This window comes from Pseudomonas sp. GB2N2, from assembly GCF_054897705.1.
This window is the reverse complement of the sequence record NZ_CM142701.1, coordinates 1,148,300-1,205,970: the sequence shown is the minus strand read 5'-3', so window position 1 is coordinate 1,205,970 and position 57,671 is coordinate 1,148,300. Positions and strand designations below refer to the sequence as shown.

General features: G+C 58.8%; 37 protein-coding genes and 1 pseudogene (2 of these 38 running past the window's edge). 22 read left to right on the top strand and 16 right to left on the bottom strand.

Features of this window, described 5'->3' with window-relative positions:
• Together ACYZT4_RS05570 and ACYZT4_RS05565 are read left to right on the top strand one after the other, a co-directional pair.
• Nucleotides 1-392, top strand: partial view of an RNA polymerase sigma factor gene (locus tag ACYZT4_RS05570; RefSeq protein WP_461985915.1) — the 3' portion only. Its footprint begins 106 nt before the window's first position; 392 of the gene's 498 nt are visible here — the last part of the coding sequence; its start codon lies beyond the left edge, outside the window; its stop codon occupies nucleotides 390-392.
• The gene (locus tag ACYZT4_RS05565) at nucleotides 389-1,156 is read left to right on the top strand and encodes an anti-sigma factor family protein (RefSeq protein WP_461985913.1); all 768 of its coding nucleotides are present in this window, start codon (nucleotides 389-391) and stop codon (nucleotides 1,154-1,156) included. The genes ACYZT4_RS05570 and ACYZT4_RS05565 overlap by 4 nt, the downstream gene beginning before the upstream one ends.
• Before the next feature lie 67 nt (nucleotides 1,157-1,223).
• On the opposite strand, the gene ACYZT4_RS05560 is transcribed toward ACYZT4_RS05565, so the two are convergent.
• Both ACYZT4_RS05560 and ACYZT4_RS05555 read right to left on the bottom strand, forming a co-directional pair.
• Complete coding sequence (locus ACYZT4_RS05560) at nucleotides 1,224-2,528, bottom strand: ATP-binding protein (RefSeq protein WP_461985911.1); 1,305 nt, start codon at nucleotides 2,526-2,528, stop codon at nucleotides 1,224-1,226.
• 4 nt (nucleotides 2,529-2,532) lie between these two features.
• A complete protein-coding gene (locus ACYZT4_RS05555) occupies nucleotides 2,533-3,234 on the bottom strand; it encodes a response regulator (protein WP_461985909.1) in 702 nt (233 codons plus the stop codon).
• Between the two features lie 291 nt (nucleotides 3,235-3,525).
• On the opposite strand from ACYZT4_RS05555, the gene ACYZT4_RS05550 reads away from it, so the two are divergent.
• From ACYZT4_RS05550 to ACYZT4_RS05540, 3 genes are all read left to right on the top strand, one after another.
• Nucleotides 3,526-4,683: an efflux RND transporter periplasmic adaptor subunit gene (locus ACYZT4_RS05550; protein WP_461985908.1), complete on the top strand. Its 1,158-nt coding sequence runs from the start codon at nucleotides 3,526-3,528 to the stop codon at nucleotides 4,681-4,683.
• A 15-nt stretch (nucleotides 4,684-4,698) separates the two neighbouring features.
• Nucleotides 4,699-7,797: a multidrug efflux RND transporter permease subunit gene (locus tag ACYZT4_RS05545; protein ID WP_461985906.1), complete on the top strand. Its 3,099-nt coding sequence runs from the start codon at nucleotides 4,699-4,701 to the stop codon at nucleotides 7,795-7,797.
• A gap of 168 nt (nucleotides 7,798-7,965) precedes the next feature.
• Nucleotides 7,966-8,607, top strand: a complete 642-nt coding sequence (locus tag ACYZT4_RS05540; protein WP_461985905.1) for a DUF1345 domain-containing protein — start codon at nucleotides 7,966-7,968, stop codon at nucleotides 8,605-8,607.
• Between the two features lie 9 nt (nucleotides 8,608-8,616).
• Here ACYZT4_RS05540 and ACYZT4_RS05535 read toward each other — a convergent pair whose 3' ends face one another.
• On the bottom strand, nucleotides 8,617-10,599 hold the full coding sequence (locus ACYZT4_RS05535; protein ID WP_461985903.1) for a fibronectin type III domain-containing protein: 1,983 nt from the start codon (nucleotides 10,597-10,599) through the stop codon (nucleotides 8,617-8,619).
• 206 nt (nucleotides 10,600-10,805) lie between these two features.
• On the opposite strand from ACYZT4_RS05535, the gene ACYZT4_RS05530 reads away from it, so the two are divergent.
• The 7 genes from ACYZT4_RS05530 (at nucleotide 10,806) to ACYZT4_RS05500 (ending at nucleotide 17,798) form a co-directional block, all read left to right on the top strand.
• Entirely contained in the window at nucleotides 10,806-11,645 is an 840-nt protein-coding gene (locus tag ACYZT4_RS05530) for an AraC family ligand binding domain-containing protein (protein WP_461985902.1), read from the top strand.
• A gap of 52 nt (nucleotides 11,646-11,697) precedes the next feature.
• Complete coding sequence (locus ACYZT4_RS05525) at nucleotides 11,698-12,306, top strand: LysE family translocator (protein WP_461985900.1); 609 nt, start codon at nucleotides 11,698-11,700, stop codon at nucleotides 12,304-12,306.
• 139 nt (nucleotides 12,307-12,445) lie between these two features.
• On the top strand, nucleotides 12,446-13,471 hold the full coding sequence (locus ACYZT4_RS05520) for a LacI family DNA-binding transcriptional regulator (RefSeq protein WP_461985898.1): 1,026 nt from the start codon (nucleotides 12,446-12,448) through the stop codon (nucleotides 13,469-13,471).
• 154 nt (nucleotides 13,472-13,625) lie between these two features.
• A complete protein-coding gene (locus ACYZT4_RS05515; RefSeq protein WP_461985896.1) occupies nucleotides 13,626-14,408 on the top strand; it encodes a sugar phosphate isomerase/epimerase family protein in 783 nt (260 codons plus the stop codon).
• A complete protein-coding gene (locus ACYZT4_RS05510) occupies nucleotides 14,401-15,435 on the top strand; it encodes a sugar kinase (RefSeq protein ID WP_461985894.1) in 1,035 nt (344 codons plus the stop codon). Before ACYZT4_RS05515 ends, ACYZT4_RS05510 begins: the two co-directional genes overlap by 8 nt.
• 72 nt (nucleotides 15,436-15,507) lie before the next feature.
• Nucleotides 15,508-16,800 carry an MFS transporter gene (locus ACYZT4_RS05505; RefSeq protein WP_461985892.1) on the top strand — a complete coding sequence of 431 codons (1,293 nt, stop codon included), beginning with the start codon at nucleotides 15,508-15,510 and terminating at the stop codon, nucleotides 16,798-16,800.
• 20 nt (nucleotides 16,801-16,820) lie between these two features.
• Nucleotides 16,821-17,798, top strand: coding sequence for an NAD(P)-dependent oxidoreductase (locus ACYZT4_RS05500; RefSeq protein WP_461985890.1), 978 nt, complete (start codon nucleotides 16,821-16,823; stop codon nucleotides 17,796-17,798).
• 54 nt (nucleotides 17,799-17,852) lie between these two features.
• On the opposite strand, the gene ACYZT4_RS05495 is transcribed toward ACYZT4_RS05500, so the two are convergent.
• Nucleotides 17,853-19,040, bottom strand: a complete 1,188-nt coding sequence (locus tag ACYZT4_RS05495) for a pyridoxal phosphate-dependent aminotransferase (protein WP_461985889.1) — start codon at nucleotides 19,038-19,040, stop codon at nucleotides 17,853-17,855.
• A gap of 464 nt (nucleotides 19,041-19,504) precedes the next feature.
• Between ACYZT4_RS05495 and ACYZT4_RS05490 the strand changes: the two genes are divergently transcribed.
• Together ACYZT4_RS05490 and ACYZT4_RS05485 are read left to right on the top strand one after the other, a co-directional pair.
• Nucleotides 19,505-19,789: a helix-turn-helix transcriptional regulator gene (locus ACYZT4_RS05490; protein ID WP_461985887.1), complete on the top strand. Its 285-nt coding sequence runs from the start codon at nucleotides 19,505-19,507 to the stop codon at nucleotides 19,787-19,789.
• Between the two features lie 52 nt (nucleotides 19,790-19,841).
• Entirely contained in the window at nucleotides 19,842-20,591 is a 750-nt protein-coding gene (locus ACYZT4_RS05485; protein ID WP_461985885.1) for a response regulator, read from the top strand.
• A gap of 70 nt (nucleotides 20,592-20,661) precedes the next feature.
• On the opposite strand, the gene ACYZT4_RS05480 is transcribed toward ACYZT4_RS05485, so the two are convergent.
• From ACYZT4_RS05480 to ACYZT4_RS05460, 5 genes are all read right to left on the bottom strand, one after another.
• A complete protein-coding gene (locus ACYZT4_RS05480; RefSeq protein ID WP_461985883.1) occupies nucleotides 20,662-21,426 on the bottom strand; it encodes an RHS repeat-associated core domain-containing protein in 765 nt (254 codons plus the stop codon).
• Between the two features lie 44 nt (nucleotides 21,427-21,470).
• Nucleotides 21,471-25,370, bottom strand: coding sequence for an RHS repeat domain-containing protein (locus ACYZT4_RS05475; RefSeq protein ID WP_461985881.1), 3,900 nt, complete (start codon nucleotides 25,368-25,370; stop codon nucleotides 21,471-21,473).
• A gap of 66 nt (nucleotides 25,371-25,436) precedes the next feature.
• Complete coding sequence (locus tag ACYZT4_RS05470; RefSeq protein ID WP_461985879.1) at nucleotides 25,437-28,280, bottom strand: hypothetical protein; 2,844 nt, start codon at nucleotides 28,278-28,280, stop codon at nucleotides 25,437-25,439.
• 101 nt (nucleotides 28,281-28,381) lie between these two features.
• The gene (locus ACYZT4_RS05465; RefSeq protein WP_461985878.1) at nucleotides 28,382-30,796 is read right to left on the bottom strand and encodes a hypothetical protein; all 2,415 of its coding nucleotides are present in this window, start codon (nucleotides 30,794-30,796) and stop codon (nucleotides 28,382-28,384) included.
• A 68-nt stretch (nucleotides 30,797-30,864) separates the two neighbouring features.
• Nucleotides 30,865-32,673 (bottom strand): hypothetical protein, encoded by a 1,809-nt coding sequence (locus tag ACYZT4_RS05460; protein WP_461985876.1) that lies wholly within the window; start codon nucleotides 32,671-32,673, stop codon nucleotides 30,865-30,867.
• A gap of 198 nt (nucleotides 32,674-32,871) precedes the next feature.
• Here ACYZT4_RS05460 and ACYZT4_RS05455 point away from each other — a divergent pair, with 198 nt between their 5' ends.
• From ACYZT4_RS05455 to ACYZT4_RS05430, 6 genes are all read left to right on the top strand, one after another.
• Entirely contained in the window at nucleotides 32,872-33,339 is a 468-nt protein-coding gene (locus ACYZT4_RS05455; protein ID WP_461985874.1) for a hypothetical protein, read from the top strand.
• Between the two features lie 26 nt (nucleotides 33,340-33,365).
• On the top strand, nucleotides 33,366-38,426 hold the full coding sequence (locus tag ACYZT4_RS05450; RefSeq protein WP_461985872.1) for an RHS repeat-associated core domain-containing protein: 5,061 nt from the start codon (nucleotides 33,366-33,368) through the stop codon (nucleotides 38,424-38,426).
• Nucleotides 38,427-38,667: 241 nt separating this feature from the next.
• A complete protein-coding gene (locus tag ACYZT4_RS05445) occupies nucleotides 38,668-39,222 on the top strand; it encodes a fimbrial protein (RefSeq protein WP_461985870.1) in 555 nt (184 codons plus the stop codon).
• An 84-nt stretch (nucleotides 39,223-39,306) separates the two neighbouring features.
• Nucleotides 39,307-40,062 carry a fimbrial biogenesis chaperone gene (locus tag ACYZT4_RS05440; protein ID WP_461985868.1) on the top strand — a complete coding sequence of 252 codons (756 nt, stop codon included), beginning with the start codon at nucleotides 39,307-39,309 and terminating at the stop codon, nucleotides 40,060-40,062.
• 27 nt (nucleotides 40,063-40,089) lie between these two features.
• Nucleotides 40,090-42,600 (top strand): fimbria/pilus outer membrane usher protein, encoded by a 2,511-nt coding sequence (locus ACYZT4_RS05435; protein ID WP_461988560.1) that lies wholly within the window; start codon nucleotides 40,090-40,092, stop codon nucleotides 42,598-42,600.
• Between the two features lie 63 nt (nucleotides 42,601-42,663).
• The gene (locus ACYZT4_RS05430; protein WP_461985866.1) at nucleotides 42,664-43,755 is read left to right on the top strand and encodes a fimbrial protein; all 1,092 of its coding nucleotides are present in this window, start codon (nucleotides 42,664-42,666) and stop codon (nucleotides 43,753-43,755) included.
• 36 nt (nucleotides 43,756-43,791) lie between these two features.
• Here the strand turns inward: ACYZT4_RS05430 and ACYZT4_RS05425 are convergent, their stop codons facing one another.
• From ACYZT4_RS05425 to ACYZT4_RS05395, 7 genes and pseudogenes are all read right to left on the bottom strand, one after another.
• Nucleotides 43,792-45,237, bottom strand: a complete 1,446-nt coding sequence (locus ACYZT4_RS05425; protein ID WP_461985865.1) for a hypothetical protein — start codon at nucleotides 45,235-45,237, stop codon at nucleotides 43,792-43,794.
• Nucleotides 45,238-45,452: 215 nt separating this feature from the next.
• Nucleotides 45,453-47,645, bottom strand: a complete 2,193-nt coding sequence (locus tag ACYZT4_RS05420; protein WP_461985864.1) for an autotransporter outer membrane beta-barrel domain-containing protein — start codon at nucleotides 47,643-47,645, stop codon at nucleotides 45,453-45,455.
• Nucleotides 47,646-47,891: 246 nt separating this feature from the next.
• A complete protein-coding gene (locus ACYZT4_RS05415) occupies nucleotides 47,892-49,895 on the bottom strand; it encodes a hypothetical protein (protein ID WP_461985862.1) in 2,004 nt (667 codons plus the stop codon).
• Nucleotides 49,896-50,229: 334 nt separating this feature from the next.
• On the bottom strand, nucleotides 50,230-51,345 hold the full coding sequence (locus ACYZT4_RS05410; RefSeq protein ID WP_461988558.1) for a methyl-accepting chemotaxis protein: 1,116 nt from the start codon (nucleotides 51,343-51,345) through the stop codon (nucleotides 50,230-50,232).
• A 30-nt stretch (nucleotides 51,346-51,375) separates the two neighbouring features.
• Nucleotides 51,376-51,855, bottom strand: a pseudogene (locus tag ACYZT4_RS05405) (MCP four helix bundle domain-containing protein); the annotation flags it as partial.
• Between the two features lie 262 nt (nucleotides 51,856-52,117).
• Nucleotides 52,118-53,260: a glycerate kinase gene (locus tag ACYZT4_RS05400; RefSeq protein ID WP_461985860.1), complete on the bottom strand. Its 1,143-nt coding sequence runs from the start codon at nucleotides 53,258-53,260 to the stop codon at nucleotides 52,118-52,120.
• Nucleotides 53,261-53,446: 186 nt separating this feature from the next.
• The gene (locus ACYZT4_RS05395) at nucleotides 53,447-54,610 is read right to left on the bottom strand and encodes a sugar diacid recognition domain-containing protein (protein WP_461985858.1); all 1,164 of its coding nucleotides are present in this window, start codon (nucleotides 54,608-54,610) and stop codon (nucleotides 53,447-53,449) included.
• Between the two features lie 161 nt (nucleotides 54,611-54,771).
• On the opposite strand from ACYZT4_RS05395, the gene ACYZT4_RS05390 reads away from it, so the two are divergent.
• Both ACYZT4_RS05390 and ACYZT4_RS05385 read left to right on the top strand, forming a co-directional pair.
• The gene (locus ACYZT4_RS05390; RefSeq protein ID WP_461985856.1) at nucleotides 54,772-56,085 is read left to right on the top strand and encodes an MFS transporter; all 1,314 of its coding nucleotides are present in this window, start codon (nucleotides 54,772-54,774) and stop codon (nucleotides 56,083-56,085) included.
• Between the two features lie 176 nt (nucleotides 56,086-56,261).
• Nucleotides 56,262-57,671: the 5' portion of a hypothetical protein gene (locus ACYZT4_RS05385; protein ID WP_461985855.1), read on the top strand. Its footprint extends 759 nt past the window's final position; the window shows 1,410 of its 2,169 coding nt (coding positions 1-1,410); its start codon is at nucleotides 56,262-56,264; its stop codon lies off the right edge, out of view.

Here is a 57,671-nt window from a genome sequence, read left to right as displayed (position 1 = left end):
GGGCGGGCCAGTTCATTCCCGGCACGCGGATGGACCGTTGGCTGCTGAGCATTCTGCATTCGATCTGGATTAACGAAGTGCGCTCGCGCCGGGTGCGCCAAGGTCAGGGTCTGGTGGATGCCGACCAGGCGCTGTCGGTGGACGGTGAATACGTCGCGCAAACCCACGTCCTGGCGACGCAGGTGATCCGGCGCGTCGATGCGCTGCCCGAAGCCCAGCGCGAGACGGTGTTCCTCGCCTACGTCGAGGGTTTGTCTTATCGCGAGGTCGCTGAAGTACTGGAGGTGCCCATTGGCACCGTCATGAGCCGCCTCGCGGCCGCGCGGGCAAAACTGGCGGAATACCCGCCCCTGCACACCGTGCCCAACCCTTCCACCGGAGAACGTCGATGAACGATCACGCAAAACCATCGGACGAGCAACTGGTGGCGTACCTCGATGACCAACTCGACACTGACCAGCGCAGCCGCATTGACGCGGCCATCGCCGAAGATTCGACGCTGCACTTGCGCCTGCAATGGCTGGCCCGCAGCAGCCTGCCCTTTCGCGAGGCCTACGACGAAGTGGCGCAACGAGCGCCCGTGGACCGCTTGCAAGCCATGCTCGATACCTTGCCTTCACCGGCGCGGCCAGCGCTGAATCGCCGCTGGTTCCTCGCGGCGGCCGCTGGCCTGGTGGTGAGCGGGGTGCTGGCGGACCGGTTGTTCCTCGGCTGGCAGGCGATGGAGCCCAAGCACAACTGGCGCGGGCTCGTCGCCGACTATATGTCGCTGTACGTGCCGCAAACCCTGGAACACCTGCCCAATGACGAAGCCGCACAGCGCGCGCAACTGCGCACCATCGACGCGCGTCTGGGGTTGAGCCTTTCACCTGCGCAGCTGGTACTGCCGCGGCCCGAATTCAAACGCGCGCAGATCCTCGAATATGACGGCGTGGCCATCGCCCAGATTACCTATCTGGACCCGGCACATGGCGCCCTGGCGCTGTGCATCACCCGCTCCAACAGCGGCAGCCGTCACTTCGCGCACGAGCGCCGGCACGAGATGAACGTGGTGTATTGGGCGGACATGGAACACGCGTGGATGCTGATCGGCCACAACCCGGCGCCGGAACTGGAAGTCATGGCAAAACTGCTGAAAGCCCGGCTGAGCGCATAAAAACCTGCATCTGCGGTCCGAGCCTGCGAGGTTGCGTTCGAGGACGAAGTCCTCGCAGATCCAACGCTCATCGGGCCAAAGTGGGCAGCCAGAGGCGGAATCGTGCGCCGCCCAGTGGCGAAGGTTCGACGGTGAGTGTGCCGCCCTGCGCTTCCAGGGCCCGGCGGCTGATCGCCAGCCCCAGCCCAAACCCGCCCGTCGCTCGATCCCGGCTGCGATCCAGTCGATAAAACGGCTCGAAAATCCGCTCACGTTCGTCGTCCGGAATGCCGATCCCGTCGTCATCGACCCAGATTTCACAGCCGTTGGCACACACCTGAACGCCGATTTGAATGCGCTTTTCGCAGTAACGCATCGCATTGCGCAACAGGTTCTGGATCGCTCGGGCGGTCAGGCGAGGGTCGAGGCTGAAGCGTTCGAGTTGGCCATGCAGCAGTACGTCGATCACGATTTCGGGCGATTCCAGTTCCTCGTCGACGCTCCCGAGAATACTGTCGATGAATTCATCCAGCGACACTTCAACCCGCTCCGGCACCCGCGCCGGGTTTTGCAAGCGGCTGTAGGACAACAGCTCCAGCACCAGTCCGTCGAGTTCACGGATGTGCGCGACCAAGCCTTGCAAACGCTCGCGACTGTCGGTCGGCAGGTCGTCGGACAGCGCCAAAGCCAGACCGAAATCCAGGCGCGTCAACGGCGTGCGCAGTTCATGGGAAACGGCGTTGAGTAAATCCCGTTGCTGATTCAGCAGGTTCTCGATGTCGCCGGCCATGGTGTCGAAAACATTGGCCAGGCTGCCGATGTTGGAGCTGGGGGAAATCTTCGTGCGTTCGCTCAACTGGCCTTTGCCAAAGCGTTCTGCCGTGCCTTTGAGGCGTTCGAGATCACGCCAGTGCGGACGCAGCCACAGCAACAGGCACGCGAGCATGGTCGCGCCGATCAGCACGTTGATGCTCCAATACAGCAAATTGACGTCCAGCGGGTCCGGTGGAACGACCATTTGCACCACGGTTTGCGAGTTCAGCGGCGCCACCGCCAGCGTGCGCCAGCCCCAGTCGCCGATGCGCACCACGTTCTCGCCACGCTGCAAACGCTGCTGTTCGGCCAGGGTCAGGCCGCCATCGTCATTGCGACTGAGGACGATGTGCAGCGGATTGAATTGCTGGTCCATCTCGGCCGCCAGCGCTGGCCACTCTGCTTCGGGCACACCGTGGAACTGCTTGACGATCAGCGTTTGCAGGCCGCGGGAATAATCGAGGTTGTAGGTGATGAATCGTTCGTGGAAGGCCTTGATCACCACGTCCGGCACCAGGTAAATCGCCGCGCTGTAAGACACGATCGTCACCAGGTACAGGCGAAACAGGATTCTGAACATCGCCTCAGCATTCCCACTCGGAACGGCTGAACAGGTAACCCTTGCCCCACACGGTCTTGATCTTGCGCGCCTCGCCGGCGTGGTCGTCGAACTTGCGCCGCAACTTGGAGATCGCCACGTCCACCGAGCGGTCGGTGCCGTTGAATTCGATGCCGCGCAGGCGTTGCAGGATCTGGTCGCGGCTCAGCACTTCACCGGCGTGCCGGGCCAGCACCACCAGCAGGTTGTATTCGCCGCTGGACAGTTCCACCGGTTGTTCGCGCCAGGTCACAGTGCGTTCGGACAGGTCGATGCACAGGTTGCCCATGAGAATGCGGTCGTTGGCGGTTTGCGGTTCGCTGAGGCTGCTGCGGCGCAACAGTGTGCGCACGCGAGCGAGCAACACGCGGGGCTCGCAGGGTTTGGTGACGTAGTCGTCGGCGCCCATCTCCAGACCCAGCACCTGGTCGTGGCTGTCGTCGCGGGCGGTGAGCATCAGGATCGGCAGCGTCGCCGAATCGGCTCGCAGAAAGCGGCAGACTTGCAGGCCGTCGAGCCCCGGCAGCATCAGGTCGAGGATCACCAGGTCCGGCGGACTGACCCGCGCCCGCTCGCGCACGTGGTCGCCGCGGCTGATCACGCTGACGCTGTAGCCGTTGCGTTCCAGGTAGCTGGCAATCAGTTCGGAGAGCGCGGTGTCGTCTTCGACCAGGAGGATGTTGGGCATGGGTGTTTCCAGAGAGTGCTGTGGCGCCGGTCAGGGCCCCATCGCTGGCAAGCCAGCTTCCACAGGGTCCCAGGTGTACACAAATCATGTGGACACCATCAATCACTGTGGGAGCTGGCTTGCCAGCGATGGGGCCTGGCCGGCGCAATAAATTTCAAGGGCTGAAGGATATACGCCCTCACCCGTCCCCGAGCAAAACCCTTACACAATTTCACACAGCACCAACAAAGCTTCACCGCTACCCTCGCCCGCTGGCCGTAGGATGCAGGCGTTCATTATTGGGGTAGTTACATGTCGAAGAACCTGCTTGCCAAGCTCAGTCTGCTTGCCCTGGCGTTGACGCTGGGCGCTTGTGACAAGTCCTCGAAGGGCGAAGAACCGGCGCCGCCGGCCACCGTGCGGATCGAGACCCTCGAAGCCCGGCCGCTGTCGATCACCAGCGAATTGAGCGGGCGGATTGCCGCGCCGCGGATTGCCGAAGTGCGCGCCCGTGTCGCCGGCGTCGTATTGCAACGGGTGTTCCACGAAGGCAGTGATGTGAAGAAAGGCGACCTGCTGTTTCGCATCGACCCGGCCCCGTTCAAGGCTGACCTGGACAGCGCCGAAGCCGACCTGCGCAAAGCCGACGCCAATGCTTTTCAGGCGCGCCTGCAAGAACAGCGTTACGCCCAGCTGGTCGAAGGCAACGCCATCAGCGGCCAGGATTACGACAACGCCCGCGCCGCCGTGCGGCAAACATCCGCCGACGTCGCCGCGAATAAAGCCGCCGTGGAGCGGGCAAGACTCAACCTCGGTTACGCCACCGTCACCGCGCCGATTTCCGGGCGTATCGGCCGCGCGCTGGTGACCGAAGGTGCGCTGGTCGGACAGAACGAAACCACGCCGCTGGCACTGATCCAGCAGTTGAACCCGATTCATGCCGACCTCACGCAATCGACTCGCGAACTCAACGACCTGCGCCGCGCCTTCCGTTCCGGGCAATTGAAGGAAGTCGGCCAGGGCCAGGCCAAAGCCACGCTGATCCAGGATGACGGCAGCCTTTACCCGCTGCCGGGCAAACTGCTGTTCACCGACATCACCGTCGACCCCGGCACCGGCCAGATTATTGTGCGCAGCGAATTCCCCAACCCGGACCTCGACTTGCTGCCGGGCAGCTTCGTCCGAGTGCGTCTGGAGCAAGCAGTGAACCAGCAAGGCATCAGCGTGCCGCAACGGGCGATCCAGCGTGACAGCGCAGGTATCGCGCAAGTGCTGTTGCTCGATGCGCAGCAGCGGGTCGGCCAGCAACCGGTCGAACTGGGCGCCGTGCAGAATGACCGCTGGATCGTCACCGCCGGCCTCAAACCTGGCGACCGCATCGTCATCGAAGGCCTGCAACACGCCAAGCCCGGCGAGACCGTGCAGATCGACGACACCCCTCTTCCACTTGCCCAGGCCACTGGTCAGTAAGCAGGACGCTTTTTTATGCCGCAGTTCTTTATCGATCGCCCGGTGTTTGCCTGGGTGGTCGCCCTGTTCATCCTGCTGGCCGGCGCATTGGCCATCCCGCAATTGCCGGTGGCGCAGTACCCTGACGTCGCGCCGCCGCAGATCGAAATCTATGCCGTGTACCCGGGTGCTTCCGCGCAGACCGTGGACGAAAGCGTGGTCAGCCTGATCGAGGAAGAGCTTAACGGCGCCGATCACCTGCTGTATTTCGAGTCGCAAAGCAGCCTCGGCAGCGCGACGATCAAGGCGACTTTCCAGCCCGGCACTAACCCGGAGATGGCCCAGGTGGATGTGCAGAACCGCCTGAAAGTCGTCGAGTCGCGCCTGCCGCAAGCGGTCAATCAGCAAGGGTTGCAGGTCGAGAAAGTCTCCGCCGGTTTTTTGCTGCTGATCACCCTGACCTCCACGGACGGCAAGCTTGATGACGTGGCGCTCAGCGATTACCTGGCGCGCAACGTGATGAACGAAATCAAGCGTCTGGACGGTGTCGGCAAGGCTCAGCTGTATGGCGCCGAGCGGGCGATGCGGATCTGGATCGACCCGCAGAAGCTGATCGGTTTTAACCTGACGCCGGCCGACGTCAACGCCGCCATCGTTGCACAGAACGCTCAGGTCTCCGCCGGCAGCATCGGTGACCTGCCGAGCCGCACCACTCAGGAAATCACCGCAACCATTCTGGTGAAAGGCCAGCTCTCTACTCCGGAAGAGTTTGCCGACATCGTGCTCAAGGCCAACCCTGACGGCTCTACCGTGCGCATCGCCGATGTTGCGCGGGTCGAGATCGGCAGTCAGGAATACCAGTTCGGCACGCGCCTGAACGGCAAGCCGTCCACCGCCGTCGGCGTGCAATTGTCCCCCGGCGCCAACGCCCTGAGCACGGCAACGCTGGTGCGGGCGAAGATGGATGAACTGGCGCGCTACTTCCCGGCCAACGTCGAATACAAAATCCCGTACGACACCTCGCCATTCGTCAAAGTCTCGATCACCAAAGTGGTTTACACCCTGATCGAGGCCATGGTGCTGGTGTTCGCAGTGATGTTCCTGTTCCTGCAAAACATTCGCTACACACTGATACCGACGCTGGTGGTGCCGGTGGCGCTGATGGGTACGTTCGCGACCATGCTCGCGCTGGGGTTCTCGATCAACGTGCTGACCATGTTCGGCATGGTGCTGGCCATCGGCATTCTGGTGGACGATGCCATTGTCGTGGTGGAGAACGTCGAGCGGATCATGGTCACCGAGGGCCTGTCGCCGAAAGAGGCGACGCGCAAGGCGATGAAGCAAATCACCGGGGCGATCATCGGCATCACCCTGGTGCTGGTGGCGGTGTTTATTCCGATGGCGTTCATGCAGGGGTCGGTCGGGGTGATTTACCGGCAGTTCTCGCTGTCGATGGCCACCTCGATTCTGTTCTCGGCATTCCTCGCCCTGACCTTGACCCCGGCGCTGTGTGCGACGTTGCTCAAGCCGATTGCCAAGGGTGAGCATCACGCCAAGCGCGGCTTCTTCGGCTGGTTCAACCAACGCTTCGAGCAACTGACCGAGCGCTATCAGGGCTGGGTCGCCTATGCACTGAAACGCAGCGGTCGCTACCTGTTGATCTACGGCGTGCTGTTGATCGGCCTGGGCCTGTGTTTCAGCCGCCTGCCCTCCTCGTTCCTGCCGGTGGAGGATCAGGGTTACACCATCACTGACGTGCAGTTGCCACCCGGTGCAAGCAGGAGTCGCACGGTGCAGGTGGTCGAGCAGATCGAAGCGCACAACGCCACGGAGCCCGGCGTGGGTGACAGCACGGTGATCCTCGGCTTCAGTTTTTCCGGCAGCGGACAAAACGCGGCGTTGGCCTTTACCACGTTGAAAGACTGGGCGGATCGTGGCAGCGACGACTCGGCCAGTTCGATTGCCGACCGCGCCAATATCGCGCTGAGCCAGATCAAGGACGCCGTGGCGTTCTCGATTTTGCCACCGCCGGTGGACGGACTCGGTACCTCCAGCGGTTTCGAGTTCCGTTTGCAGGACCGTGGCGGCCTTGGCCATGCCACGCTGATGCAGGCGCGCACCGCGTTGCTGACGGCCGCCGAGAAAAGTCCGATCCTGATGAACGTACGAGAAAGCGCGCTGGCCGAAGCGCCGCAGGTGCAACTGATCGTTGACCGTAAACAGGCGAATGCGCTGGGGGTCTCGTTTGCCGACATCGGCAGCGTATTGTCCACCGCCGTCGGTTCGGCCTACATCAACGACTTCCCCAATCAGGGGCGGATGCAGCGGGTGGTGGTCCAGGCTGAAGGCGATCAACGCAGCCAGGTCGCCGATTTGCTGAAGATTCATGTGCGCAACAGCCACGGAAAAATGGTGCCGCTGTCAGCCTTCGTCGAGGCCAAGTGGACCCAGGGCCCGGCGCAACTGACCCGTTACAACGGCTACCCGGCAATCAGTATTTCCGGCGAACCGAAACCGGGGCACAGCACCGGTGAAGCGATGGCGGAAATCGAACGCCTGGTCGCGCAAGGTCCGGCCGGGTTGGGTCAGGAATGGACCGGGTTGTCGTTGCAGGAGCGCTTGTCCGGCAGTCAGGCGCCGATTCTACTCGGGTTGTCGCTATTGATTGTGTTCCTGTGCCTAGCGGCGTTGTATGAAAGCTGGTCGATTCCGACGTCGGTGCTGCTGGTGGTGCCGCTCGGCGTGCTCGGCGCGGTGCTGGCCGTGACCTTGCGCGGCATGCCCAACGACGTGTTCTTCAAGGTCGGGTTGATCACCATCATCGGCCTGTCGGCGAAGAACGCGATCCTGATCATCGAGTTCGCCAAGAGCCTGGTCGACGAGGGCCACGACCTGATCGACGCGACCCTGCAAGCCGCCCGCCTGCGCCTGCGGCCGATCGTGATGACGTCACTCGCGTTCATCCTCGGCGTGGTGCCGCTGGCGATTGCCACCGGCGCCAGCTCAGCGAGCCAGCAGGCGATCGGCACCGGGGTAATTGGCGGGATGATCACCGCGACGTTGGCGGTGGTGTTTGTGCCGGTGTTTTTTGTGGTGGTGATGAAACTCGTCCGCAAACGCCACAGAAAAACCTGACCTCCCCATTCCCCAGTAGGAGCCGGCTTGCCGGCAATGGCGGCCTCATTAACGATGCAGTATTTGAAAGCCTCATCGCCGGCAAGCCGGCTCCTACAGGGATTTGTGTGGGCCAGACTGACCCCGCTGGGCTAAGGTGTTTGCACCACCCCAACCCATCGAGCCTCCATGCCCTTCCTCGCCCGCACCCACCCGCGCCTGTCCGCCGCTGCCGCCCTCGGTGTCGCGGTGGGCATTCTGGCTCCGGCCGATTCGATCATCAGCAAAATCCTCATCGGCTGGAACACCGGGGTCTGGACGTATCTGGTGTTGATGCTGTGGCTCACCGCCCGGACCAAGGCGCCGGACGTGAAGCGCATTGCCTTGGTCGAAGACGAAAACGCCGGCCTGGTGCTGTTCGTCGTATGCATCGCAGCGATTGCCAGCCTGGCGACCATTACCTTCGAACTCGCCGGCAGCAAGGATCTGCAGAGCACCGCCAAGCTGATGCATTACGGGTTCACGGCGTTGACCGTGATCGGCTCATGGCTGCTGATCGGCGTAATTTTCAGCGTGCACTACGCCCGCCTGTTCTACACCTGGACCGGTAAAGACCCGGCGCTGCGCTTCGCCGAAGGCCTGACCACCCCCAATTACTGGGACTTCCTGTACTTCTCGTTCACCATCAGCGCGGCGGTGCAAACCTCCGATGTCGGCGTGGCGACCCGGGATTTGCGCAAGATTGTGCTGGCACAGTCGCTGATCGGTTTTCTGTTCAACACGGCGATTCTCGGGTTTTCGATCAACATCGCGGCGGGGCTGTTTGGATAAATACATGCATCAAGGTTTGTCGGGAGTGCCAAACCAGACGCCTGCCGACGTGTACTCGATGCCGTTGACCGTCGCCCGAACCGGATATGAGTTCCTGGTTTGCCCGCGCGTATTGGACTGAGTGGCCGTAATCTGTGACTTGCCCTCTTGGTCCGTAGTGGTGCGGGTCTGGGACAGTCGCACGGACAGAAGTGTGTTCCACTCTACATCTGCTCCCGCCAGCGGATGACCGTGCTCGTCCACCGCCAGCAGATCTACGGTTATCGTGGAAAAGTAGGGTGGCCGAGTATCGCTGACTCGCAAACCCCGGGTTTCGCAATACAAAGTGGCAAGTGCCTTTAGTGGCGTTTGTGTGGTTGCGGTGACAGAGAGTCGATCGTTGTAAGTCCCAACGTCGGCAGCGGCGGTCAATGTGTTGATTAAAATGCCTGACTGATCGGTTTTTCCGCTCGACGTCTCCAATTGCAGTTTCGCACTCGGCATCCAGGTAATCTCCTTGCCCTCGACGGGTAGTCCAAAGCCATCGACCAGCCGCAGGTAAAACGCTTTGCTTGCTCCTGGAATCAATACAGGATGATCCAGCAGGACGATCGTCGCGAAGTACGGCGTGCTGACCGGCATGCCGGCATAGGCAGAGACATTGCCGGCCGCGTCAAAAGCCTGCACTTCAAAAATATAAGGAGTGTCACGTGTCAGCTTTTTATAATCCACCCAGTAACTGAGTTGAGTCGTAGTGTCGGTCAACACAACCTCCCCCTTCAGGGTCTTCAGCCTGACGGTGTAGCCTCTTACCCCGATATTGTCCTGTGACGCTTCCCAGCCCAGCCTGAAGTACGTGATGGTATCGTCGATGACTTTGAGGTTGGTCGGCATGGTCGGTGCGACCTTGTCAGCAGGCGACACGTCGATGGTGCTGGCTTCAGACAGATTTCTCGCAGCATCGAAAGCCCGAACTTCGCAGTGGTAGACAACCCCGGCTTTCAAGCCGTGGATCGTAAAACAGGTTTCTCGAAGATCGGTGCGAATGCCGTCCGGGCTGTAAAAACGATATCCGGCCACCGCATGATTGTCGGTGGATGCGTCCCAGCCCAACGTGACAGAAGTGTAGGTGCTACACAGCAATCTAAACCCCGGCGGTCTCGCGGGTGGTTCGGCATCCGGGTTAGGCGTGCTGCGTCCGGTCCTGACCGAGACGTTTCCATTTGCATCCCGAGAAGCCACCGCAAAGCTGAAGTACTCCCCGACAAGATCACGCGCCACATAGCGGGGTGTTGTGACGATATCGATAACTTTGCCATCGATCGAAATTTCAAAGTCGACCACTCCGGGCGCTGCGGCAGCCCAGATGAAGGTAACGCTCGACACTGTTGTTCCGACAACGTCCAGATTGATCGGGGGTGCGGGAGGCGTTGCATCGACTGCGTCGGAAAAATTCAGGCTGTTGGTTCTGGCCTTGATCTGAAAGGTCGGCGCGTCGGCGCTCGGTAATTCAGTCAGCACACATTCCCGTTCGCGAGTCGAAGTGATGACCGTTCCAGCCGAAAGAATCACATAATCGGAAACCGGAGCACCGCCAGTCGGTGTGTCCCAGGTCAACGTCGCCGAGTTCGCAGTTGTCATGCGCACTCGCGGATTACGCGGCGCCCCGGGGCTTGTGCCGAGGTGCCACGGTGCGGCCTGTGAGCGGTTGTCCCCCGCAGCCTTTGCGTAGATCTCCAAAAAATAGTCGACATCGGGTTTCAGCCCGCTGATCTCACACGGTGGCCGGACGACGTTAATCGCTGGCCCATCCACCCCGGACACTTCATAACCCACTGCATCCGGGCAAATATCGCACGTTGAATAGGGTTCATCCCACAAACACACGGCAGTGGTCGCAGAGGTTCGCCAAGCGCGAACGTTGCCCGGGGTACAAATCTGTACATTCTGGTGGGACTCATGCCCCGTCGCGCCGGCAAGCGAAACTGTAGGTCCATCGGTCAACTGACTCATGGATCTTCTCCGTATCAACAATGGCGTCATCAAACATCTTCCCCCGCCGCAACACCACTGGCAGAACTGATAGTGGCGCGCCCGTCTGAATGTGCTACAGCGATCCCGTCCAGGTATGTGCAGAGGCGCATCTGATGCACAAACGTTCTAGTCATCCCTGTGCTGTGGGGGTCTAATAGGCGGGTGATTTGTCCCGAAGGCCGCGCATGAAATCGCACAACTGGATCGACCTGGCCCAGGACGCCGACACCGGCATCGAGACCCTGCGCGCGCATTTCGAAGGCCACGCCTACGATCCGCACTGGCACGACAGCTATCTGGTGGGCGTCACCGAGCAAGGCGTTCAGCAGTTCAACTGTCGCCGCACGAAACACCAGAGCACCCCGGGCAAGGTGTTTTTGCTGGAGCCGGGGGACATACACGACGGTGAGGCACCGACGGTCGACGGGTTCACCTACCGCATGCTGTACCTCGATCCGCAGTGGCTGCAGCGCGAACTTGGCGCCGTATTCGACAGTGCGCCCGACAACTGTCAATTGAGCTTCGCCAACACCCTGGCCAGTGACTTGCGTCTGGCCCATGTGACCCGTATGGCGTTTCAAGCGCTGCATCACAGTGAACTGAAGATCGTCCGCCAGACCGCCCTCGACGGCTTGCTCGAACGCCTCACCACGCACCTGCACTGGCGCGCTCGCTACGGCGAAGACCCGCGTTTGCCGCTGGTGGCGCAGAAGGCGCGGGAGTATCTGCACGCCCATGCGCACGAAGACATTGGCCTCGATCAGGTGGCCGCCGTGACGGGCGTCGACCGCTTTCGCTTGACCCGCGCGTTCAAAGTCGCTTACGGCATGGCGCCCCACGCGTACCTGGTGCAATTGCGCCTGGCCAAGGCGCGTCGGATGCTTGCCGACGGGGAGCAACCCGCAGCGGTCGCTACGGCGTTGGGTTTTGCTGACCAGAGCCATCTCGGGCGCTGGTTCGTGCGCGCCTACGGCCTGACGCCGGCGCTGTATCGCAAGCGCTGCTCAAATCTTCCAGACAGTTGAGCGGCGGGTGGCGAAGATCGGCTTCTGTGATCTTCACCGGAGTTTGCCCGCGATGCTGTCCACCTTCCCGACGTTACTGCCCTTTCTGCTGTTTGCTTTCGTGGCATCGATCACGCCCGGTCCGACCAATATTCTGGTGCTGAGCAACAGTGCCCGCTACGGGTTGGCGGCCGCCGTGCCGATCATCTTCGGCGCCTGCGCCAGTGCGGCGATGATTGTGTTGCTGGTCGGCAGTGGCGCGGGTTCGGCGTTGACCGCGTTGCCCGTCGTGCAAACCGCGATGCAATGGATCGGCGTGGCCTGGCTCAGCTACCTGGCCTGGCAGATCTTCAAGGCACCCGCCGAAGCCGTCGCCACGCAAAACACCGAGGCACGATTGGGCCTGCTGGGCGCCGCCAGCCTGCAATTGATCAACCCGAAAACCTGGATGATGGCGCTCGCCGTGGTCAGTGTGTTTGCCGGGGATGGTGAACAGCGTCTGACTCATGTGACGGTTTTGTCGCTGGTTTTTTTCCTGATTTCCCTGCCGTGCCTCGGTGTCTGGGCACTGCTCGGCGCGGGCTCGACACGCTGGTTGCGCTCACCCCGTTCGATGCAACGCTTCAATCGTTGCATGGCGCTGCTATTGCTCGGGTCGGCTTGGTTGAGCGTTTTGGTGTGAGTCCCATTCGTCGGCCATTGTCGGACAATCAGCGATGCGGGGCTTGACGGCCCATTTGCTTTTGGTGTCTTCTGAAACCGGTTTCAGTGCTGTCCAGATCGCACCAACCTTATAAATCCAATAACAAGGTTTTCAGACCGTGAATGATTTTTCCGCCGCCCAACGCCGTCGCGTGACCATGCTTGATGTTGCCAAACACGCCAAAGTCTCCAAGGCCAGCGTGTCGCGGTTTATCGGCGATGATCGCGCCCTGCTGTCCGATGCGACGGCCTTGCGCATTGAACAGGCGATTGCCGAACTCGGCTATCGCCCGAACCAGATGGCCCGCGGCCTGAAACGCGGGCGCACCCGCCTGATCGGCATGCTGGTGGCCGACATCCGAAACCCTTATTCGATTGCCGTGATGCACGGGGTGGAAACCGCCTGCCGTCAGCACGGCTACAGCCTGGTGGTGTGCAACACCGACCGCGATGACGAGCAGGAAGCCCAACATCTGGCGCTGCTGCGTTCCTACAACATCGAAGGGCTGATTGTGAACACCCTCGGCCACCACCGCGACGCCTTGCAGGAATTGCATCGGGAAATGCCGCTGGTGCTGGTGGATCGCAAGGTCGAGCATCTCGACAGTGATCTGGTCGGCCTCGATAACCCGGCGGCGGTCGAGATGGCCCTCGCCCACCTTGAAAAACGCGGCTATCGCGATGTGTTGCTGGTCACCGAACCGTTTGACGGCACCAGCTCGCGGATCGAGCGGGTCAGCAGTTTCAAGACGCAGATTGCCCAGCGTCCGGCACTGCGCGGGACGCTGATCGAGACCGGCAGTGAGCTGACGGCGGATCTGAAAACGTTCCTCGATACACCCGGCCCCGGTCCGAAGGCACTGTTTTGCGCGAACGGGATCGCTGCGCTGGCCGGCACTCATGCATTGCGCGAGTTGAACTGCAACTTGTTCGAGGACGTTGGCTTGATCGCCCTCGATGATCTGGATTGGTATCCATTGGTGGGCAGCGGCATCACCGCCTTGGCGCAACCGACGGCGGAGATTGGCGCGAGTGCGTTTGAGTGTCTGCTCAAGCGTTTGCGCGGGGATGTCGGGCCGGTGCTGACGCTGGATTTTTCGGCGCGATTGATTGTTAGAGGATCGACGCTTGGAAATCTCCGGTGAGTGTTCCGACCCCATCGCGAGCAGGCTCGCTCCCACATTTTCACCGCGTTCCCCTTTCGGAGTGAGCCTGCTCGCGATGAGGCCCAAACGAACACCACAAAACGCGACCCTTTTTTTTGAACAGAAATGAAACCGGTTTCAGAGGTCCAGAACAATGAATAAACCACCCGTCTCCATCAGCCTCTCCAGCTACGGCGCCGACCTCGTACGCCAACGCGGCCAAGGCAGTTTCATCGAGTTACTCGCCGCCGCCGGCGCCACGCGCATCGAATGGCGCGAAGAGTTGCTGACGGTCGAAGACCCCGCTCAACTGGCCGATGCCACCCAGGCGCAAGGCCTCGAAAGCGTGTATTCCGCGCCGATGGAACTGTGGCTGGCCGGCCAGTCGAAACCCAATCCTGAACTGATCACCGCCGTGCAATCGGCCCAGGCCTTCGGCGCGAAATGGCTAAAGGTGTCCCTCGGTTACTTTACCGACACCTGTGATTTGCAGACGCTCGCGGAGATTCTCAGCAAAAGCGCCGTGCAACTGCTGGTGGAAAACGATCAGACCCTGCACGGTGGACGTATCGAACCGTTCCAGCGTTTTTTCACCGCGGTCGAGCAGTACAACGTGCCGGTCAAAATGACCTTCGATATCGGCAACTGGCAGTGGCAAGACCAGTCCGCCAGCAGCGCCGCGCGCTTGCTCGGGCGTCACGTCGGTTATGTGCACTGCAAAGCCGTCTCGCGGCGCGCCGACGGCAAATTGATTGCGATGCCTCCGGCCGCCAGCGACTTGCATCTGTGGGAACAACTGCTGCGGCACATGGCCCAAGGCGTCATGCGTGCTGCCGAATATCCCCTGCACGGCGATGACCTGCTCCAGCTCACCACCGAGCATGTCAGCGCCCTCGCCCGCCTCGGCCAGGCGCGCCTGGAGACCGCTCATGTCTGAGATCGATATTCTGTCGTTTGGCGAAACCATGGCGATGTTCGTTGCCGATCACAACGGCGACCTGGCCCACGTCGACCACTTTCACAAGCGCATTGCCGGGGCCGACAGCAACGTCGCCATCGGCTTGTCGCGACTTGGGTTCAGGGTGGCGTGGTTGAGTCGGGTCGGCGCCGATTCTTTCGGGCGGTTTGTCATCGATACGCTGGAAAAGGAAGGCCTGGATTGCAGCAACGTCGCCATCGACAGCGCGCACCCGACAGGCTTTCAGGTCAAGTCGCGCACCGATGGGGGTGACGATCCGCTGGTCGAGTACTTCCGGCGCGGCTCGGCGGCGAGTCATTTGTCGCCGCAGTCGATCGTCCCCGAACTGCTCAAGGCGCGGCACTTGCACGCCACCGGCATCCCTGCGGCGCTGTCGGAATCGGCGCGGCAGCTGTCGTTCGAGTTGATGACGCGCATGCGCGAGGCCGGGCGCAGTGTGTCCTTCGACCCGAACCTGCGCCCGAGCCTGTGGGCCAGCGAGCGGCAGATGATCAGCGAGATCAATCGCCTCGCCGCCCTCGCCCACTGGGTGTTGCCGGGGCTGAGTGAAGGGCGTTTGCTGACCGGTTTCGACGACCCCGCCGACATCGCCGCGTTCTACCTCGACCAGGGCGTCGAAGCCGTGGCGATCAAACTCGGGCCGCATGGCGCGTATTACCGCACGCAACTGGATGAGGGATTTGTGGCAGGCGTACCGGTGGAAACGGTGGTCGACACCGTGGGCGCCGGCGACGGTTTTGCCGTCGGCATAATCAGTGCGTTGCTGGAAAACCACAGCTTTGCCGACGCGGTGAAACGCGCCAACTGGATTGGCAGCCGCGCGGTGCAAAATCGCGGTGACATGGAGGGGTTGCCGACCCGATCCGAATTGATCACTGAATTCGAGGCCGCCATCGCGGGCAAGCCCGCTCCCACAGGGATTGGTGGTGAACATCAAAATGTTGCTCACCACACAGACCTGTGGGAGCGGGCTTGCCCGCGATGAGGCCAGACCAGTCACTCGAGATTTAGAACGTTACCTGCTGCGACAAAAACAACAAGCTCAGGAGCACCACACATGAAAACCGCAACACTCGCCGCCCGCCGCTGGTGGTACATCATGCCCATCGTGTTCATCACCTACAGCCTGGCGTATCTGGACCGCGCCAACTATGGCTTCGCCGCCGCCTCCGGGATGGCCGCCGACTTGATGATCACGCCGGGCCTGTCTTCAATGCTCGGCGCGCTGTTCTTCCTCGGCTACTTTTTCTTCCAGGTGCCCGGCGCGATCTACGCGCAAAAACACAGCGTGAAGAAGTTGATTTTCGTCAGCCTGATCCTCTGGGGCGGCCTGGCCACGCTGACCGGGATCGTCTCCAACGCCTACTGGCTGATCGTCATTCGCTTCATGCTCGGCGTGGTCGAAGCGGCGGTGATGCCGGCCATGTTGATCTACCTGTGCCACTGGTTCACCCGTGCCGAACGCTCGCGGGCCAACACTTTCCTGATCCTCGGCAACCCGGTGACAATGCTGTGGATGTCGGTGGTCTCGGGGTATCTGGTGCAGCATTTCAGCTGGCGCTGGATGTTCATCGTCGAAGGCTTGCCGGCGGTGCTCTGGGCGTTTATCTGGTGGCGCCTGGCGGACGAGCGTCCGGCCCAGGCCAAGTGGCTCAGCGACGCCGAAAAGCACGACCTGGAAAGCGTCCTCGCCGCCGAGCAGGTCGGGATCAAAGCGGTGAAGAACTACGCCGAAGCCTTCCGCTCGCCGAAAGTCATCCTCCTCGCGTTGCAGTTTTTTTGCTGGAGCATCGGTGTCTACGGCTTTGTGCTGTGGCTGCCGTCGATCCTCAAGGCTGGCGCAAAAATGGACATGGTCGAAGCCGGCTGGCTATCGGCGCTGCCATACCTGGCGGCGGTGATCGGCATGTTGCTGGTGTCCTGGGGCTCGGACAAATTGCAAAAGCGCAAACGCTTCGTCTGGCCGCCGCTGCTGATCGCCTCGATTGCGTTCTACGGTTCCTACGCGCTGGGTGCCGAACATTTCTGGTGGTCCTACACGTTGCTGGTGATTGCCGGCGCCTGCATGTACGCGCCTTACGGTCCCTTCTTCGCGATCATTCCGGAAATCCTCCCGGCCAACGTCGCCGGAGGTGCCATGGCGTTGATCAACAGCATGGGCGCGCTCGGCTCGTTTGGCGGTTCATACCTGGTCGGTTACCTCAACAGCTCCACCGGTTCGCCCGGCGCTTCGTACTTGCTGATGAGTGGCGCGTTGATGCTCTCGGTGGTGCTGACGCTTCTACTCAAGCCCGGCGCCAGTGACCGGGAGCGTCCGTCGCTGGCCCTGAATCGCCACGCCCATTCCTGAATTGAATAGAGAAACTGACGATGAAAAAGCAGGTTGTGCTGTACAAAAAACTGTCGCCGCTGCTGATGGCCCGCCTGCATGAGCAGACCGAAGTGACGCTGATCGACAACCTCGACGCCGACGGCCTGGCGCAATTGCGCGTAGCCCTGCCCCGCGCCCATGGATTGCTCGGCGCCAGTCTGAAACTGGATGCCACACTGCTCGATCTGGCACCGAATCTTGAAGCCATCGCCAGCGTCTCGGTGGGCGTCGACAACTACGACATCGACTACCTCACCGAGCGGCGAATCCTGCTCAGCAACACGCCTGACGTGCTGACCGAGACCACTGCCGATACCGGTTTTGCGCTGATTCTGGCGACGGCCCGGCGCGTGGTGGAACTGGCCAACAGGGTTCGCGCCGGCCAGTGGACACGCAACATCGGCCCCGCGCACTTTGGCACCGATGTCCACGGTAAAACCCTCGGCATCATCGGCATGGGGCGCATTGGCGAAGCCTTGGCCCAGCGCGGACATTTCGGTTTCGGCATGCCGGTGATCTATCACAGCCACTCGCCGAAACCGGCGGTGGAAGCGCGATTCAACGCCCAGTATCGGAGCTTGCCGGAACTATTGCGGGAGGCAGATTTCGTTTGCCTGACGTTGCCATTGACCGCCGAAACCGAAGGCCTGATCGGCGCCGAGCAGTTTGCGTTGATGGGCCCAAAGACCATTTTCATCAATATTTCACGGGGCAAAGTGGTCGACGAAGCCGCGCTGATCGAAGCGTTGCGTGCCGGGCAGATTCGCGCGGCGGGGCTGGATGTGTTTGAGCGTGAGCCACTCGATCCTGGATCGCCGCTGTTGCAGTTGAATAACGTGGTGGCCACCCCGCACATCGGCTCGGCGACCCATGAGACTCGCGAAGCAATGGCCGTGTGTGCGGTGAACAACCTGCTCGCTTCACTGGCGGGTGAGCGGCCGAAAGATCTGGTGAATGTTGGGGCGTGGAGGGCCTGAGGAATTTTCGGCGTCTGTGCCGGAGAAGGGGCCGGCATTGGCAACGTATCATTTTCAGGCCCGCCGAGCCTCCAACAGCTCTCCCGCACACAACGCAATGCGCCGACAGGCATCGGCCAATTGCGCCTGATCGACCACCAGCCCCAGGCGAATATGCCCTGCCGCACTCGGGCCGAACGCTTCCCCGGCCAGCACCGACACGCCATACCCTTCCAGCAGCCGCTCGGCAAAGTGCTGGGCGGTCAGCCCTGTCTGGCGCACATCGACCATCACGAACATCCCGCCATCCGGGCGGATCGCCCGCAGGCCCGGGCACTGATTCAAACTCGTACACACCAGATCGCGCCGCTGGCGATACTCCTCGCGCATCAGCGCCACTTCCGGCAATTCCTCATCCAGTGCCAGTTGCGCGGCGTTCTGGATGAAGTCCGGAATGCCGAACAGCATGCACAGCGACAGGTGCACCAGATGTTCGGTCAAGGGCTCTGGTCCGATGACCCAACCCACACGCCAGCCGCTCATGGCGTGGGATTTCGACAGACTGTTGATGGTCGCCGTGCGCTCGGCCATGCCCGGCAGGCTGGCCGGGCTGATGTGCTCGCCTTCATACAGCAGATCGCTGTAGACCTCGTCGCTGATCAGCCACAGGTCGTGACGAATACACAGTGAAGCCAGCTCCTGCCAGACCAGCAGCGGCAGACTGGCACCGGACGGGTTGTTCGGACTGTTAAGCAAGATGGCCCGGGTTTTCGCGTTGATGCGAGCCGCGACATCGGCCGGATCGACGCGAAAGCCGTTCTCCGGCCGGACAGGTACCGCGACCACTTTTGCCCCGCAGGCGCCGATCACGCCTTCGTAGGTGACGTACATCGGTTCGGCGACGATCACTTCATCGCCAGGGTCGAGCAGGCATTGCACCACCGAATACACTGCGCATTGCGCGCCGGGCATCACGATGACGTGCTCGGCCTCTACCGGCTGACCACTGCGCTGCCGATGGCGCCGCGCGATGCTGTCACGCAAGCCACGACTGCCACGCACTTCCGGGTAATGGGTGTCGCCGGCCAGCAGGCTGGTGATGGCGGCTTGAACGATGGGCTGTGGTGTATCGAAGTCGGGATCGCCAATCGACAACAGCAACACATCGACGCCTTGTTCGCGCATTTCCAGCGCTCGATCGTGAATCTGCCAGGCCGCTGCGCCGTCGCCGGCAATGCGTTGGGTCAAGGCTGAATAGCGCATACAGTTCTCCATTCGCGCGGGTTCCAGCGTCAACCCTACCTCAAATCCCGCAACGCGCCAGCAGGGCATTCATTACCGACGAACGTACACGGTTGCGATAGTGGCATGCCGACTGCGCTCGTGGCGTTTTCAGGACGGCGGCTCTGGTGACTCCTGCGCGTGCACAAGGAACAAAAACGTCCGCTCTGTCAGGGTATTAGCGCTTGAATTGTAGGCAAATAGTACTCAGCGATTAATCCTACGAACGTGGTATCCGTTGCCTACAGCCTTTTCCACGATGCCCAATTAAAGTCTCGCACCTGTAATTTGTGACAGGTTCCAAGCCGGGAAAATCGCGGTATAAGGAAACCGTGCCTCAGCCCTGACACAGGTGCCTGTAGGACGGCCGCGCGAACCATGCCATCAAGAAGTAGGAAGATTCTGCCGCGCCCACGCCGTCAATGATGATGAATGGGAGATTTGCTATGTACCGTTCCACTAATGCATCAGTTCGATCATCACCTGCCCCGGTCAATTTCCAGCCTCAGGAGAACCCGCAACCGCAAGCGATCACGCTGACAGCCAGGGAAGCAGAAGTCTTGAAATGGGGTGTGGCCGGAAAGTCATCCTGGGAAATCGCCAGGATCGTCAACTGCACCGAAGCCGGTGTGAATTACCACTTTTGCAATATCCGTCGAAAGTTCGGCGTGAGATCACGCTGGACCGCCATGGTAATGGCGCTGGAACAGGGTTTGATTCAGTCACCTTGAACCGGCGTGCCTCCTGTGGTCAGCGCGTCATTGACCCTTGTTGAGGCCATCCATGTATCGGCGCCAAACGCTTGAATCCATCCCGTCCGACCGCGTCCTCGAAGCGTCCTGTGAAGAGACAAACGTCTCTCACAGGCATGGCGCGAAAACTGCGCTGCGCATTATTCTCGCCGATGACCATCCCGTGGTGCTGAAGGGCGTGGAAATGGCCTTGCGCGCCTATTCCGGCTCAGCCTTCTGCGTCGTCGCATTGGCGGGCAATGCCGATGAACTGATCCAACATCTGCAACACACACCGTGTGACCTGCTGATCAGCGACTACTCAATGCCCTACGGACATCTCCCCGATGGCCTGCCCCTGATGGGGTATCTGCAACGACACTTCGGTCACATCCCTCTGATCGTGATGACCATGTTGCGCAACCCTTCTCTGCTGAAAGCCTTGCTGAACGTGGGCGTCAAGGGGTTGTTCGACAAGCGCAGCCCCTTGAGTGAGCTCATACAAGCGGTGCAGAGCGTGGTCAAAGGTCGTCGATACCTCAGCCCTGCATTTGCGGGAATTCTGGAAACCCAAAGCCTGCCCTCCTCCGACACACAGGCGCCAACGGTCAGCCTTTCCGAACGAGAACTGGAGGTGGTGCGGTTGTTTGTTCAGGGTTTTTCCGGTCGGCAGATCGCCGCGCAATTGAACCGCAGCGAGAAAACCATCAGCCGACAAAAACGCACCGCCATGGACAAGTTGGGACTTGAACATGACGGTGGGTTGGTGGAGTTTGCTCGGGTGAGCGGGTTAAATCACTGATAAAATTCAAATTGAAATTCAGTTAGAAAGCGCACGTCTATTCAATACTGACGCGCGCCACGGGCCGCTTTCAGCTCCATTTATCCCGAAGCGGTTGGTTGCGGAGCATCCACGGTGCCTCTTCCTTTAAGTTCATCCGTTTCCAGTCCGAAAATGCTGCCTGTTTTTGACCGTAAACGTTATTGCCTATCTTCCTCAACTCCAGCGCGCGGGATTGCGTAATCCCCTTCTGGCCTAGATTCTTGGATAACCCAGAAATTTCATGTTCTAATTTCTGTACTGCAAGCACGCTCTCTCGATAACTAACAGCGGCCGGATGCTTGCTTGACTGCAAGAAATTTTCTCCCTGCCTGAAGCCGTCAAAACCTAGTTTATTAGCCACCTCAAAACTTTCCAGCTCATGCTTAATACGCTTCTGACCTGCATATTCTTGGAGCGACTTCAAGGTATCGACATGCTCTCTCGTAATTCTTACAAGCGGTTCCGGCTTCACGTTACTGGCATTCGCTGAAACTTTGGCGCCTGAGGCAGATGAAGGCTTGGTTTTAAACCACGTCCAGAATTTAAAATTAATATGCCCCGAAGGATCCCCGTTGTTAATGGGATCGGCATCGACATAATCATAGCTATTGAATCCCGCTATCCCAAACGGGCTCCACTCCGCCCCATCCGGGCTCTGAAACCGCATCAACTGCGTATTGAACATCCGATAGCCACGGCCCAAAAAGTAATGACCCGTCGGGTTGTTACGCAATTCGCCGTTGTAACCCAGGCTGCTATCTCCCCCGCCATCGAAACCGTACGCAGAATAAGCGTTCTCTTTGCGTCCCGCCACGCTGACCTCCACCAACACACTGCCATTGCCGTCAGTGGCCAGCCTCAGGACTTTGGGTCAGCACCTGCCTGGCGCTCGGCGAGCGCGACTCCGTTACCGAACACGAACGTGTTCTGCTGGTCGCCGTCAATCCGGTTGGCCGGTTCGTCGCCACGGTAGAAAATATGCTCATCGCTGCCATCACCACTGACGCGAGACAAGGTGTCTTCACCGTCATAACCGTAACTTTTCGAAGAACCACCGCTCGCGCCGCTGACCGTCGCCAGCCGTCCAAGCGAGTCGTAACCCATCGTCCATTGCGCATCCTGCAGCAGGTTGCCATTGTCGTCGTAACTGAACACGGTATCGAACAGCTTGTAGTCAGCATGGGAATTGCTGACGCTGCCCAGTTGCGCCGGATCTTCCCGGTCGAATACGTATTTCGCAATGTTGTTGCCTGTAGCAAACGTGGTGCTGACTTCTTCGATATTGTCGATGGCATCAAAGAAAAACAGTTGTTCCTTGATGACTTTACCTGCTGGATCAACAGGCGACTGCGGCCCCTCCGTGCTGTAAAACTCAAGCCGTCCGCGACGCTCATACTCATACTTTTCGTGCCGCAAGACCGCACCGCCCGCAGCCGAACCATCGCTCAACAGACGGCTCTCTACCTGATCGAGCCCGTTCCAGGTCTGGCTCAGGCGTTGCGCTGCTGCGCCGAAATCAAACACCCGCAATATTTCGCGCCCGTGCGAATCGTATGCAAGGTCAATGGTCAGACTTTGCTTCGCCGTGGTGTCTTCTGTGCTGATACTTTCGGTCAATCCCTGGCTGTCGTAAGTGAACGACGACTTGATATGGCCCGGTGTGCCCAAAGAGCCCAGTTCGGTCGATGTCAGGCGACCTTTATCGTCGTACTCATAGCCCTGAATTTGCCCCAGCACATCGGTGTAACGTACCAGTCGCCCCATGCGGCTGTGTACGTAGGTCATCTCGTAGCTGTCACGCTTCTCGGTGGCGACTTCGCCATTGCTGTTATAGGTGCGGTGAAGTGTCAGGCCTTGCTCCGACGATTCCAGCAATCGGGCATTGCGCGGATCGTAGGCATACGTGGCTTGAATGGGCGCCAACGTCGCCACTTTGGGGGTCGAGGTCCGCGTGACGGGTTCGTCGGTCAACTCGAGCTTATACGTGTATTCAGCGATATCGCCGCTGGGGCGGGTGACCCTGCTTGGCTGGCTGTCACTGGAATTGAACGCATAGGTGGTGATGCGCCCCCCTGTGACCGACTCGATCATCCTCCCGGCACCATCAAAGGCTTGCGTGCCCAATAGCTTGTTATTGACACTGATTCTGGTTGGCAAGTCGTCGCGGCTATGGGGCGCGTACTCGCGTACCACCTTGGCGCGATCAGGCAACGTGGTTTCAACCATGCGATCGAATGCGTCGTAGGCGTACAGGGTCTCGAAACCGCCGGCATTCTTTTCGGAGGCAGTGCGTGCCAGACCGTCATATTTGTAACTGTGCAGGCTGATACGGGCGTTGCTCAAGTCCTTGCGCTCGACGCTCACAGGCTTGTCGAAGCGGTTGTTCAGCGTGACTGTTTTACCCCTACCTTCAATCCATTCCTCGAGCTGGAAGGTGATCGGGTTATAGGTGGTGTGGGTTTTCACTGCATCAGGGCCGGTGACGCTGTTTTCCTGACCCCAGTCGTCATAGGTAAACGTGGTGGCGAGCGGCAGATCCTTCTTTTCCAGCCAGTCAATTTCGGTTTCACGGGTCAGTTGGCCCAGGGCGTTGAATGCTGCCGCATAGGTCGTACGATAAGCCGGCGGATTACTGCCCGCGTTGTCGACGTCCTCGCGTTCTTCCAGGATGGGTCGGGCAATCCCGTCGAACACTGTGCGGGTTTTCACGCCTTTGACGTCCTCCACCACCTGGCTGGCGGGTTGGGTTTCCGGTGTCTGACCCTGGCCTGCCGGGCGGATCAGGCGATAGCTGTAAGTGCGCGTCGCCGCATGCGCGGTACTGTCCGGGGCCACCGTTTCGGTCAAGGCGCGGCCCAGCACGTCATAGGTGGTGCGAATTTTTACGTCTTTGTCGGTGGCAAGCACCGGCAAGCCGCTGAACAGAGAACGTTCTTCGGTAATGACCTTGCTGACCGAGTCGAAATCCGTGCTCAGCGTCTGCACCGTCCGCAGTACCGTTTCGCCAGCGAACGTGGCGTAAGTGGCGGCGGGTTTACTGTAGGCATAATCGGTGAAAGTGGTATAGCCGGGCGCGGCCCCCAAGGTCACTGCCGTCTGCTCGATCAACCCATGGGTCAGCGCATTGCCTGGGTTGTCGATGTAGGTGTTTACCAGCTTCTCCAGCAAGGTTTCCGTTTGACCGGCAACTTCCAGCAGCCGCTCTTCGGCCACTGCCACCCATGGCGTAGTGGCCGGGCTGCCGGTGATGGCGCGCTGCTCCACGTACCGGTAGCGGGTGCGCAAGACGGGGGCACCGGGTTGCAGATCGGGCACCAGCGTCAGGTCCGCGGCCGGTGTGACGGTTTTCTCCTGCATGTGCCGCACGAAACCGTAAGGGTCTGCGGGGCAGTCGCCCGACACGCCGTCGGCCGGGTACCACGCCGTTGTTTCGGTGACCCCGTTCGCTTTCCGGCTCAAGGTCAGGTTGCCGTGGTGGTCGTATTCGGTGAGTTCCGTGTCCTCACGGTACTGCCGTGGGTCGTCGGTCAGCTCCCAGCGCGTATCGACTTTGCGGGGTAACTGAAACCGCAGCTCCTGCCTGTCGAAGGGGTCGGTATCGTTGGCGTAATAGGTTGTAGTGACGCTCTGCTGATGGGTGCCCTGCGTTGTCACCTGTCGGGTCAGCAAGTGAAAACGGTTGAAGGTGCGGGTCACGGTTTGCACCGGGACGCTCGCCACGATCAGGCTTTCAGTGGTTTCGTATTGGTAGAGGCCGGTGACTTTATAGAGATTGTCCAGACCGTCCTCGTCCCAGCTGATTGACGCATTGCGTCCGAGGAAATTATTGCCGTTGTCGCTGTACGTGAACTTGCGCACGATCGCCTCGCGACCACCGCCCGGATCGGTGCGATGGTCGGTTACTCGCGGCAAGTTAAGGTAGTTGCCAGTGCCGGGAATACCATGGCCGCCATCGTTGTATTGAATCGTTTCGTGAGCGCCGAAGGGCGTCCAGACTTCTTTGATGCACAGCTGGTCGCGTTCCAGGCCATAGAGAAAACGCCAACCCGCGCCATTCGCGGTGGGCAGCGAGATTCGCGTCATCCATTCACCCTCCAGGTGGAGGGTGAACGTGGCCAATGCCACCCCTTGCACCGGTTTGAGGTTAATTTCGAGGGTGCTGGCGGTGAGGTTGCGGACCACTTGCACCAACAGCCCCTGGCTGTCGCTGATCGTGCTCAACATCCGCCCCTGACCGGCGCTCTGGTAAGCCAGGGTCACTTCATGTCCCTGGGCAGAATACATCTTGACCGGCACCGCCTCTTGCGGCGAGGCCCCGGTGAGCTTGAGAATTTCAACCAGCCCGGAGCGGTACACCACCTTGAAATCGCCGCGTGGGTCGCCGGTCAATTTATACAGTTTGAAACTCTGGATTTTTTGCTCTTTCATTTTCAGGCGGTCAGGCTCGCCGTCGCTGGCAAAGGTGCCGGTGACCTTGAAGCTTTCGCCTTCACTCGTGGCAATGATCTGCGTAGCGGGGGAGTATTGCGTCAATGCCAGCCTCCAGCCCGCGCCGTAACCGTAATTGAAGGCGCTGGCCGGGTTGTAGCGAAGATGACAAAGCACTGTCGGCCCGCGCAGCTCATTGACTTCGACATCGTGTAACGACAACCCCACTGTGTAGAGGCCAGTCCTTGAATCGATACCCGACTCGACAAAACTTGCGAAATTGAAAGCGTTGGAATGCACGTTGGTTTTTTCTGCAATAGCAATGTTCACGATGCTGAACTCCGAAAACTGGACAAAGGACATGAAAAGCGGCGCTGCACGCGCCGCGATCCGGGATCATTCAGGAAGATCAATGACCCGTAGCCTGTTGCGATTCCCGTCTCGGAACCCGATCTTTATCGGCTGTCGATGCCCTTGGTTATCGGTAAGAATCAGGTCGATGCTGCCTCCACGCAGCGGGTGCAAGTCCTTGTTGCCCGGCTGACCTCTCCATTCGTCCTGGCGAACATCCGTTCTGCGAAACAAACTGAACAACAAGCGCCCTTCCGCGACGCCTCCTTTGACCGTTGTATCCAGGTTCACTTTGAGAATCGGATTGGCTTTGATGAGTGAGTCATGGTGCATGACGTCGCGATCACCGGTTTTCCTAGGATGGTTATAGGCGTAACCGAGATGGGAGAACATCTGCTCGTTGGCATGGGTACTTTCCCAAAGGACGCTCGACTGACGTGAACCTTCGGCCAACTCCAACTCGACAAATGTCATTGCCCGCTGACCGTCCTGTTTGTACTCCAGGTCGTAATAATCAAGTGTCTTCAGGAAGTTATCGAAGTCCTCTTCGTTCTCTCCATTTGCCGGGTCGCCAATCCCGCCACCCTCAATACGGCGACGCTTGAACGTGAAGAAGTCGACGGAGGTCTTGGGGGATTCCACCGGGGTTACTTTGATACGGCCGTCCGGATTCCCCGGGTGCGTATCCGAGTCCAGCGACAGCCCATCAGGATTCAACACCGACGCAAAAAATTCAGTGACTTGGCCAGCCCGTGTGACCAGATACATGGTGAAGACGTTAGGCACCGGGGCTGTAGCAGGATTTTTCACTGGCTCGTCGAGAGTGCCCCCCCAAGGCGTAAACGTATTGGGCTCCGACGATTGAGCCCACAGCAGTGGATTGTCGCGATCGAACGGGATGCCCACCTGGCCCACCGGAACTTCCGCGACTTGTTGCCTTGAGCCCAGGTAGTAAAACCTGACGGAGAGTTCTTGCTCTGGCGTCATCCGTTCGCCGTCGGTTTCCATTCTGATTTCAATCGGCACTTGCTGAAAGCCGTTGCTATAAACCTTTTCCGAACGGAGCGCCGTCAAAGAGAATTTAGTGAGCGACGACCAGCCCGGCTCTTCGTCAACGCGGTAAAGGTTGATGATGCTGTAACCGGTGCGGACCAATATATCTTCGTCATAATAGATGTCGCACTTAACCACGCTGTAAGCGCGAGTGCTGTGCGCGGGCGCTTTGAACACCCCGTTTCGATCCACGGAACCCTCGCCAATCACTTCCCATTTGCGCTCCAGCCCCGGCAGCGGCTGACCGGGAAACTCTTTCAACTCTACGGTGGCAGAACGCGCGAGTGAGCTGACAAACGCCGGCTCGATTCGCATGGTGGTGGGGAAATTCGACAGCACCACACTGGCTCGCGCGATCCCGCCCGCGCCATCGGATACCTGGATTTCCTCGACTTGCAGATGTTCTGGCAGTTCCTGTTTGGGAGGCGTGTAAACAGCCGTATTACCCTGAGGCACCAAGGTGCCGAATGCTGGCTGACTCCAGGTGAAATTGCTGCCGCTGATCCCGGTTGCTACAAAGGTCACGCTCGGGCCACCCACCTGGCGCGGAACACACCCGGGTGAAACGGCGATGATCTCTGGGGTTACCAACAGCAATGCCGAGACTCGATGGGTCGTGGCCGGCTTCTCTCCGTTGGCGGGCTCGACCCAGGTTGCGGAGACGATGTTGCGCACCACGTTCTTGCCGATCAGTGCTGCGGAGACCGGCGTGTAAACTCCCGTAAGTTCGTTGATAGCGCCCGATGAATGAACGGTGTTGAGACTTTTGACGGACCATTTGACGTCGTTGACCGGAACGCCGTTTCGATAGGCCTTGTACGGCACCGGACTGCCGCCTGCTTTGGCACTGTGGACGGCGGGTTCGATAACCAGCGCCGTTTTCGACGGCGCCAAGGCACCGAATATCACCATGTCCCGGGGCGTGTGCCGCGAATATTCGACAAAGACGTTCCTTTCTCCCGGAAACAAAACGCTTTGAATCAATTCGAGTTTTTCGTCATCGGAACGTGAAATGTATTCCTGCGCCAAAACCATGGTCGCGGAGTATTTCGGCAACCCGTTTTCCAGGTCGTCAGGGATCAAATAGGGGAAGTAATCCTTTGAGGGAGTACCGCCACCCGATGAGCTTCCGCGCAGCTTGAGCAGGACCACTACCGCACCATCGCCCGCATTGGGCGCGCCAGGTTGATCCGCGCCCGGTGCGCGTTGAGTAAGGATGATGAAATTTGTAGGAGTAAGATCTCCGCCGCCCCGCAAATCCAGCCAGCCGAGTTCATACACCCTGCGCTCAATGGGCAATTCATTGAAACGCGCCTTGAAGTATTCGCCGATCTTTTTCTGGCTGGCTGTCTGTGCCGTCAGATTGCAGGCAAATTCAACCCCGTTGGACAAGTCCAAAGTGACACGCCCCATCCTGTCGATGGCGCCGACGGCCAGTTCCAGGTTCAGGATGATTTTCAGGGTGAAACCCTGTGCCTCTTTAATCTCGTAGCTGTACATCACGCCAGTCGTTTGTTCCGACGCAGTGAACGATCCACCCAGGAGACTAAACGTTAATACCGCCCTGGAGTTGTCGAGGGCGGCCGGTTCAAACGACAAGAGCGGGTTGCCCAATAGCACATCACTCAAGATACCCGTTTCGGTTTCTGCCTCGTTCAAGTCAATTTGACCGCTAAATACCGGCACAAAATTACGGCCGTCGTACTTCTCAAGCCATTGTTGTCGCAGTAAGTTGTTAACTTGTGCTTGACCGAAGGCGAGCACGCCGCCCCACTTTTCTGTGATGTCAGCCACTTTCATTTTATTTAGAATCTGCGCGAGTGAATTCCCGGCCATGATAGTTACCCTCTACAGCAATGTAATGGACGAGCCTCGAGTGCCTTCCGAACTTACCGGCAGGTCTTACCCCGAAGCGTTATTTGTTAAAACAGAATCGATTAAACTTGCGGCATTCCGTCTGCTCCCAGTGGAAGGACGGGATCTGGTATCGAAGGTAACGGCCCAAGCGGCAAGGGTTGAATGTAGAAGGCATCGCCGAGCCAGAGATCAAAGTCGGAAATGCTTGACGTTACAGTGATGATCGCAAACTCGTGGCTCTTATCCGCGCCCGCAATAAAAAAACCACTCTGATCGATGTTTCCCGCAGATTCAGGAATGCATTTCCATACCGCTTCCGGAGCAGGTTTGTTGTTGAAAGTGGCGGAATATTGCGCCTGCCCTTCTGGTAAGCCATCAAAATTTGCACTCACTTTCACGGTCTGACTGCCATGAGTCACAACAACGGTAGCCACGTCTTTTTGCTGGGTGGTGGGATTAACGACGTTGACCAGTTCAATAGTGAATGATTTCTCGACTAATTGCGGATCCCTCGGCGGCGCCTTGTAAAGATTAGTCCGATCCGGATTCGCGGTTTCAGGAATACTGCCGTTGCCTGTGACTGACCATTTCAACGAGCCATTTATGGCACCGGCCGAGAACTCTCGGGTTTGCGGTTGATCACCCGATGCCGGGCAGGTCGTTACCCGGGGATTAAGCGACACTGCCCGCCGGGGAACGGTGACAAGTGCTTTGCTGACATGAGCTTTCCCGTCACTGCCACCGCCGGTAGCCGCAATTTTCACCCGTTTGAATGCGCCATCCGAAGGACCAAGGCTTGGAGCGGTGTAGCGCCCGGTGTTCTCGTCGATTTGCCCAGCGTCGCCAGGGGTACCGTCGAGCGTGCTGACGCTCCATTTGACTTGAGTTGGGGGCAATGTGTTGAATTGATGAACAGCACCTGGGGCCAGAAGCAGCTCCAGTGGGTCTATCGAGAAGGTGGTCATGCGCGGGCTGATCGCCCCCCAAGCGACGATATCTCCGGGGACGAAAGCGTTGCGCAATTGCACAGCGTCGCCGCTGTTGAACAGAATGCTATTGATGACGAAGGCATCGATATCATCAAACTTGAACAGCGTGCTTACTTTATCTTTCACTATCGCTTCAAATTTTTTATACATCCTGTCTTTATGTTCCAAAAACTTGATAGCATCATCGGCATACGGATGATCGCCGACGAACGTCAGACTACGCCTCACAATATCAACCTGACCATCACTGACAACCAGTTTACGCGTATCCGGATGGACACTAACCGTATGGCGAGAGGTAAATTCCAACTCAAGCGTCAAGTCAAGTATCGGCTGCCCTGCCGCAGTAGTCGTCTCCGCCGGCAATTTATCTTTCTTAAAAGCCCAACGAAGCAGAATAGAGTCATCGGACATCTCGACAACTAATCTCTCGATTGCATTATTATAAACATTGATTTCAAACGGCAACACTTCGACGCTACCTACCGGAGTGCCACCACCATCCCAGTCTGACAAGTCGACTCTGATGCTCGGTATAAGAACATGGCCATTATCAAAATCGGCGTTCGCGGCAAATTTGGAAAATCCATTGGCCGTCAATATTGCTTCAAATGACCCCTGCCCTTGACTGAATTGCTGTGAAATTGTCTTCCCAATAATGTGACGCAATACCAGCAAATTGCTGAACATCAACAACGCGTCATCTTGTGGGAAATCAGTATTTAAAGGATATAACCAATCTTCACCAGGAGTGCCACCTTCCAGACTGCCTTCCATCGCTATACGCACTTCCAGTGCACCTTCGCTATAGTTCGGCGCACTTCGCACGTTCGCACCGTCCTCCATGACAGTGCGCAACTTGAATTTACCGGGCTTCAACTGTTCTGATGGGGCTAGTTCACCCAGCACATAAGTCCTGCGCTCCGGCGCGGCTTCCCGGAATTTGCGTTTGAAAAAATTCCCCCCCATGCGGCGCACATGTTGAATTCGCGAATTCGAATATTCCCAATTATTTCGCTGTGATTGGAAATCACCCAAATCCAGGATCACTTGGCTGTTCTTTCCTACCACTCCCTGTATATCTTTCAATAACACCTTCTCTGCCTTGAGATCTGGATAATCAAGCGGATCGTTGGACCTGATCGATGTAACGCTCGCTTGGCCGGTCGTATCGATGGCAAGATCCACCTCAAGGCCGCCGAGCGTAGCCATCGTCATATTAGCTTCCGCCACCACCGCCCCGTTTTCATCGGGATAGTTTTCAAAACTCAACCGAGGAACATCAGTCTGCAGGTCCACAACCGCCGTGTAGGTTGTTTCACCGGTCATGTAAGCGCCGCTGAAAGGAAGCATATATTTATCAGTATCAAAACCCCAAATATATTCTTGCAACAACAACTGGTTGCACTTGACTTTGTTATAACTAGCATACGCATCCCATTTGTTAGTGCGAGGCTCAAGCGCCGCCCACTCCAAATATTCTTTACGGGTAACTTTTCTGGCCATGAGATCCACCTTATTCATTAGATAATGGTAAAAACAATCGCCCACTTGGCGAATGTGACTATGCTCAATCAAGCTTCCAGTGTGAAGTTAGTGAGGTCCAACTTCGTTTCAGCACCCGGCTCATAGATAATGATGGCCTCGACGGTGACACTGCCCAGCTGGAACCTGGCCAGCTCTGTCTTGCTGATGTGGGTTTCAACCGACTTGCTGTCGGCTTCCGGTTTGGTGATCACGCGTTTGTCGAACAAGGGATAGGTCAGTCGTCCACCGGCACTGTCTTTACCCACCAGTAGTGCATTCAGGGTTTGGCCTTCGCGAATGTAAACCCAGCCTTGCGGATAAAAGAATTTCTCTCCTGCCACCGGCACTTTCGACAAGGAAATCCTGCCGGGAGTACTTTGCGCCTGCAGAGACTGAATGGCCCGATATTGACTGTTCGGCACCGCTAACAAACGCACGATAAAGACATCCGATTTTTCCGGAGCAGTTTCGCCATCGGGGGTGACGCAGTAATAAACAGGAACGGATTTACCCATGTTGGCAGGGACATACTCGGGCGGGATATTGTAAGTACGGCCACCCGCTACAGTGGGTGCAGTTGCAATGTAATGTCCGGTTGTGCCGAAACCCGCCCAATACACCTCTACCTTGTCCCTGGGGCCGAAACTTGCCTCGGCATCGATAGTCAAGGTAACGCCAGCACTTACAAGCTTCGCGGCCTCGAGCTCCGCTTCACCGGGTATCGGATCGCTGCCAGGCGTGGCATCTTTGACAATCAACGCGGGTAAGAACAGCGGTTTGCGCACCGGCGCAGGGTAAGGTGCGGCCGACAGCCCCGCTCCAAACCATGCGTATTGATAGTTCAGATTGAGCGAGTATCCATTGCTGCTGTTCACCCAATCCGGCGGCAGAACAAACTCGATGTATCCCTTGTCGAGCGTTGAGTCATCAACCCGGGCTTGCAGGGTCAACGGTTCGATGCCGGCATCCGATTCGGCTTGACACACCACGTCGTCTGCCACGCTCATTCCTGGATAGGCGGCGATGCGCAACGGCAGACCCTGAGAAAACAGCGACGGATTGATGGGCGTTCCAGGGGTATGCCCTGCGATGGTCAACGCAGCCAGCGGGGTCGTTGCCGGTGCCACTAGCTGAAAGGTTTGCATCGCCGACAGGGTTGTTTCCGTGGGGGTACCGGCGTACTGAATGCCATACCTCACCTCGATGCGGCCGCCGTCCACCCGACGCAAGTCGCTTTTGTCGAGATAGAGCGCAAGCGGTTTGTCGACATCGGCTGCCGTCACCGTCGTGGGGTAGGCCAGCGCTGGCAGTTCCGCTCCATCCGACTCAAAGCGACGGCAGTGAAGCGTGACGACATCCCCCTGCGCCATCGCTTGATAGGGCACGAGAGTGGGCAGCAGATCAGCCGGAGCCACGCTCAGATCCAGATGCAGATCATGGGAAGACGGGATCTGCAGGACGGCCAACGCCGGCCGCGCCCGAGGGCGTTTGCCCACGTAGAAAAAAATTCGAAGGGATTCTTCGCCGGGCGCTGGATCGGCGAGTAGGCGCACCTGGTAGGAGTAGAACGCATAACCCGATCTGAGCGCGACGATCGTAGCGTTGTCGATTTCGGCCAGCATGCCGTCGGGTGTCAACTCGCTGACTACCACGGTGACCTGATTGTTGAGCTCATCGACCACGGTGCCGTCGGCAGCACAACCACGAAAATTCAAGATGAGCAAAGCGCCGTCGTGGTTTTCTATGCCGGGATACTTGATATAGGTCTTCAGTTTTTCACTGCCTAACTTATCCACGTCGACGGCATTGTCGGCCTCGATGGCAGGCGACGTGGGAGCAGGGTTCGGAACAATCATGATTAAGTTTCCTTAACATTCAGGCAATGGTCGGCGGAGCACGGGGCCGCCGTTATTGAATAGAGTTTTTACGCCTGAATACCGCACTTGAGTACTAGCAGAACTGCTAGGTTTACCAAAACTGATTTGCTGATAGTGTTGATCGAAACGCTCGTTCAATAGCTGTTCGAGTCAACGACGCTACAGGAGTTATTACAGATGAATCTTCACAAATTGTGGATCAGCGGCTTGCTGGCCAGCCTCGCAGTTATTCAAGCTGGCTATTCACAGGCGGCGGGAGCGCTGTATATCTGGGAAGGTGACAATAGTCACAACTGCAGCATCCCGACTGAGCCGAATGCCGATGGTTCGGCAAGGAATTACCTAGTCAAGGAAAATGGCTGTACTAACGACCAAGCCTATACGATAAACTTTTTAGGGGTCGATTCGGCATTGACCATCACCCTGTTCAATGACAAAAGTTGCCAGGACAATAAAAATTGGGAAATTGAAGTGCTGACTGTAAAACAGCCTACGACGACCGATCCAATCAGCAGGATAAGTATTTCTGCCATGGCGGGCGTGCCGGACGGCCAACTTATCGCGCCTGGAGTGCAGAAAAAGCGCTATCGCTCGGGCACGGGTATCGTAGGTGCACTGTCATGTGTTCGCGTCGAACGTAAGTAATTGTTCATGTCTTTGAGGTTTTGCTTATGTCCGCGCCAACCACCCTGCATTCCAATGCAACTAATTTTGCCAGTTACGTTCAATCCGGCGTAGACCAGCGCACCGGTTTGTTTACCGCTTCGTTTTCGTTGCCCGAAATCAAATCCAATGACCTGAGCGGCACGATTGTTCCGCTGCATCTGAATTTCAGTCCACTGAAAACCCTGGATGACGGTTATGGGCGTGGCTGGAGCCTGCCACTGACCGAGTACCAGCCCAGCACGCAAATCATCTCCGTGCATTCCAGTGAAAGTTTCAAGGTCACCGGCGACTATGCCGACGTGGGCGAACCTGACCGTTTGAAGATGAAAGAGCAGAAAATCCAGCGATTTAAACTTTTCAAACTGACCGGGGACCCGCGTGGTGATTTCCAGGTGGTGCACGCCTCCGGGCTGGTGGAAATCCTCAAGCTCATGGGCACCACCCCGCAGATTGCGATGCCGGTCAAGGTTTATTCCGAGCAAGGGCACGAAGTGACTCTAACCTATCAAAGTGCAGGTCAGGGTCGGATGTTGAGTACCGTCACAGACAGCCAGGGAACGCTCCTTCAGGTCGTCCGCAACCTCACTGCCAGCACGGTTGAATTTCGTCTGAAACCGATACAAGGCGTACCCTCGGCTGTATTTACTCTGCAACTGGAGGGTGAGCGGATGACCCGCGTCACCCTGCCCACTCCGAACAATGCCGGGTGGCGTGTTCTCTATGAAGATGTACGCACTCAGCTGTGCATTTCCGAGATCTGGGATCCGTTGGGCGGTCACCAGAAGGTTCAGTACAACGACGCAGGCCATGGCTTCCCCCCCCAGGCAGGGTTCCCCAATCTGGCGAGGGTGACAGACCATGTCAGCACACCCGGCGCCAGCCAGCCGCCGATCGTTAAAAAATACAGTTACAGCAACAACGGCAATAATTTTCTGGGTTACAACTCGGTGGTCGGCTGGGATAAAGGCGGCGAAGACAACCTCTATAAAATCACCGGTGAATACCTCTATGAAACCACCGAAAGCCTGGTCGTCGCAGGCGCCCCACCGCGTACCGTGACCCGCACTTACAATCGCTTCCACTTGATGACCTCCGAAATTACGGTCGAAGGCAACTGTCAAAAAACCATACTGACCACCCACTACGCCAATGACACCGATACATTCGACCGCCAGGATACGCGCTGCCAGTTGCCACAGCGCACCACCGAACTCTGGCATTTGACAGACGACCCCCGGAGCTGGCGACAAGACAAGAAGCTCACCGAGTACGACTTTCATGGCAACCTGACCAAGACCGTCCAGGCCAATGGCATTACTGAAGAGATTGCCTATTACCCCGCCGCCGGGGTGACGGGGGAATGCCCACCGGACCCATACGGTTTCGTCCGCCATGTGCGCGAGAAAACCGTGATACCTGCCACCGACCCGACCCTGGTGCCGGACGTGCAAAGTGGCGCCGCAACGCTGCGCTCTCGTTATCGCTACCAGGCAATGCCGCCCATTGCCGGCGGTATGACCCGTTCCTGGGTCGCGCTGGTTGACGAGCAGATGCTGGAAGTCAGCCAATCCACCGAAAAGCTGATGCAGCGTGCTGTCTACACCTACTTCAACAATCCAGCCAATCCGCTTACCCATGGCCGTCGCCAACAACATGCAGTTACGGTAGGCACTGCGCCGGGTTACACCACGAGCACTGCATTTGCCTACAGCAAACACCTCGCCACCTACGCCACCTTCGCCGGTGAAACCGTACTGCGCACGGTCGAAACCCTGAGTACCGATTTCGATAGTGTCAACAAGAGCATCACCCAGGAACGTTCGTTGCTCCATGGTGAGCCGCTGCTGGTTACCGATAAAGATCAACAAGTTCGGTACACCTACGATTCATTGCTGCGCGTCGTGAAGGAAGAGGACGCGCCCAACTCGCCGTATCCCGCCAGCCGTACTTTCAGCTACACGCTGATACGACCGGCAGACCAGGGCGGTGCGCCGGTGACCACCCTGGCTGGCCAGGAAATGGTAGACGTCAAGAAAGTAAAAATCCGTACCTGGTTTGACGGGCTCAGCCGAGCTATCAAGGAGGAACGACAGGACCTCGACAATGCCGGCGGCAACCCTCCGCTTTTCCGCAGCACTTACGAGGCCAGCTATGACGCCTACGGCCAGTTGATCTCAGAAATCGAGATCGACTGGCTCGCAAAAACAAACCTGCGGCTCGGTAAAACCTACACCTACGACTTCTGGGGCCAGCAAGACAGCGCCACGGGAGCGAACGGGATCACTTCCCATACCCGTGCAAACCCACTGAACTTCACGGTGGAACAATGGATACCGGGCGTAGGTAAATCCGTGACCACGTCCAATCGTTTCGACAAGACGGTCAAGTCGGAACAATTCGATCTCAGTGGCAAACGTATCAGCCTCCACCGCTACAAATACAACGGCCTGGGCAATTGCGTTGAAGAGATCGACGCACTCGGGCGGGTGACTAAATTCAGTTACGACGCTCATGCTCGCCTGATCACCAATACCTTGCCCGACCGCACCGTGATCAGCCGTTCCTACGCCGCGCATAGCGCCACGCCACTGGTGTCGGAACTGACGGTCCAACCCGGCAATAGCCTGTTGCCACGCAAAACCGTGGGCTCGAGAATATTCGATGGTCTGGAGCGGGTGACAGAGGTCACCGTGGGTGGACGTGTCGAACAGTTGCACTATGAAGACGAACGGCTGCAACCGAGTCATCGGGTCACGCCGGCCGGCAACCAGATCCTCTACGAGTACAAACCAGGGTTGACCACGCGCCCCTCCGCCATCAAAACAAAGGAAGATGACGCCACGTTCGATTACGACCTGCTGAATGCGAATCTGGAAACGTCGAGCAATGCACGAGGCACGTACGACTTCACGTACACCAACGTCGGACATCTGAGCGTCGAGAGCTGGAAAGAGCCCACCAACCCGACGCCATGGGTCACGCGCTACAGCAGTTCGTTGAAAGGACGACAGCTGACACGCACCGATGTTGGCGGACAGGTCACCGTAGCTGAATACCATGCAACCAATGGCCGCTTGATCGGCCTCAAGCAGTGCCAATTGCAGGCCGGTTTCGAGTACGACACATGCGGTCGCCTGTTCCGCACTATCAGTACAGACGTTGGCAGCGGCAATACGCTGACCACGACCTTGACCTTTGATGATATTGGCAGGGAAAAAAACCGGACCGTGGCGTTGCTGGATGCACAGGATAAGCCCTTGCATCCGGTGCGCAGCATTGAGCTGACGTACCTCGCTGACGGCAATATTGAAACCCGCCACCTGCAAGTGGGTGGCGTTACCGCGTTGCACGAGACCTTCCATTACGATCTGCGCGGGCGCCTGGAACTGCATAAGTGCTCAGGGATCGATTTACCCAAAGACCGCTTTGGCAATGCCATCGTGACGCAGTACTACGAATTCGATTCTTTGGACAATGTCATCTATCAGCGTACCGATTTTGACGATGGCACTCGCGACATTGCCCAATTCGACTTCGCCGTGGCCGACCCCTGCCAACTGGTGAAAGCCGTCCACAGCCATGCCGATTACCAAGGGCTGCTCACCGACTACCTCTATGATCCGGACGGCAACCAGACACGCGACGAAAAGGGACAACTGCTGCGTTATGACAGCCAGGGCCGTTTGATGGAAGTCAGCACGGCGGCTGGTCAACCGGTGACGGGCTATGACTACGATGCGCATGATCTGCTGGTGGCAACCCAACCGCAGGGCGAGATGCAGAGTCTGCGTTTTTATGAAGGAACACGTTTAAGTGACGTGATGCAAAACGGCAAACATACCCAGCTGCTTAATTGTGGAGGGCAGCCTTTAGGGCAACAGGAGCCGGGGGATGATAGCCAAACCCTGTTGTTACTGGCTGACGCCAAGCACTCGGTAATCGCTGAAAGTCAGGCAGACGAGCTACGCACTGCGGTGTATACCGCCTACGGTGAGCTCAGTGAGGATGCACAGCTCGAAAGCCTGGTGGCCTTCAATGGCGAAGTCAGGGACAAGGTCTGTGGCTGGTACATGCTTGGGCAGGGTTATCGCGCGTATAACCCGCACCTGATGCGCTTCCACAGCCCGGACTCCCTGAGTCCGTTCGGCGCCGGTGGTATCAATTGCTACAAATTCGCCTTGGGCAACCCGATCGCCTTCAGCGACCCGAGCGGGCATGCGCCGGGCACCTCGCTCGTGCAACAGCCTGGCGTCATCTATGGCTCGATGGCAACCACCATCTTTCTGGGAATCGTGGTGAGTATCGTGACGTTGAACCCGGCGCCATTGGCAGCTGCCGTCAAGGTGCTTGCCGTACAGGCGGGCGCATCGGCGGTCACCAGCGTCCTTCTTTCCGCGAGTGTGACCGCGGGTGCGGCGGCAATGAACGCTATCGCGCCTGCAGTGACCTGGGGGTCATTCGCCGCGGGGCTTGGTGTCCAGGCGGCGTCAATGGGGGTCAAAGGCGAGGCGCAAGTCAACCTGAGCTGGGTCGGATTTGGTTTGAACTGGCTGATGATGCCCGGCTTGCAAGCTTTTAAACCGAAATTGCCGGCGCTTTCGAACTCCACCACTAATTTACGAAAAGCTTCCACCGCATCTAATTTTTCCACTGTGTCTACTATTTCCAATGCTTCTGATATTTCCAATGCTAGCGGTAGCTCTATCGCCTCAAATTCCGTCTACGACCTCATGTATAGCGCAGCCATTGGCCCTAACGTTACATTCAGAGAAAGGCCCTTCGCCAATATTGCAAATTATGCACCTTCTGTTTTCCGGCAAGCCAGAATATTGGAAGCACTCGAAGATGTGGCTATACAAAACCACTCTTCAATTACCGGAAGAGCAATCGAGACCGGCATGACCAACCCGGCACATTCAACAAGATCAACGATATCAGCTACAGCGGAGCCTTTCAAAATAGATGCAATTGCGCCCCCAAGGGTCCAGGAATGGATCGGCGGGATGACTAGACAAGCGGCACACAAACCCATATTAAGTTTTGCTCACTTCGATACTTTGGTTTAGACATCACGCCAGGTTATTACCCTGTAATTGCCTGGCTTTTTTTTAACTAATTTTCATGAATTGATTACGCCACCCCTTCCGCTATTGAGAGTTATCTCATATCCCCCTACCCCTCCCCCTTCTAAAATCCCCGCGCCGAAACTCAGTTTCCCCCCAATCAACTTTCACACGCTTATAGCAGCGTGCCGCACCGATGCTGTTTCGGCTCAACGCACGGTCGGACTTCAAAGGATCTGTAAACATGACTAAAACACTATTGGCGCTGACCCTGGGCCTGGCCACTTCTCTGGTGGGCACTGCCGCGTTTGCCAACAGCGTTGGCCAAATCAACTTCACCGGTAACATAAACGCCAACACTTGCCCGATCGAACCCATCGATCCAGGCACCGGCGCTCCCGGCCCGATCAACCTGGGCAGTGTTGCAGTTCCCGACTTTAACGGTGCTGCCGACACGGAAGTGGGCGGACGCGAGTTTGCACTGCGCATCAAGGATGGGGAGGTCTGTGGTTTTGAGGCGGACGATACCGTCACCGTTCGATTCGACAGTACCCACGGCAACGCCGGTACCGGCGGCAAGTACTACGGCATCCAGACCGGTGGGGCCACCGGTGTTGCCCTGGCGATCAAGGACAACGACGGTACGCATGTCGACAGCGGCACTGACTCCAAGCCTTACCCGGTCAATGTCACCGGCGAAACCCGCCTGATCTTCAACGCCAAGTACCGTTCCAGCACTCCGCTCGTCACCGCTGGCCCGGTGATCGCCAACATCAACTTCCTCGTAACGCTGCCGTAATCCAGGCCCTTGAGCGCAGTAACCGTCTGCGCTCAAGGGTGCACGCCGCACCGCGCAAACATCGCATCGCCCTAAGGTTTTTTTATGTTCGGATCGATCAAAGTATTTTGCCGTGACACAGCGGCGCTCCCCTGCGCAGTGGCCACGTTGTTGCTGACATTGCATGCACCGGCAAGCCATGGAGCATTGACACTCAACGGCACCCGCGTGCTATTCGAGAGTGATAAACGCAGCGTCTCGCTGGTGGTTGCCAACCCCAGCGAAAAAACCTACGCCGTGCAGACCTGGGTCAACACCAGCGCGGACGATACCACCACGGCCGTGCCATTCATGGCCTCACCTCCGCTGTTCCGGGTCAATCCCGGCAAAGAGCAGCAGGTGCAAATCAATGGCTTGCCCAACAGCCTGCCGACCGACCGCGAGTCGCTGTTCTACTTCAACGCCCAGGAAATTCCGCAAGTAGAAAGCGAACAAAGCAACGTCTTGAACATCGCCATCCGCACGCGCATCAAACTGTTCTACCGCCCCAGCCAGTTGAAAGACAAACCGCATGTACGCCTCAAGGACCTGCAATGGTCGGTCCGGCAAATTGACGGCAAGCCCAGCCTGGTGGTGACCAATCCAACCCCTTTTCATTACACCTTTCACCGTGTGGAAGTGAGTGCCAACGGGCACTCCCAGACCCTGGCAACGCCGCCGATGGTCGCCCCTCTCGACCGCCAGGTTTACGCGCTGGACAAACTCCAGCCAGGCCCCGACATGCGGGTGTCGTTTACCACCATCAATGACTACGGCGGACTCACGCCGCTGATGAGCCAGCCCCTTCAGACCGAACGCTGACAGCCAATAGCATCCATAGCCAGGAAGATAACGATGATGGTTTTCTCGGGTCGTTGGCGCGTGCCTGCTCGCCAGCGCTTAGCCCAGTTTTTACTGATCGGAAGTAGCACTGCCTCCCTGGTCGAGGCAGGACCCGCACTGGCGAGTCCGGCCCTGTCCTTCCAGAGCGGTTTCATGCACCAGGGCAGCGACCAGCCTGCTGACGCCGGACGGCTGACGTTGCAGGAGCTGGCCAATGTCCAGGACCTGGGGCCGGGTCGGTATCGGGTGGAAGTCCGCGTGAACCAGGCCTACATGGGCCAGCAGGAAATGGACTTTGTCCAGGGTGCCGACGGGCTGACGCCGTGCCTGACCGCCGACCTGCTTGAGCAATTCGGCGTCAAGCTGGACGCCATCGCCCACCCCGAGCAACTGAAGGCAAGCTGCGTCAACCTGTCAACGCTGATCGACGGCGCAAAGACCGAGTTCGACGGTGGCGGCCTGCAATTGGCCATCTCCGTTCCGCAAATCGCCATGCGCCGCAACGTCACCGGCTACGTAGACCCCGAGCGCTGGGACGAAGGCATCAACGCGGCGTTCCTCAACTATCAGGTTTCTGCGCAACAGGGCTCCACTCGCTACGGCTCGAACAATAGCCAGGACCTCTACCTGAACGCCGGGCTCAATCTGGGGCCGTGGCGGCTGCGCACCAACCAGAGTGGGCGCCAGGACAGCCGCGGCGAACGTGCATGGAGTCGCGCCTACACGTACGCGCAGCGAGACTTGCCGGGCATGAACGCCAACCTGACACTGGGTGAAGCTTTCACCGGTGGCGATGTGTTCAAGAGCCTGCCGTTCAAAGGCGCGCAGATCGCCTCCGACGCGGGCATGCTGCCGGATGCGATGCAAGGTTACGCGCCGGTGATCCGCGGCGTTGCGCTGAGCCGGGCACGTCTGGAAGTCAGGCAGAACGGCTACCCGATCTACGCCACTTACGTCAGCGCCGGCCCTTACGAAATCGATGATTTGAACACCGGTGGCGGCAGTGGCGAACTGGAAATCGTCCTGACCGAAGCCGATGGGCAAGTGCGCCGTTTCACCCAACCTTATGCCTCTCTGGGCAACCTGCTGCGTGAAGGTGCCTGGCGCTACAGTGCCGCCGTCGGTCGTTACAATTCTTCCAGCAACATCGACGATCCGCTGTTTTGGCAAGGCACGCTCGCCATGGGCACCCCTTGGGGCGCGACCCCCTACGGTGGCTTGATGGCCGGCGAATATTACCGGGCAATCAACCTTGGCATTGCAAAGGACCTGGGCCAGATCGGCGCTTTGGCAATGGACCTTACGCGTTCCGATACCGATCTCGATCTGCGGAATCTGGACTCGGTCCAGGGCGTGAGTTACGCGATCAAATACGGCAAGACCTTCGCCACTCGCACCAGCCTGCGCTTCGCCGGTTATCGCTACTCCACCGAAGGCTATCGTGACTTCGACGAAGCCGTGCGCCAGCGCAGCCAGGACAGCAGTTTCCGCGGCAGCCGCCGCAGTCGCCTGGAAGCCGCGGTCTATCAGAGTCTGTCCCCACAAAGCTCCGTCACCCTGACGCTGTCGCAGGAAGACTTCTGGCGCACCGATTATCAGCGTCGCCAGTTTCAGTTCAATTTCAACACTCAACACCGGGGCGTCGGCTACACCCTGTTTGCCAGCCAGTCATTGAGCGACCGCTATGAGCGCAGTGATCGCCAGGTCGGCTTGGGTGTGTCCATGCCGTTGGATTTCGGGCACACCAACACGGCGTCGTTCGACATGCAAAAGAACGGCAACACGCTCAGTCAGCGCGCCAGCCTCAACGGTACGCTGGATGACAACCGTTTCAATTATCGCGCGGCGCTGGCGAACGAAGACAATCGCCAGCAATCGGCGGAACTGTCGATGGGGTATCAAACGCCCTTTGGCAATGTCGGCGCGGGCATCAGCCAGGGCAACGATTACCACAACGTCTCCGTCAATGCGACGGGGGCCATGCTGGTGCATGGCGACGGTTTCGCTCTGGGCCCGTATCTGGGGGAAACCGCAGGCCTGGTCGAGGTTCCGGGTATCCACGACGTCGGCATCGCCAACGCTCCGGGCGTTCGCACCAATGAACGCGGCTATGCCCTGGTGCCCTATCTGCGCCCCTATCGGGTCAACCAGATCGAACTGGAAACCGACCAGTTGGGCCCGGACGTCGAAATTGACAATGGCACCGCCCAGGTCGTGCCCCGGCGCGGCGCGGTGGTCAAGAGCACCTTCGCCGCACGCTCGGTCAACCGACTGGTCATCAACGCGGTGTACAACGGCCAGCCGCTGCCCTTCGGCGCGCAGGTACGAGATGCGCAGGATGCCGTGCTCGGCATTGTCGGTCAGGCCGGGCAAGTGATGCTCAGCACTGATGATCAACCGCAAATCCTCCAGGTCCACTGGGGCGAGAAAGCCGGACAGCAGTGCCACCTGGACATTGATCCGCAACGCATGGAACTGGCTCAAGGTTATCGCCTGCAGACCGCGACCTGTCGCTGAGAAATCATTCAAATGGCGTCGTCCGCAGGGTAACGGCGCCTCGCTCATTGAAGGAAAGCGTTCATGAAGTTATCACTTCGACAAGGGCTGAGCCTGGCGGGAATCGTCGCCGGAGCGCATCTGGCGTCGCCCGCCATGGCGACTACTTGCGCATGGGAAGGCGCCGCCGGGCCGATCAATTACCAGGCCAACGTCGGCAGCGTTTATGTGCCGCGTGATGCACGCGTCGGTAGCATCATCGGCGTCATCGACCAGTTTTTGTTTACATCCAACACCAACGGAAGCGTCGTCACCTGCAGTAACGACGGCGTCGTCCCACTGGACTTCCGTACGCAACCCGTCGCCCCCACTGATCGCCGGGTCCACGAGCCCATCGGAGGTGACGATTCCAGCGGCAGGATTTTCATGACCAACATTCCCGGTGTGGGCGTGCGCATCGTCCTCGACGTTCCTTTTACAGGTACCTATGACAACGAGTTTGCGCCGATAGGCGGCGTGCCGATCGTACCTTTCGCAGCACAAATGCCCGGCGCGACGCTCACCCCGTTCAGGCTCACGGGTTTGAGAAACAAAGTGACACTGGTGAAAACGGGGGTGATTCCACCGGGGCCTCAAATATTAAGTCGGCTCATTTTCGACGGTTACTTCACGGGTATTGGCAAGGGCTTCAGTTATGAAGTGCAAGGCACGGTTATCCAGTCGCAATGCGCGGTGGGTGCCAATCCTGTCAGTGTCGACCCGGTGCCGCTGGGGGACTGGGACAAACAGGACTTCACGCATCCCGGCTTCACCACCCCGCCGACAAGCTTCTCGATCACGTTGACCAGCTGTGTGTCGGACCCGATCGGAGGCAACCAGGCCACTGCCCATATTCGACTGGATGGCTCCAAAGGCTCGGTGCCGGAAGGCGATGGCAGCTTGGGGGTATTCAGCTTGAGCCCGACGTCGACGGCCTCCGGCGTGGGTATCCAGATCCTGCGTGGCGACGGTCTGACGCCAGTGCCCCTGGGCAGCGATGTAGCCTTTGGTGTGATCCAGGATGGCATCGACACAACGCTGGATTTCAACGCGCGGTTCTATCAGATCAAGAACCCCATCGACATCAGCGCCGGCTCGGCCGAAGGCGCCCTCAGCTTCACCCTCACCTATCAGTGAATATCAACAAGCCCCGATCACAAGGGGCTTGCCGGATCAATCCAGAATCATCGGCCTCAGCTCGTTGAACTCGAACCATTTGCCACCGTTGTCAAAGCTGACCTTGGTCAAAACGATATAGCGTGTGCCGCTTTTCAGGTTTCGCATAAACGCTTGCGACACCGCCGCCGCCACCCCGGCAGTGGTTTCCGGGAGGGTTACAGCCCGAGGCGCAAGGATTGTTTCAGTTTTCGCCTGGTTGTCCGTGCCCGTCCCCGTCACCGTGATCGTAATCAGGCATTGAGTGCTGATGTAGGGCCAGATCGCTTGCAAAACGGGAAGACCTGCGGCGGTTATCGCACTCTTGTACGTCGGGTCGCTGTGCGGCGGCGAGAGTTGCGGGGCGCGAAAATTCCCCTGTGGAATCGGCTGCACGACCAGGGTCAACGGGTCGGATGGGTGGGTAGAATCATCCGGCAACGTGATGTCGTAGGACACCGACAAGGTTTTGCCGAGGAAGCTCGCGATAGTTTCCTTGGCTATCTGAACATTGCGTGAACCCGGAACGACGGGCAACCGAACTGCGCCGGGGGTGCCGGGTTCGCCGAACAACAGGGTAAGCCGGTCTTCGTCGTAGTACACCGCTTCGTCGGGTATCAGCCCGGTGGCCCCTCTCAGGGTTTTCGTCGGATCAAGCTGGCCCCAGTTTGACGGATCACCCGGCAGTTCTTCGAGCCAGGGGAATGGCGCGTAATGCGGCGCCCTGATCGCAGCGACCTGCAGCAGGGCGGGATCGGAGAAGGCACTCAGGTTCAAGGCACGATCCTGAATCTGGTAGGTCACCTGGCGCTGCCCGTCGCCCACGAGGCGGATATCGTCGCCGGTGAACGTCAATGTGATCGGGGCCGTGTAGTTGAGGTGTGTCAGCGGCTCGCTGCGTGCTTCCATGTAGGAGCCATCATCGGGATTCTCCCAGTAGCCGATCGCTACGTCGCCCGGTGCCTGTTTTGGGGATAAAGGAACCTTGCCTTCGACAACATCACCGTGGGCGTTCAAGTAGTCGAAGTCGATGAGATCGGTATCGAACTTGAGCGCACTGTCGGCGTTCAACTGTGGCGGCTCGACGTCAACCGTTAGCTCGAGGTCTTCCGACGGCTCTTTCTGCTGGTTGCGCAGGGTCAGGACATAGCTCACTTTGTGAGTGCCGGGAGTCAAGTACTCCGGATCGACGTCAATGAAGTAATCACCCGTCGCAATCGGCGCCGTCCACTCCTTGATGAATTCAGGCACACCGTTCCACCACAGGACCACATTTTCCGGGTCCTCGGGTGTAGGATCCGAGTCACCCCAAGGGTCGAATTCGATCTTTAGCGGATTGCCTTGAGTACTCTTCGGCAGCAATCCTGGCTGCCCGCCTTCCACATCGGGAAGCATCACCAAGGTGAATGGCTTTGGGCGTATCCGGTGGGTGTCCGGGGCGCGGGAGCGAATGGGTGTGGTCATCGTAATCTCCTGAAAAATGAGGAGCGAAAAAGACGCGTTAAACGTTCTCGCCCTAGTGTGAACAGTGCTTATTAACCTCCAAAACCAGGTGCCCGTATACTGTCAAACCTGACAGGTCAGGCCGTTTTTTCGGGTCGAATTTGCAACAAAAAAAAATGCAGTCACATCGAATGTGACTGCATTTTTTCGTACCCACCAATCCTGGTCGCTGCGGGTTACCAGCTGTAGCGCATGCCTATGTTGGCGCCCCAGGGCTGCTCGATTTTGTCGCCATTGCTGTATTCGAGATCCACATGCATCGAAGTGTTTTCGCTGGTCTTGACGGCAAAGCCTGCTCCCAGTTCACCACGAGAACCTGACAGGTCCGTATTGAACACGTTGCGGTTCACCTCGACATCACTGTTGGTGGCAAACTCATGCACATAGGCCGCACGCACATACGGCTGTACCTCATAATCCTTGCCCAGGGTAAAGTTGCGGCCGGCCGTGGCGCCGATTTTACCGAGCAGTGAGCGCGCACGATCGCCTTCGGCAGTCATTCCGTTATCCAGCGTGTAATCGGCGCCCTCGATGACCACTGCGGACAATTGAGTGTACGGCTCGACGAAATACCCGCGATCCAGCTTGATGTGGCGACCGAACTCCACGGACGCACCGACTCCGTTGTTATCGTATTCGCCCTTGGTCTTCCTGCCGTCGCTGAGGCGTACGTCGGACGAGTTCTGGAAACGGTTGAGTTTGATGACCGCGTCTGCGTAGTAGCCTTTTTCGTTCAACCAAGTGGTGTAGGCACCGAGGTAGTAACTATCGACTTCACCGCTGGTGCCACGGCTCATGTCCAGATCGGACTTGCTGTAGCCGCCCAACAGGCCGACCAACCATCGCCCATCGCCCATCGGCAATGGCGCATCGGCACCGAACGACACGCCTTGCTGGGTTTGCTGATACGCGGTGCCTGCCCTGTCGCTCACATCGTATTTATTACCGTAGGCACGCACCCAGCCACCCGCCTTGCCATGGTCCATGCGCACTTCACCCATGCGACTGCGCAAGGTGCTGAGTTCGCCGTACCAGACTGTCGGCGCCGCACTGAACAGCGCCATGACCGACTGCGTCCCGGGGCTGATGGAACGCGTGGCCGTGTTCAGCACCCATTGGTTGTTACCTTGCTTGATGAGGTCGTAATCGTAAGCGCCCAGGCTCACGGCACCGCCCTTCAGCGCAAATGTTGCATCGCCGCTGCCAATTTCGACCACGGGCCGTGAACCCGCCGCCGTCGGCTCCGAACCGCTGCTGTCGAGCGCTACCGAATGATTGCCAGTGGCGTTCCCGGTGACGGTCAACGTATCGATCTGGCCGGTGGTGAAATTGTTGTGCATATAGAAGGTGCCGCCGGTGCCCGACAACTCGCCCACCTGCAGCTTGAAAAACTCGCCGGGATTGCCGAACTGCACACCGCCGCCGTTCAGTGCCAGGTGTTCGACACTGCCATCGCCGACCATCACCCAACGTGCGTCATTGTTAATGGCAAGGCTTTGCACATTCTCCAGGCGCCCGGTCAACGTGGCGGCATTGTCCAGTTTGACGTTGGCCGTGCTGCCAGACTCGACGATGACATCACCCACCAGGTGGGTGTTGCCGTCACTCACGGAGAGATTCGCCGAGCCACCGTTTCTGACGTCCAGCAGCGCACCATTGCTACCGGTCAGCGTCGTTCCATTACGGGCTGAAATGTCGGCGTTGCCGCCATTGACCAGGATGGCCGAACCGTTCACCCCCTCAACCCGGGTGCTGTCCAGATTCAAAACGCTACCGCCAGCATGCCCCGCATCTTCGCGAATTTGAATACCGTTTGCGGTGCCGATGATGGTACTGCCTACCGCCGATACCGTCCCGTCGAACATCTGCAGACCAACCCCGTTCGCCCCCGTGCCGTTTACCGTGCTGTTGAGCAGGGTCAGCGTACTCTTCGCGCTGAGCGCCACGCCCCTGTCTGCGCCACTGATATCCGCGTTGTTAACCGTCGCTGTCGAACCCGCGCCGGTGGTGGTCTCGGCCAGCTGCAGGCCCGTGGAATTACTGGTGATCCGCGTGCCATTGATCTGCGCGCTGCTATCAATCAGCTGCAGCCCGATCGCCGATCCGGTCGCATTGACGGTTCCGCCGTTGAGATTGACCGCGGACCCGGTTCTGGCCGCAATCTGCTGGGTGTTGGCGGAACTGGCGTTCAGGGTGGCACCGTTGGTCAGCGTATAACTGTCCGGCCGGGTGTTTTGATCGATGTCTTTGACGACGCCATCGATCGGCACTGCCGCGGCTTGTTGAGCCAGCAGCAACAGCGGCGCCAGGCTGACGAATTTCACGGCTCGCGTTAATGGATTCAGATTGAATGCATTGATTGCCCACATGTCCAGGTACACCCTCGATTGATCAACTATCGGTAGGCCAACTTCCTACAAACAAAGTCGTCGGCACTTACAAAGGCGGCGAGACTACAGAGAGCCCTCCGAGGTTTATGTAGGACTAATCCGAAGTGCGCGCTGATTTCCCTTAAATGCCGACCGCACAAGGCGTGTGGTGCGGCTCATGAAACCAGCCTGCGACACCGCCCGCCGCTGATGCGCCGAGGGATGTCGCCGGATTGATCTGTCGGATCAAGGGATCGGGCATGACCCGCTGCCATTGAACATCCCAAGCCACGGCAATGCCTGTTTGGATGTCACGGTCTTGCTGTTGAACGTGAACGAGTAGGTGACCACCGCAGTGGCATCGGAATGGGCGGGAGGGTTATAGGAGGGCGCAATGTAATCGGCGTATGGCGTCACCTTCCACGCGAAACCGCTCACCGGAAACGCCCCCGTCGCGTCAGTCAGCGTTATCTCTTCCTCGAACAGCGTGTCGACAATCTCCTTGCCAAGGTCGACTCGCCCTTCGAACAGTTCCCAGGACATCTCTACCTTGCCCCCTACCGCCAGCCATTTCGACAGGTCGGGAACGTCCACCTGGATGTGGTGGTCCGCCCCTTGAAGTGAGTCGCAGTTGAGCCATCGCCCAGCGAGATGCGGGAGCGTCGGCGCATCGGGTTTCAGCACAATGGCATCGTTTACATTCACCAGGTTTTTGACCGAGTTCTGCCAGTTCGGCGTGACCGTGGGATCACCAATGCTGTAATGCATCGCCCTGCCGGACCCGTTATCGGTTTCAACGACGTAGCTCCAAGGGATATCTTTTGTCACGGTGTCGCCCGCGGCCTCCGTGGTCATCGTGTGATCCGCTTCCGGGACATGCTTGCCCATCCAGTAGATTTTCACTTTTTGACCGGCGGCGACCGGGTCATACACCTTGAATTCAAATTTGAACGGTTTGTCGGCATCGGCCTCGACCAGCACGTTGTCAACAGTCGAGCCCTTCGCCACCCCGGCCAGCAGATTGGGGTTGGTCGGATTCGGAAAGTCAGGCCACGGATCCAGCGGCGTACCGATGAGTGTGAAGTTCGCCTTGAAATCTTCTTCTTCCAGGCCAAACTTCCGTCCGAGTCGGTCGACCGAATACTCAACTTTCAGCGTTTTTTCGGACGTGCCGGTGGCAGCCTTGTAGGCGGCCAACAACGTGGCAGGCGGAATCAGCGCTTCGGCATAGCCACCCTCCTGTGCAAAAAATTCCAGCAAGGAAATCCCGCCCAGCTTCGCGACAATCTTGTCGCCTGACTTCCAGCCTGTGTAGCGATATTCAACGATGACCCCATCCGTGGCGGTTTCGAGATTGACCACGACTCCCCCGGTCGCCGCCGGGATCACTGGTTTTTGCAGCGCGCTCGGCAGCCCGCCCAAGGTGACGATAAAGCGGGTAAAACCCGAGAGAGCGCTTCGATTGTGCGCCCTGTCGATCAGCGCGTGGAGCGAGTAATAAATGCCATCGCCTTGGGCATCGATATAGGCTTTCGGAATGATGACAGTCCGGTTGGCCGGAACATCGACAGGAACCGTGACAGGGGGAAGGGTCGAGGGGTCATCAGGCAGCGGGTCTTTGGCGAACCAGTAGACGTATTTATCTTCGGGCGCATTGTCAGCGTAAACCGGAATCACACCCGACACGGCAGAGCTGTTGGTGTCGTCAATTTCCGTGATGGCAAACGTCATGGCCTTGGGCTCAGGCGGCGTGGCCAGCTCATACGGGGCGGTAATATCAGTGGTGAACTGGAGCAGCGGGCTCTTGGCGAGCGTGTTGTTGTGAAGGAGCACCTCGTGTTTGAGGGTATACGGTCCGTTGGGCTGGATCGTATTCAATGGCAATTCAAAATTCGGATCCCAGGTGGCTGCAAAAGGGAACGTCAAATTCTTCGTGATGATGGGTGCGCCGAATGCCGCATCGTCGGGATCAACGATGTGCCCGCGCGCGATGTACAGTCTGATGACCTGGTCGTCCCCCGCAATGGTGCCCGTATCCCCCCAAATCGGGATGCTCAACTTTGCCATACCCGCGTTTTTGATGATCGGGCCATTCAACAGGTTGTCGCTCGCATCGACGATGTCCGCAAGGGTTCCCACCGGCAAGTCATCGGCTGCCTTCGCCGCACGCGCCAGATTGCGCTGGATGCGTACTTTGCGATACGCATCCCGGACGGTTTTTGAGCTTTGATTGTTCTGCATGATGGTCATGTTCGTTGCTCTCCACAGATTCGGAAATTGCCATGCGTGCAGGCATGGCTATGGAGGCTGTGCGGCGGTCCGAACACTGCGAGGGAAACATGGTATCCATCCCTACGATCTATACCCCGGGGCCTGGGACGGATTAAGCACCACTATTTCCAAATCCGTAACTGTCATAGTTGACAGGTACACCCTGAAAATTGCGCCTTGGCCCGAGTCTCTGTGGGAGCGAGCCTGCTCGCGAAAAACCCACGGGCCATGTTTTCAAATAGCAGGCGTTATCGTTCACGTCCTTCGCGAGCAAGCTCGCTTCTACAGGAAGCGGCATCTACAGGAAGCGGCATCAGATCACAAACCGCGCCACCAGCGCATTCAAATCCACTGCCAGGCGTGACAGTTCGTGGGTGGCGGCGCTGGTCTGGTTGGCACCGGCGGCGGACTGAATGGCCAGGTCGCGGATGTTCACCAGGTTACGATCCACTTCGCGTGACACTTGCGCCTGTTCCTCGGACGCGCTGGCAATCACCAGGTTGCGTTCGTTGATCAGGTGGATCGACTGGGTGATCTGCTCCAGCGCCACGCCCGCCGCACGGGCCATCTCCAGTGTGCTTTGGGTGCGCTGATTGCTTTGCTGCATCGACGAGACCGCGTTGCCGGTGCCGTTTTGAATGCCGGCGACCATCTTCTCGATTTCCTGCGTCGATTGCGCGGTGCGATGGGCCAGCGCCCGAACCTCGTCGGCCACCACCGCAAAACCACGCCCGGCTTCACCGGCGCGAGCCGCCTCGATTGCCGCGTTGAGGGCCAGCAGATTGGTCTGTTCGGCGATGGCGCGGATCACGTCCAGCACCTTGCCGATATCGCGGCCCTGAGTCGCCAGGCCTTCGATCATCACCGAGGTGTTTTGCACGTCCTGGGTCATCGTCTGGATTGCATCGACGGTTTCCACCACACGGTCGCGCCCTTCACGCGCCGCCTGGGTTGACTGGTTCGAGGCTTCGGAGGTCGACACCGCATTGCGGGCCACTTCTTCCACGGCAGCGGTCATTTCGTTGACCGCGGTGGCGGCCTGTTCGATTTCGTTGTTTTGCTGTTGCAGTCCACGGGACGCTTCTTGCGTAACAGTGCTGAGTTCTTCGGCGGCGGCGCCCAGTTGCGTGGCGGAACCGGCGATCTGCTCGATGGTTTGGCGCAAGTTGCTCTGCATGGTGGACAAGGCGCCGAGCAAGCGAGCCGGTTCATCCTTGCCGTCGACCTCGATGGCTTTGCTCAGGTTGCCGCTGGCGATGGTTTCCGCAGCCTGCACCGCACGGTTCAAAGGTGTGACGATGCTGCGGGTCAGCAGCCAGGCGAGCAGCACGGTCAAGAGGGACGCCACGACTGACACCGCGATGATTCCATTCACGGCGGTGTTGTAGTTGTCTTCGGCGACCAGACCCGCGGCTTTGGAGCCGTCGATGTTGAACGTCACCAACCGGTTGAGTTGCTCGCCCATCTGATCGGTGCCGTCCTTGATCCGGGTGTTGATCAAGGTGCGCATCTCATCGACTTTGTTCTGCCGCGACAGGTCCATCATTTCCCGCTGCGCCTGCATGTAATTGTCCAGCGTCGTGGTGAATGTTTTGTACACCGCGGCTTCCTCCGGGCCCATCGGCAACGCGGCGTAGCTGGCCTGAGCCTTGCGCACTTTGTCGGTCAGCACACCGATGCGGGTTTCGGCCTCTTGCAGACTCGCCGGCTCGCGGTTGACCAGAATACGGAACGACAGAATGCGCATGCGCAGGATATTTTCGGTGACATTGCCGAGGAAGCCGACGCTGGGCAGTTGCGTCGAACCCATGTCCACCGACGCCTGGCGAATGATCGTCATGCGATTCACGGCAAACACGCCGAGCACGATGACCAGCAAGGCGATAAAGGCGAAACCCAGGAAAGCTCGGGGCGCGATGTTCAAATTACGCAGGGACATAGAAGAATACTCGGTGATTGAGGCGGCGAGCATCCTTGCCATGGTCGCTGGCGGACGAGCGTTGTAGCGCGGCCGTCAGCTTGGCGCCACCGCTGTTGAATCTGGTGCGCGCCTATTGGCTATATCGGCGGGGCTTGAACATTTCTGCGAGAATTTTTTCAACTATATTCAAACAGTTGTAGGAGCGGCTGCTGGCGATGTGCCAGATTCACGGCGTTGAATTGATCGCCAGCAAGCCGGCTCCTACAGGGTGATGTTGGATTCAGGATTTGCGTGTTGCCATTCGCCAGACCCGGGCGATGTCGCTTGCGCGTTCGCGCAACAGCCGCGGCGCCTCGGTGCAGGCTTGCTCCAGTGACATTGGTCCGCTCGCCAGGGCGAACGCGGCATCGATGCCGTGCGCGTACAGCGCTTGATAACCCTCGCCCAAGGTGCCGGCGATGACGATCACCGGCACGCCGTGTTGCCGGGCGATCCGCGCTACGCCAAACGGTGTCTTGCCACGCAGGGTCTGCGCATCGAAACGGCCTTCGCCGGTGATCACCAGATCGGCGTCCTTGACCGCGTCAGCCAGCCCGACCAGTTCGGCAACCACGTCTACCCCGGCCTTGAACTGCGCGCCGAGAAACGCCTTGGCGGCAAAGCCCAGACCACCCGCCGCGCCACTGCCCGGTTCGTCGCGTACATCGTTGTCGAGCACGTGCGCGCAGTGCTCGGCGAAGTGCCCGAGGGCGTGATCGAGTTGCTGCACTTGTTCAGGCGAAGCGCCCTTCTGCGGGCCGAAAATCGCCGACGCACCGTGAGGGCCGCAGAGTGGGTTGTCGACGTCGGCGGCAATGTCGAAGCGCACCCTCGCCAGTCGCGGATCGAGTTCGTTCAGGTCAATGCGAAACAGCTGTTGGAGTGCGAGACCTCCCGGCGCCAGGGTCTGACCCTGAGCATCCAGCAGTTTCACGCCCAAGGCTTGCATCGCGCCGGCACCGCCGTCGTTGGTGGCACTGCCGCCAATCGCCAGAATGATTCGCTGCGCGCCTTCGTCGAGAGCGGCGCGGATCAATTCTCCGGTGCCGAAGGTGCTGCTGTTGCAGGCATCGCGCTGATCGACCGGCACTAACTGCAAACCGCTGGCCTCGGCCATTTCGATAATCGCGGTGTGACTGTGGGGCAACCAGCCCCACGCAGCATCGACGCGTGTACCCAGCGGCCCGCGCACATTGATTCGTCGCAATTGCCCTTCGCACGCCGCCAGAATCGACTCGACCGTCCCTTCCCCACCATCGGCCATCGGGCATTTCACCAACTGTGCGTCGGGCCAGACTTCGGCCAGGCCGAGGGCAATGGCATCGGCCACGCCCTGGGCGCAGAGGCTGTCCTTGAACGAATCGGGGGCGATGACGATTTTCATGGGAATTCTCCAGTTGCAATGCCCTCATGCTGCCAGCAGGGGTGAACAATAACGCCGGTCCCGTGCACAAGTGACACAAAGGATTATTGTTCATTTTGACAAAACCTGAAGATTTGCCCACATCCTTGTAGGAACCGGCTTGCTGGCGATAGGGACGACGCGCTTCCTCCGGAGTACCGCGTTGATTCAATCGCCAGCAAGCCGGCTCCTAGAGGGGAATGTGTTGTTTACGGGATCGGATCGGTCAGCGGGGAGGAGCTGGACGCCGAGGTAGAGAGCCAGCATGCCGTCCAGGCGCAACGGATCGACGCCGCTCAGTTCGGCAATGCGCTCCATGCGATAACGCAAGCTGTTGCGATGAATCCCCAGCGCATCGGCGCAGGCCTGGCTCTGGCCGTCGTGATCGCACCAACTGCGCAACGTCGCCAGCAACTGCCCGTTGCCGTCCTTGGCGATGACTTTGCGCAGGGGTTTAAGCAGCTCATCCAGCGCGTCGTCATTGCGGTGCCGCCAGAGCATCACCGGCAGTCGATAACGGGTGAGCGTCAGCAGCCTTGAATGCGGCAGCACATCGCGCCCGTAGGCCAGCAAGTCGCCGACGCGCCGATAACACCGACGCAGCCCTGCCAGTCCATCCGCCTGCCCACCCACGGCGATGCGCAAGATATTCCAGCCGAGGCCGTCGAGCTTTTCCAGCAAGCGATCATTCTCGATTGCCTGGTTCGCCGGTCGACACCACAGCAACGAAGACGTGGCCGAACTCACGCACCAACTGTCCGGGTAACGTGAGGTCAGCCAGGCACCCAGTGCCTCGACCGTCTGCCCCGGGCCGTGTTCCGTGCCCAGTTCGAACAAGTAAGGCACACGGGTCAATTGCGGTTTGAGCCCAAGCTGTTGCGCTTCATCGATCAACCTTGGCGAATCGCCGGCCTCGCTCACCAGCAACGCCAGCAAGTCATCGCAACGCTGCCGCCGCCATTGCTGCTCGGCCTGCTGATTGCGCTGGCCCACCAGCATCTCGGCGGTCATCCGTACCAGTTCGGCATAGGTGCGCAATTGCTCGGGTTCACCCGTGATGCCGAGCACGCCGATCAGACGCTGATCAAGCAACAGCGGCAGGTTGATCCCCGGTTGTACGCCCTTGAGGTGGAGCGCCGTTTGCGCATCGATTTCCACCACGCGCCCATTGGCCAGCACCAGTTGCGCGCCCTCGTGCCGGGTGTTGACCCGCTCCGGTTCACCGCTGCCGAGAATCAATCCCTGACTGTCCATGACGTTGACGTTGTACGGCAGGATGGCCATCGCCCGGTCGACGATGTCCTGCGCCAGGTCGTGATCGAGTTCGAACATAACGGTGATCCTAGAAGGGGTGACTGTTCAGCCGCACAGGCCTTGATTGCAAACCCTGTGCTCAAGCACAAAGACAGCAGCCATGAGCGTGGCCGAGACTCTTTGGGCGGTCAACGTTACCCGTTGCATCGCAAAAAATCATAATAAAGAGAGAGCCCGCCATGTCCCAGAGCGCCGCCGTACCCCAGGCCGTCGTCGACGACATAAACGCCGTCTACAAACGCGTCACCCTGCGTTTGATCCCCTTCATTTTCATCTGCTACCTGTTCAACTACCTCGACCGGGTGAACGTTGGATTTGCCAAGCTGCAGATGCTCGACGCACTGAAATTCAGCGAAACCGTGTACGGCCTCGGCGCCGGGATTTTCTTTATCGGCTACGTGCTCTGCGGCGTGCCGAGCAACCTGGCGCTGACCAAATTCGGCCCACGGCGCTGGATCGCGCTGATGATGATCGTCTGGGGCACGCTGTCGACCTGCCTGTTGTTCGTCACCACGCCAACCGGGTTCTACACCTTGCGCCTGTTCACTGGCGCGGCCGAAGCCGGGTTCTTCCCGGGCGTGGTGCTGTACCTTTCGCAGTGGTTCCCGACCTTCCGCCGTGGCCGCATCATGGCGCTGTTCATGTCGGCGATTCCGGTGTCAGGCTTGCTCGGCAGCCCGTTTTCCGGCTGGATTCTCAACCACTTCGGCGCGGCCCAAGGCGGTCTGGCCGGCTGGCAGTGGATGTTCCTGTTGCAAGGTATCCCGACCGTGATCCTCGGCGCCCTCGCCTACTTCCTGCTCAGCGACAGCTACGCCAACGCGAAATGGCTGACGCCGTTCGAGCGTTCGGTGCTGGAAGCCGACCACGCCGAAGACCTGGCCAACAAACCGAAAACCTCCACTGACTCACTGCTGGCGGTGTTCAAGAATCCCGTGATTTGGGCCTTCGGCCTGATCTACTTCTGCATCCAGAGCGGCGTCTACGCGATCAACTTCTGGCTGCCGTCGATCATCAAGAACCTGGGCTTTAGCGATAACCTGGTGATCGGCTGGTTGAGTGCGATTCCGTACCTGCTGGCGGCGGTGTTCATGTTGCTGGTGGGCCGTTCGGCGGACTTGCGCAAAGAACGCCGCTGGCATCTCGTGGTGCCGATGTTGATGGGCGCTGTCGGCCTGTTGATAGCAGTGAACTTCGCCACCACGCCCGCCATCGCCATTCTCGGCCTGACCATCGCCACCATGGGCGCCCTCACCGGCCTGCCGATGTTCTGGCCGGTGCCAACCGCGCTGCTGAGCGCCGGCGCCGCGGCCGGTGGCCTGGCGCTGATCAACTCCATGGGCCAGATGGCCGGATTCCTCAGCCCGTACCTCGTCGGCTGGGTCAAGGACAGCACCGGTTCGACCGATGCCGCGTTGTACTTGTTGGCGGGCGTGATTGTCTGCGGGAGCTTGCTGGCGTTGCGCATGACGCGAACTTTACGTAACCAGTGATGCCCCTGGCGCCGGAAACTCCGGCGCCTATCAGAACTGCTAGTCGATCTTGCCTCCCCCTTCTCCTGCACTAGGCTGACAAGCGACGTCACAACGATGTTCGGATCGGCGCTTTTGCATGCATGTGAGCCTGCCCGAGTTTGTGTCAACAAATTCAGTTTGAGCAGGAAAACTCAATGAGTCTGATTAATGCCGTAGAAGCCGTTTGCGCGCGCCTGGCAACTGATAACGGTTGGCACACGCTTTTCTTACACCACGGGCTCGATATCAGGGCTCGTCCATTAGCAGCAGAATTGGGCAAGACGTTAGCGGTGGATCGAACCCTCAAGGGGTTTGAGGATTTCTCGCTGACCGGACTACGGGGCATCGAACCCGGTAATCCGGCTCGCAGCCTTTTGTTCCATGCCCTCGCCTCGCCCAATGTATTGACTGATCCGGGAGGCAAAGCGTTTTCGCTGTTTGCGACCGCAGCCGAAATAGAAACGGTCCTGAATTACGTTTACAGCTCACGACTGCCATCAATACCCGGCTTGCAACAACAAGCCGGACCCGGGACACCGCTGGCGATTGTTGTCTTTGCTGTCGAATACCGGCCTCGGCCGGATACGGGCCACAAGAAACATGCCGACCTGTGTTTTTCCCGCACCGGCATCGCACGTGTCGGGACGGCCGCGCCGCGCTATGACCCGGCGCGTCGGGGGTTTCTACCCTGGGTGACCAGCAATCCCAAAGCGATCCGGGTGATACCGGCACGGTATAGCGCCTACATCGCCATGCAGAAAGCCGGTGACGCTGTCGAGTTCGGACCCTGGCCTGTGCAATCCGGCGACGATGCACGCAAGTTCTGGGTGCCCCTGCACAAACTGTTCGACGGCCCAGAATGCATCGCCGGCGTCGATCTGAAACTGAAGCTGGAGTTTTTTCAAATCAATGAAAAACTCCGCCAGTTCCATCGCAACTTTCCCGGGTCTGGGTGGGGGGAACCGGACATCTCCAACGAACCGTTTGTCATCACCAAGAATCTTGCCAAATGGGCCGACCCGAAAATTTACGGCAGCGGCCTGTTAACCCCGGTCACCAAGACGCATCTGGTGGAAGAAGCTCGCTACAAGGGGGGGCGGCTATTTTTTTCGATCCCGCAAACCCCCAATTACCAGGGCTACATCATTAATCGACGCTTCAAACAGAATCATGATGGGTCCCTCCATGATCTGAATAACGAGCGTGATGTGAAGGCCATTGTCGACGCCGGGGGCTACAACGCCTTGCATTTCATCGACCATACCGCCGACGGTCAGGTCAGCGCGACTTGCCCCGCCCTCGACACTGCCAGACTGAGCCATTGGCCTGCGTATTCACTGGTCTCGGCGCCTTGTTTTTACCCGCTGTATACGCCGCGACGCCTGCTCGAGTGGAGCCTTGAACAGCAACTTCCCGAGCCCTTTTTCGGACAAAGCCTCAGGGTGCTTGCCGACCGCAGGATGGCGGGCAATACCCGTTTGCCCGGAGGTCATTTCCCGCTGGAGGACAACGGCATTACCGCGATCATTTCGCACGCGCTTGACGCAACGGAGCCTGCCACTACC

Coding starts and splice junctions, on each gene's coding strand:
- ACYZT4_RS05540 (WP_461985905.1), top strand. CDS start 7,966: ATGCCCTTCCTCGCCCGCACCCACCCGCGCCTGTCCGCCGCTGCCGCC.
- ACYZT4_RS05530 (WP_461985902.1), top strand. CDS start 10,806: ATGAAATCGCACAACTGGATCGACCTGGCCCAGGACGCCGACACCGGC.
- ACYZT4_RS05450 (WP_461985872.1), top strand. CDS start 33,366: ATGTCCGCGCCAACCACCCTGCATTCCAATGCAACTAATTTTGCCAGT.
- ACYZT4_RS05440 (WP_461985868.1), top strand. CDS start 39,307: ATGTTCGGATCGATCAAAGTATTTTGCCGTGACACAGCGGCGCTCCCC.
- ACYZT4_RS05400 (WP_461985860.1), bottom strand. CDS start 53,260: ATGAAAATCGTCATCGCCCCCGATTCGTTCAAGGACAGCCTCTGCGCC.
- ACYZT4_RS05505 (WP_461985892.1), top strand. CDS start 15,508: ATGAAAACCGCAACACTCGCCGCCCGCCGCTGGTGGTACATCATGCCC.
- ACYZT4_RS05560 (WP_461985911.1), bottom strand. CDS start 2,528: ATGTTCAGAATCCTGTTTCGCCTGTACCTGGTGACGATCGTGTCTTAC.
- ACYZT4_RS05420 (WP_461985864.1), bottom strand. CDS start 47,645: ATGTGGGCAATCAATGCATTCAATCTGAATCCATTAACGCGAGCCGTG.
- ACYZT4_RS05545 (WP_461985906.1), top strand. CDS start 4,699: ATGCCGCAGTTCTTTATCGATCGCCCGGTGTTTGCCTGGGTGGTCGCC.
- ACYZT4_RS05470 (WP_461985879.1), bottom strand. CDS start 28,280: ATGGCCGGGAATTCACTCGCGCAGATTCTAAATAAAATGAAAGTGGCT.
- ACYZT4_RS05555 (WP_461985909.1), bottom strand. CDS start 3,234: ATGCCCAACATCCTCCTGGTCGAAGACGACACCGCGCTCTCCGAACTG.
- ACYZT4_RS05445 (WP_461985870.1), top strand. CDS start 38,668: ATGACTAAAACACTATTGGCGCTGACCCTGGGCCTGGCCACTTCTCTG.
- ACYZT4_RS05515 (WP_461985896.1), top strand. CDS start 13,626: ATGAATAAACCACCCGTCTCCATCAGCCTCTCCAGCTACGGCGCCGAC.
- ACYZT4_RS05550 (WP_461985908.1), top strand. CDS start 3,526: ATGTCGAAGAACCTGCTTGCCAAGCTCAGTCTGCTTGCCCTGGCGTTG.
- ACYZT4_RS05510 (WP_461985894.1), top strand. CDS start 14,401: ATGTCTGAGATCGATATTCTGTCGTTTGGCGAAACCATGGCGATGTTC.
- ACYZT4_RS05565 (WP_461985913.1), top strand. CDS start 389: ATGAACGATCACGCAAAACCATCGGACGAGCAACTGGTGGCGTACCTC.
- ACYZT4_RS05535 (WP_461985903.1), bottom strand. CDS start 10,599: ATGAGTCAGTTGACCGATGGACCTACAGTTTCGCTTGCCGGCGCGACG.
- ACYZT4_RS05495 (WP_461985889.1), bottom strand. CDS start 19,040: ATGCGCTATTCAGCCTTGACCCAACGCATTGCCGGCGACGGCGCAGCG.
- ACYZT4_RS05525 (WP_461985900.1), top strand. CDS start 11,698: ATGCTGTCCACCTTCCCGACGTTACTGCCCTTTCTGCTGTTTGCTTTC.
- ACYZT4_RS05460 (WP_461985876.1), bottom strand. CDS start 32,673: ATGATTGTTCCGAACCCTGCTCCCACGTCGCCTGCCATCGAGGCCGAC.
- ACYZT4_RS05490 (WP_461985887.1), top strand. CDS start 19,505: ATGTACCGTTCCACTAATGCATCAGTTCGATCATCACCTGCCCCGGTC.
- ACYZT4_RS05415 (WP_461985862.1), bottom strand. CDS start 49,895: ATGACCATCATGCAGAACAATCAAAGCTCAAAAACCGTCCGGGATGCG.
- ACYZT4_RS05485 (WP_461985885.1), top strand. CDS start 19,842: ATGTATCGGCGCCAAACGCTTGAATCCATCCCGTCCGACCGCGTCCTC.
- ACYZT4_RS05395 (WP_461985858.1), bottom strand. CDS start 54,610: ATGTTCGAACTCGATCACGACCTGGCGCAGGACATCGTCGACCGGGCG.
- ACYZT4_RS05455 (WP_461985874.1), top strand. CDS start 32,872: ATGAATCTTCACAAATTGTGGATCAGCGGCTTGCTGGCCAGCCTCGCA.
- ACYZT4_RS05465 (WP_461985878.1), bottom strand. CDS start 30,796: ATGGCCAGAAAAGTTACCCGTAAAGAATATTTGGAGTGGGCGGCGCTT.
- ACYZT4_RS05500 (WP_461985890.1), top strand. CDS start 16,821: ATGAAAAAGCAGGTTGTGCTGTACAAAAAACTGTCGCCGCTGCTGATG.
- ACYZT4_RS05425 (WP_461985865.1), bottom strand. CDS start 45,237: ATGACCACACCCATTCGCTCCCGCGCCCCGGACACCCACCGGATACGC.
- ACYZT4_RS05430 (WP_461985866.1), top strand. CDS start 42,664: ATGAAGTTATCACTTCGACAAGGGCTGAGCCTGGCGGGAATCGTCGCC.
- ACYZT4_RS05390 (WP_461985856.1), top strand. CDS start 54,772: ATGTCCCAGAGCGCCGCCGTACCCCAGGCCGTCGTCGACGACATAAAC.